Raw genomic sequence first — 57,671 nt, 5'->3', positions numbered from 1 at the left:
CGAGCCGACCGACCTGGGTGCCGCGCCGCGCGTACAAGCGGACGCGGACGAGTTGATCCTTATCGCGGGCGAAGGTGATCCCGACGCGATCAAACAACACGCGGACGCGTTGCGCGCACAACTCGTAATGCTCGATGAAAACGACGACAAGTACGCACATTTGCGAATGCGGATCGCGCGGCTGGGTGGTCAGGTCGCCAAGTTGATGATCGGCGCGCACACCGAAGCGGAGCGCGGTGTGATTCGACAGCACGCAGAGAAAGCGATGCGCGCGTTGCCGCTGGCGTTGCGCGAAGGCGTAGTTGCCGGGGGCGGCGTCGCGTATCTCAATTGCATTCCCGCGCTTGATCAACTTGACGCGCGCGGCGATGAAGCGTTCGGCGTCGAGGTTGTCCGGCGCGCGCTCGCGGAACCGTTCCGTTGCATCGCGGCGAACGCGGGCGTGGGTGCGCCGTCCGCGTTGCGCGCCGAGACGCAAGCCCGCGGCGCTAATTTCGGTTACGACGCGATGAATGAACAAATCGTCGCGATGGATGAAGCGGGCATCATGGATGCGGCGGGCGTTCTGCGCGAGGCGCTGCAAACCGCGGCGAGCGGCGCGGTGATGGCGCTCACTACTGCGACGATGGTGCTGCATAAAAATCCGGAAACAGTGTACGAACCATAACTATTTGCCACAGATGAACACAGATGAACACGGATGAAATTAATCAAATCACTGAGAAGGTGATCGGTTGTGCCTACACAGTCAGCAATTCGCTCGGAAGTGGATTTCTCGAGAAAGTATATGAGAATGCGCTTGCTCACGAGTTGCGAAAGTTCGGATTGAATGCCGAACAGCAATATGGCATCCAGGTTCGATACGATGGGGTGATTGTTGGTGATTTCGCGGCTGATCTCATCGTCGAGAATCAGGTCATTGTAGAAATCAAGGCGATCAAGACGTTCGATGACATTCACATGGCACAATGTCTGAACCATCTCAACGCCACGGGATTGCGAATCTGTTTGCTAATTAACTTTGGCAATCCCAGGGTGCAAATCAAGCGCATCATTCTTTAATCTGTGTTTATCTGTGTTCATCCGTGGCGCAATCACAAGGAGTGAAAAAATGAAATTCTTTCTCGACAGCGCAAAAATTGACGAGGTGCATTACGCGAATACGATGTGGAACATTGACGGTGTAACGAGCAACCCGCGTCATGTGCGCAACAGCGGCAAGCCGTTCATTACGGTGATCAAAGAACTTGCCAAAGAGTTCGAAGGCACGAACAAGCACATTTCCGTCGAAGTGAATCCGCATCACACGATTGCCGAAGCGATGGTGGAAGAAGGTGTGAAACTCGCGGCAATGTCGAAAAACTTTGCGATCAAAATCCCGGCGACCGAAGCCGGATTCCAGGCGTGCTGGCAGTTGAGCCAAAAAGGCATCCGCGTAAACCTCACGCTCGTTTTTTCCGGCGCGCAAGCGTTGCAAGCCGCGCGCATGGGCGCATCGTTCGTGTCGCCGTTCATCGGCTGGAAGGAATCGAACGGCGAAGAGGTTTCGCATTTCGTCAACGAGATCGTCCGCATCTATCGCAATTACGATTACAAGACCGAGATCATTGTCGCCGCGGTGCGTAACGGTCGCCAGATTGTCGAAGCGGCGGTCGCCGGCGCGGATATTGTGACGGCAGGGTTCGACGTGTACAAAGACGCGTTCGATCATCCGTACACTGCTAAAGGTCTCAAACTGTTCAGCGACAACTGGGACGCGACGCCCTACGAGTAATTTTTGATTGCGATTGAAGGAATGTCGAGAATCCTAAATCGCAAATCGGAAATCGAAAATGACATTTCTCAATCCTCCTCCCACTCGCCTCGGCGTGGTCTGCCTCGCGCGATTGACTTTCGAAGCGCCGCTCGCGGAACAATGGTACGTACAGACCCGCGCAAACCTGGGTCAGCTCGATGGCGTCGAATTGTGCGCGATGGAGAAACTCGTGATCGAAGCGCCGGACGCGGACGCCGCGATTGCCGAACTGCGCGTCAAGAACATTGACGCGCTCGTCATCATCAGCGGTACGTTCGCGCTCGGCGGACTCGCGATGCAACTCGCGCAGGCATTCGCGAACATTCCGCTAATGCTGTGGGCATGGCACGAGCCGACAGAGCAAACCGGCAAAGTGCGCCTGAACTCGCTAGTTGGTGCCAACACGAACGCGAGCAATCTCTACAAACTGGGTCATCGTCCGACGGTGCTTTACACCGCGCACGATGACCCGTGCGCCATCGAAGACATCGCGCGATTTGCGCGCGTCGCCGGTATTCTGCGCGATCTCAAACAACTTCGCATCGCGTTCATCGGTGGGCATGCGCCCGGCTTTGACGACCTCGCGGTGGACAAGCTCGCGCTCCGCCGCGCGACCGGCGTCGAGGTTGTGGACGTTGGTTTGCAAATTCTCGTCGCGCGTGCGAAAGCCGTCGCGGAAGATCGCGCGCATGCGGCATCTGTTGAATTACTCAAGCAGTTCGACGATGTGGTGGAGATCAGCGCGCGGCAAGGCGACCTGTTCGCCGCGCTCGTCATCGCGCTGACCGAGTTTGCGAACGAAAATAAATTCGACGCGATGACATTGAAATGCTGGGGCGATCTCGTCGAGGCGTATGGCATTGCGGGGTGCGGCGTCGTTTCGATTCTAAATGATCGCGGCATCTACACCGGTTGCGAAGGCGACATTATGGGCACGATCACGACGCTCATCGCGCGTCGGTTGACCGGCATTCATCCCTTCCTCACCGATTTTGTTTCGGTGGATCAAGAATCGAATACGGGATTGATGTGGCATGGTGGTTGTGGTCCGGTTGGGCTTGCCGATCCGAAACAGCCCACGCATCTCTTCTCGCATTTCGCTGGCGGCAAGGGTGTAACGGCTGGGTTCGCGCTCAAGCCAGGTCGCGTGACGTTGTTACGCCTCGGCGACGATGGGCGCAACCTGCGAATGCTCGCGACGACCGCGACTGCGCTCGACACCGAGATGGTCGTGCGCGGCACGCTCTCGCGCGTGAAATTCGACAATGATGGGACGGCGTTCCTCGACGAAATTCTCAGCAATGGCTGGGAGCATCATCTCGTGATGGCATATGGCGAAATCGTGCCTGAGTTGGAAATGCTCGCGCGCGTGATGAAGGTGCCGTTGACTGTGAAATAGATTGTGGAGAAAAAAATAATCGGTGGAGCAATCCACCGATTGAAACCGATTCGATCACATCTCTAGTCTTCGTCCGCGTGTGAGAGTCCGTCGAGATACTGCGCGAACGCGTCGAGTTGACTTTTGGTTTGTGACCAGAGCGAGGGTAGCGCAACGACGAGTTTTTCCAACTCGTCAGGCACAAGATTCGTCGTGTAGATATTTCGAGCGCGACTGAATTCAGGTACGCATCTTGGTCGGTGGCGGTTTTGGAAGTGTGCCAGTGTCGCAGAATTGCCGCCACGACGCGTTCCAATTCGTCGCACTCTTGACGAATCCGTTGGGCAAGCGCGTAGTAGCTATTGATCATATTTCGACTCCTTGATGGATGCTTCGCCGAAGATGTTCAGGAGCAGATTCGAAGAGAATGAGATCGAACTCAAAGTCGTGAGTCAGGTCTTCCAGAGAACCCCATGCTGAGAAATGATCTTTCTCTGGAATGCCTTCTGCGGCGAGGTCAATGTCCGATCGCGCGTGAAACCATGCACCGTGTGCGAGCGAGCCAAACGCGATCACACGCGTCGCGCCAAATCGCCCCTTGAGTACCTGTGCGGCTTGGCGCGCAACCACCCACGCGGCTTCGCGGCGCGCGCGCATCTCGCGCTCGTACTGCGCTTGGCGCTCTCGCGCGGTCCGCTTGTAGATTGCCATTTGTTCGGGGGAGATTTGGAGTGTCATCAGTTGGTATTATAACTTCGATGGAAGCGTAAATCAAGAGCGAAATCCAATGGATCAAATTTTTATTTTCCTCATCATTGTTCTTCTCCAAACCGCGCTCATCCACTATCAGCATTTCACGCCGTTCGAGTGCGAGAGCAATTTGCGCGCAGTGCTGTGGGGCGCGAAACCTGGGTCGCGCTATTGGGCAGTCCTCGCGCTTGATATGTTGACTGGCTTGCTCGTCGCGCTGCTTGTGCTTGGCGTTTTGCCGCAAGCGCCGAATGATGAGCCAGTGGCGCGCGTGTTGCGTTTCATTCCAGCATGGATACTTGTCTCGCTTCTCGCGGCGGTCTTGCACAGTTATGTGACGAACACGATCATCCGTTTTCCGAATTATGCTTTGATCGCGCGGCGAATGATTGTCGCAATACTACTTGGCATAACCCTCTACGCAGCAACCATCCTGATGCTTTGTACCGCGCTAGCGACAGATTACGCCGGCGCGTTCGAGCTTTTTCGTTGGGTCACTCTGATCACCGTTTTTATCGGATTGCCGATCGCGGTTGGAATTTTTATATTGCGCGCTCTCGTGTTTCTGTTCCGTGTCCTGCCAGTGATTGGATCGTTTTTGCATGCTGCCGTTTCCACATTCTTGTTGGTCTGGACGATGCAATTTTTTGGACGTTGGGTTGCAGTAGTTGCAATGGAAGGTGGTGTCGCCCAGACTCGCGGCTTGACCGGGATCGAAGGCATCGTGTTCGCGGTTACCGCGCTTGCGCTCCTCGCGCTCATCGCCGCGTGGTTGCTCAAGCCGGCGAAGAATACGGACGTGGTCGAGCCGCCGCCGCTCGTCGTCGGCGAACCGGCGCAAATCAAACCCAGCATTACGATCAACGACACGCGCGCGGCGATCAGCACCGATCAACTGCGCGTCGAAATCGCGCACGACACCTTCGCGTTCCGCGTCGTCAACGCGCGCGGCGATATCCAGCTCGACGTGCCGCAGAACGGACTGACGCGCGATTTGCTGCTGCAAAAAATTGTTGCGATCCCAGTTTTGTACACTGGCAACACGATGAAAATGAAATGGCACGCGTTGAGTTCGCCGGTCCATCGCGTCACACGCGTCGAAGCGCGCGACCACGCGCTTATCGTGCACTTTGCCGATGCGAATTTGCGTTTTTCGTTCCACGATGCAAACATCCTTCGCATCGAATTCACTCACGCGTCACATATCACGCCGCACGCCTCGCTCGCGTTCAACTTGTCGGATGACGCGCACATCCTGGGTCTCGGTCAACGTTTCAACAAAATTGATCAGCGCGGCGAGGAAGCGTACTTTTTTGTCGAAGAGGGCGGCGTGGGGTACGAGTGGATGAAGCAACGCCTTCCCTGGTTGTATCCGCTTGCGAAAAAATGGTTTGGCGCGCGCGGCTCGTTCCCGAATGGCGAGCAATGCACCGGCTTTCCGGTTCCGTTCGCCCTCCTCGCGCGCGCGCGCGGCGCGAGTGCTGGGTTGTTCTGGAATACGTACAAGCCGTCGTGGTTTTCTACAAAGGATGAAGGCACGCTTCGCGGGATGGAGGATGAAAAAATTCATCCTTCATCCCTCATCCTTCATCCTTCAATAGCGCGTCTCACTGTGCTCGACAACCACCTCGATCTATTCGTCTGTGCGGGACCGAAACCGATTGACGCGATTCAACAGTACACTGCGCTCACTGGTCGCAGCGACACGCCGCCCGCGTGGTCATTCCTGCCGTGGAAGACGAATACCGGCGCGGTTATTGAGGACGATGTGCGGACCGACATTCGCAAATTTCGTGAGCTTGATATTCCGCTCGCGCAAGTGGGAATCGAACACTGGCAAGAAGTGCGCGGCTCGTACGAATTCTCTAAACAGTGGTGGCGCAACATTGACGACCTCATCAAGACCGCGCACGCCAATGGTTATCGCGTTCACGTGTGGCATTTTCCGTACATGAATGCTGGGTCGGCGACGCACCGCGAGGGCGCCCGCAATGGATTTTTCATTCGCAATCGTCTGGGCTTGCCGTACCAGCAACGCATCTTTCACGGTATCGCAACCGTCGTGGATTACACGAATCCGCGCGCATCGGCGTGGCATCAAAAAATCGTCGCGCAAGCTTTTCACGCGCGCGGCATTCACGGCGTCATGACCGACTACGCCGAATCCATTCCGCCCGATTCGCATTTCTACAATGGACAATCTGGGTTAGCGATGCGAAACGCGTACCCGGTGATTTATTGTGACGCGATGAAACGCGCGGCGCAATCTGTTCTGGGTGACGATCATCTCCTTTACCCGCGCGCGGGGTACGCGGGATCGCAACGCTTCGTCGCCGCGCAGTGGCCCGGCGACCAGGACACGGACTGGGACGACGGCGATGGATTGCCCGCCGCCGTGCGCGCGATGATGAACGCGTCCATCTGTGGATTCCCAGTTCACGGGTCGGATGTGGGCGGCTGGTACGATTGGTTCGCGCCGATCACGACGAAAGAGTTGTACTTGCGTTGGGCAGAAGTCGGATGCTATTCGCCGTTGATGCGCGCGCACGGTGGACCGATCGGGCGCAATCGCGAACCTTGGAAGTTCGACGAGGAAACGATCGCGATTTATCGCGCGCTCTCGGAAGAACACGTCAAACTTTTTCCGTACTGGTACTCGCTCGCCAAGCAAGCCACGCGCGACGGCACGCCGATCATTCGGCATCCCGCGCTCGTCTGGAGCGATTGCGCCGAGTTGTACGCGATTGAAGACGCGTGGATGATCGGTGACGCGCTCTATGTTGCGCCGGTGATCCAGCCAGGTCAAACGCAACGCACGGTGATTTTGCCGCCGGGCGAGTGGTGGGATTTGAACGCGCATAAACCGGCGCGCGGGTTGGCGCGCATCATCGTTGACGCGCCGCTCGGTTGCACGCCGGTGTTTCTGCGGCGCGGGTTTATCGTGCCGCGGTTCGCGCGGGCGTTCGATACGTTCGACCGCCGACCGCCGACCGCCGACCGCGAACAATCAGCGGGCATTCGTCCGCCGCGCGTCGGCGCGTTTAGCGATGATCTTGAAGTGTGGTTGTATCCAGATCTGAGCACGCGCGCGGTGTTCGCGTTATTCGACGGCGCGGAAGTGCGCGAGAGCGAATCGCGAGTGGGGACGCGAAACCTGGACTGGAAAATTTTTGGCGATTGATCGAACATCCCGGCAAGGATCTTGCCGGGGTGTTTTTGGTCGAGGAATGTTCGGAACTCCGGAACAAAAGTTCCGATTGACGCGGCGGGGAATTCATGGTATCCTTGAAATACCATAATAATATATTATTATGTGTTCAACGGAGAATTCCCCCATGCCGCCGAATCGTTTTTCGCCCCTCTATCGCTGGCTCACCGAAACGTTGCGCGACGAATTTCAAAACGCGGTTTACAAACCGGGCGACCTGATACCGACCGAGCGCGAGCTGGTTAAACGGTACGCGGTCAGTAGCATCACTGTAACCCGCGCGCTCAATGAATTGGTGCGCGAGGGTTGGATCTATCGCCAAGCCGGCAAAGGCACGTTCCTCAAACGCGACAAACTCGAAGAACGACTCGCGCGTCTCACTTCGTTTGCGGAAGAGATGCACAGCCGGAGCATTGTTCCCCAATACAGACTCGTGCGCGCCAAGTCGGTGACCCCTTCACCGGAGATTGCCCACGCGCTGCAATTGTCTTCGCATGACCACGTCTATCTGATCGAGCGTCTTCATCTCGCGGAGGGCGAGCCGCTGGCGCTCGCCAAAGGATATTGGATTTCTGAAATCGGCGAGCGACTCGCACAACTCGACCTGAATAACATTCCTCTGTACGAAACCGTCGAGCGACAATTTCACATTCCGCTGCTCGAAGCCGACGAGTCCATCAGCGCGACCGCGGCGGATGCCGACATCGCGCGCAAACTAGGGGTACCTCGCCGCGCCCCTCTGTTGCTCCAAGAACGGTTGACGTTTTCAACCGCGATGCGACCGATCCACTTGACCATGACTTTTTTTCGCGCGGATCGTTACAAGTACAAGATTCGTCTGTCGCGCCAATAAGAACGCGACGTATCATCGGACTGTCCAGTCGCAAGTACGCGGCTGACGGAATTTCAACATAGGAGTTGAACGATGTTCAGAAAGACAAGTCTACTCGTTCTTGGTTTGTTGATCGTCGCGGTGATGATTGCCGCCTGTGCGAGCGAATCGCCCAAGCCCAAAGAGGAACCTTACCCGACGAAACAGATCACCTACATGATTCCGTTCGATCCGGGTGGACAGTCGGACCGCGAGGCGCGCCGGCAGCAACCGTTCCTCGAAAAAAGTCTGGGACAAAAAGTCACGATTGATTACAAAGTCGGCGGCGGCGGCGCGGTCGGTTGGGCTGAACTCGTGCGTGCAAAACCAGACGGCTATTACGTCGCCGGTATCAACTTGCCGCACATCATCTTGCAACCGTTGCAACAAGAGAGCGGCTACAAGACCGAACAGATTCTGCCCGTCGCGTTCTTTCAACGCACTCCGCTCGGACTCGCCGTGCTGACCAACAGCCCGCACAAGACGTTGAAAGATTTCTTGGATGCCGCAAAAGCGAAACCCGGCGATATCACCATCGGCGGATCGGGCACGTTCTCCGGTCATCACATCGCAACCCTTCGTCTGCAAAAAATGGGCGGCGTCAAATTCAATTACGTTCCCTTCACCGGCGCAGCGCCGCAAATGACCGGCTTTCTCGGCGGGCACGTCATCGCCGTCGTCGCGAATTCGGATGACCTGGTCAAGTACAAAGATCAAATCCGTGTGCTCGGGATGATGGACGCGGATAGATTTCCAGCATTGCCGGACGCGCCCACCTTCAGAGAAGGCGGCGTTGATATGATCGAAGCCATTGATCGCGGTGTGGGTGTTCCCGCCGGCACGCCCGATTACATCGTCAAGAAATTGGAAGCCGCGTATCTCGAAATCGCCAAGAACCCGGACGTCATCGCCGACATGAAGAAGCAAGGTTTCGTCCCGCTCGCAATGGGTGCGAAGGAGAGCAAAGAGCACGTTGATAAAATGCTCGCGACGTATAAAGAGTTGGTCAAGGACATCAAGTAATTCGTAATGCGTGATACGTGATGCGTGATTCGAAATTCGAAATTTGACGATCATGCGCCACGTATCACGAATCACGATCTCATGGAGGTTCCCTTGATCAAAACACTTCGCGCTGGCGACGTCGCGTCCGGCATTTTTCTGATCGTGATCGGCGGCGTTGCGTTGACCGCGTCAGCGCAGATCGCATCGAGTGTAGGCGGCATGTTGCATCCGCGCACGTTGCCGGTCATCCTGGGTGTGTTGCTCGTCGTCGGCGGTGGCTGGCTGATCGTTCGTGCTCGCGCTAAAGATTACACCGACAAGCTGATTGATTGGCCCGACCGCGCTGGCTCGAAACAGTGGTGGGTCGCGCTTGCGCTGATGGTGTTCTTCGCCCTGCTGATGCAGCCGCTCGGCTTTTTGTTGACGACGCTCATCTTTATCACCGCGTTCATTTGGTACTTTGGCAAATACAAATCCTGGGTCGCGCTCGCGTGGGGAATCGGCACGGTCGTGTTCATCTACGTGCTGTTCATCTGGCTGTTGCAGATGGATTTCCCGTCGGGTCCGTTGCCCTATTGATCGGGAGACCTCACCTCACTCCTCACCCCCTAGCCCCCTCTCCTGAATCGTACTTCAGATTCAGGAAAGGGGAGAAGGGGCTAGGGGGTGAGGGGTGAGGTCTGGAGATGCAAACATGGATGCCTGGAACATGCTCGCGCAAGGATTCGCGAGCGCACTCAGCCCGATCAATCTCTTGTTCGCTTTGATCGGTTGCATCGCCGGAACCTTGGTCGGAGTGCTGCCCGGCTTGGGACCGACCGCTGCGATTGCGATGCTTTTGCCGTTGACGACGATGCTGCCGCCCGCGCCGGCGATCATCATGATGGCAGCGATCTACTATGGCGCGATGTACGGCGGTTCGACGACGGCGATCCTTGTCAACATTCCGGGTGAAGCATCGTCCGTGCCGACGGCGATTGATGGCTATCAACTCAACCTGCAAGGACGCGGCGGTCCGACGCTCGGCATTTCGGCGATCACCTCGTTCGTCGCCGGCACTCTGGGTGTCATCGGCTTGACGTTTTTCGCGCCGCTCTTGTCCCAGGTCGCACTCGCCTTCGGTCCGCCGGAATATTTCGCGCTCGCGTTCCTGGGTCTGTCGCTCATCATCAGTCTTTCCGGGCGCGCGCTCGTCAAAGGAATTCTCGCCGCTGCATTCGGTTTGCTGACCGCGGTCGTCGGACTCGATCCGCTTACCGGCGTCGCGCGTTTGACGTTCGGTCAGCCCTTGTTGATGGCGGGCATCGAGTTCGTCCCGATCATCATGGGTTTGTTCGCGATCAGCGAAGTGCTATTGAATGTCGAATCGAGCGCGCGCGGAATTTTGGCGGACCAGAAAATCGAATGGCTGCCGTCGTGGCAAGACCTCAAGGAAACTTGGGCGGCGATGTTTCGCTCGGGTACGCTTGGCTTTTTCATGGGGCTGATCCCAGGGTGCAGTCCGGCGGTGACGTCGTTCATGGCGTATGATCTCGAAAAGCGCGTGTCGAAGCATCCGGAAAAATTCGGCAAAGGCGCGATGGACGCCATCGCCGCGGTCGAAGGCGCGAACAATGCAACGGCGAGCGGCGGATTCGTCCCGCTGTTTTCGTTTGGCATTCCATCGGGACCGGCGCTCGCCGTTTTGCTCGGCGGATTTATGATGTACGGTTTGCAGCCCGGTCCGCGCTTGATGACGGAACAACCGCAGTTGTTGTGGACGATCATCGCGAGCATGTACATCGGCAATGTAATGTTGCTCATCTTGAACCTGCCGCTCGTCGGAATTTGGGCGCGCATGGCGCTGATTCCGTTTCCGATCCTGGGTCCGCTGATCGTCGCCTTCACCTTCATCGGCGCGTACAGTCTGCGCTTTCAGATGCTCGACATCTGGGTCGTCGTGATCTTTGGCGTGATCGGTTACTTGATGCGTAAGTTTGGTTTTCCGGTTGCGCCGATGGTGCTCGCCGCCGTCCTGGCAAAAATGCTAGAGACATCGCTGATGCAATCGCTCGGTCTCTCGCATGGCTCGCCGCTCATCTTTTTCACGCGACCGATCTCTCTGGTGTTCATGGTCGTCGCGCTTGCATTCATCACGCGCGGCGTTTGGCTGCAAATGCAAACGCGCACAGTGAATATGGCGGCGGAAAGTGAAGTGTAAATTAGTCAACAGTCAACAGTCAACAGTAGGATGATTCACTGTTCACTGTTCACTAATTCCAAGTCTCAATTCTAGGAGGTAGTATGAAGCACGGCATTTTGGTGCACGAAACAATTGACGATGTCGGCGTTGCGGTTGAAGACCTCAAAGCCGGCAACGATGTTGGCGCAGTCACGCTCGAAGGGCAACCGGCGGGCAGCGTCAAACTGGTGAACGATGTTCCGCTCGGACACAAGGTCGCGATGAAGGACATTGCGAAAGGCAAAGACGTGATCGAGTACGGGCGCGTGATCGGCGTTGCCGCGGATGCGGCGCCGCGCGGATCGCACGTTCACTCGCACAATCTCAAAACGAAAAGGTGGAAATGATGATCAAGCCACAAGACCTCAAATTCCTGGGCTATCGTCGTCCTGATGGGCGCTTTGGCGCGCGCAACCACGTCCTCATCATTCCGGTGGACGACATTTCGAACGCCGTCGCCGAAGGTGTCGCGATGAATATTCGCGGCACGATGGCATTGCCGCATCCGTACGGTCGCTTGCAATTTGGCGAAGATTGGGATTTGACCTTCCGCACGCTCGCGGGTCAGGGTCGCAATCCCAACTGCGCCGCCGCAATCGTGATCTGCATCGAGCCGAAATGGGCTGAACTGATCGTCAAAGAAATCGCCAAGACCGGCAAACCCGTCGCCGGATTCAGCATCGAACGATCCGGCGATCTCAAGACGATCGAAGCTGCGTCGCGCAAAGCAAAAGAGTTCGTGCATTACGCCACCGAGTTGCAGCGCGAACCGTTCACCGTCAAAGAATTGACGATGAGCACCAAGTGCGGCGAATCAGACACAACGTCTGGTCTCGCATCGAACCCGACCGTCGGGCGCACGTTCGAACGACTTGCGGATGCCGGCGCGACGTTGATCTTCGGCGAAACGACCGAAGTGACCGGCGGCGAAGACATCATTATGCAACAATGCGCGACGCCGGAAATCGCCGCGCAGTTCAAAGCCGCGTTCGACGATTATCAGCGACTCGTGGAAAGCCAGGGCGTTTCCTTGTTCGGCTCGCAACCGACCGAAGGTAACATTCGCGGCGGGTTGACGACCATCGAAGAAAAGGCGCTGGGCAACATTCAAAAAGCCGGTCGCTGCAAGATCGTTGATTTTCTCAAACCCGCGCAAGAACCGCGCAAACCTGGGTTGAGTTTCATGGATTCATCGTCCGCCGCCGCCGAAATGGTGACGCTGTGCGCCGCCGCCGGTTCCGTCGTCCATTACTTTACGACCGGTCAAGGCAACGTCATCGGCAACCCGGTCGTTCCGGTGATCAAGTTGTCCGCGAATCCGCTCACGGTCGCGACAATGTCCGAACACGTGGATGTTGATTTGACCGGCATGTTGCGCTTGGAAATGAATCTCGACCAAGCCGCGGATGCCGCGCTCCAAATGTTGGAACGCACGATCAACGGTCGCATGACCTCCGCCGAAACGTTGCGGCACAATGAGTTTGTGTTGACCAAGTTGTATCGCTCGGCGTGATTAAAGTATGAAGGCAGAAGGATGAAGGATGAATAGTTCATCCTTCATCCTTCTAATTTCATCCTTGTTGCCAGAAGGAGAATCAGTGTCACGCATTTCGATTGCGCCCCTTGAAGAGCAATTGCGCTCGCCGGAATTTTTCGTTGACCCGTATCCGACGTACCGTCGTTTGCGTGAACGCGCGCCGGTGTATTGGAGTGACGCGCTCGGCGGCTGGGTCATTACGCGCTACGCCGACCTCGTCACGATTTTCCGCGACCCGCAACGATTTTCGAGCGCGGGTCGCGTTACTTTTCTGCTCCGTCAACTCCCCGACGCCGCGCGCGCCCAGGTTGAACAATTAGAGCGACATTACGCGGTCGGTCTCGCGCATTCCGACCCGCCCGATCACACGCGCTTGCGCGCGTTGTTAACCAAGGTGTTTACGCCGCGCATGATCGAGACGATGCGCGGGCGCATCGAAACGGTCGTGAACGATTTGCTCGCGCACGTCGAACGCGCCGGACGAATGGACATCATTGGCGACCTCGCGTACCCGCTGCCTGCGATCATCGTCTCCGAAATGATTGGCGCGCCGACGGAGGACCGCGACAAGTTTCGCCAATGGGCAATCGAGATCAACGGTTTGTTTGAGGGCGGCGGTCGCATCATTCCGGAAAATGTAGACACCGCACAACGCGCGTTGCTGGAGATGCGCGCGTACGTGCGCGAACTCATCGCGCACAAACGCGCCGAACCGCGCGAGGATATTTTATCCGGACTCGTCGCGGCGGAAGAGCAGGGTGACAAACTTTCGGATGCCGAACTCGTCTCGACGGTCGTCACATTGTTCGTCGCGGGACACGAGACGACGACGAATTTGATCGGCAACGGAATGCACGCGCTCTTGCGTCAGCCCGATCAACTCGCGCGTCTGCGCGCGAATCCTGGGTTGATCGCGAGCGCGGTCGAAGAATTGTTGCGGTACGACACGTCGGTGCAACGCGGCTGGCGCATCGCGCGCGAGGATGTCGAATTCGGCGGCGAACAAATTCGGCGCGGCGACCTGGTCTTGCCGATGCTTGGCGCGGCGAATCGCGATCCCGCGCAATTTCCAAACCCCGACGCACTCGACATTGCGCGCAAAGAAAATCGGCATGTCGCGTTTGGGTACGGCATTCACTTTTGTCTCGGCGCGCCGCTCGCGCGTCTCGAAGCGCCGCTGGCGATCAACGCGTTGCTCGCGCGTTTTCCGAATGTGCGGCTGACCGGCGAACCGCTCGTGTGGCGGCAGGACATCGCGTTGCGCGGATTGATTACGCTGCCAGTTTCCTTGTGAGGTGAAATCATCGGCGTTCTGTTTGCTGAAATAAAAAAGATCGCGCACGAGTTAGCGCGCGCGTGGCTAGGACTGAGCGTCGTCGTGGTCGTCGCCATTAGCAGTCGCATTCTGCACGATCTCATTCCCAACGCGATGTTGACCAAAGCGATCAGCGAAATTCTCATCGCGATGTTGCTGGGTTTGCTGATTCGGAATACAATTCGCTTGCCCGCGTCGGTGGACGCGGGCGCGAAATTCGCGCTCGATCGCATTTTGCGTTTCGGTATTATCTTGCTCGGATTGCGCTTGAGTTTGCAAGATGTCGCGGCGACCGGCTCCACTGCACTCGTGTTGATTGTCGTTTGCATTTCGTTTGCTCTCGGATTCGCGTTTCTCGTTGGACGCGGTTTGAACATTCCGCGCCGGCTCGTCACGCTGATTGGCTTTGGCACAGCGATTTGCGGCAACTCGGCGATTGTCGCGACCGCGCCGCTCATCGAAGCGAAAGAAGAAGACGTCAGTTTCGCGGTCGCGATGATTACATTGTTCGGATTGATCGCGGTGATCGTTTATCCGATTGTAGGTCACGCGCTCGCGCTGTCCGATTCCGTTTTCGGATTATGGAGCGGCACCGCGGTGAACGACACGTCCCAGGTCGTGGCGACTGCCGCGGCGTACAGTCCGCGCGCGCTCGACATCGCGACGGTGGTCAAACTGACGCGCAACGTATTCCTGGGTCCATTGATGATCTTGATGGGATTCGTCTACGCGCGCGCCACGCATCACGCGACGAAAAGACTGACGATGCAGCCGGTGATTCCGTGGTTCGTGGTCGCGTTCATTGTGATGTCGCTCTTGCGGACCCTGGGCATCGCCGCCGGCATCTTGCCGCAAAACGTGGATCAGCCGGAGCATTTGTTTGTGAGTGCGGCGTGGCTCAAACTGGCGGACGACGCATCCAAGTTCGCGATTCTCTGCGCGCTCACCGGCATTGGCTTGAGCACGAACATCGCGAGTCTCCGCCAGACCGGTTGGCGACCTTTCATCCTCGCGCTGACGATTGCATTCGCGTTGGCGGTGGCGAGTCTCGCGATGATTTTGATGACTGGGTTGGGGGCATGATGCAATTTCAAATTCCATACGGAAAAACACATTTGGAATTTTCGCTTTCCGATTCATTGCGCGCGGAACTCATCGCGCCCGCGGCGATCCCGCCGTTGACCGATGCGCCGCGCGCGGTGAGCGACGCGCTCGACGCGCCGCTCGCATTCGATTGGTCGCGCTTTGCGCGCGCGCAATCGGTCGCCATCGCGATCAACGACAAGACGCGTCCCGTGCCGCTCGCGATTCTTCTGCCGCCGCTCTTGCAAAAACTCGCGCGGCTCGACGTTCCGCGTGAAGCGATCACGTTGCTGATCGCGACCGGCACGCACGCGCCGATGCGCGCGGACGAATTCGGCGCGGTCGTGCCTGCCGACATCCTCGCGCATTATCGCGTCATCTCACACGATTGCGATGACGGTGCGAATCTGATCGAACTCGGCGCGACGACGCGCGGTACGCGCGTCCTGGCAAATCGTGTGTTCGTCGAAGCGGAGCTACGCATCGCGATTGGCGACATCGAGCCGCATCAATTCATGGGATTTTCCGGCGGCGTCAAAGCGGCGGCGATTGGCGTCGCGGGGCGCGCGACGATCACGCACAATCATTCGCTGATGCTGGACCCGCACGCGTATCAAGGGCGCTATGCCGACAATCCCGCGCGGCAGGATGTCGAAGAAATCGGAAAAATGATGGGCGTGCATTGCGCGCTCAATCCGGTCGTCAACGCGGAAAAGAAAATCGTCGGCGTTTTTGCGGGCGATCCGGTCGCAGTCATTCACGCGGGGATGCCGCTCGCGCTCGACGTGTATCGCGTGAAGGTGACCGCGCCGTTCGATCTGATGATCGTGTCGGCGGGTGGACATCCGAAAGACATCAACGTGTATCAAGCGCAAAAAGCGTTGGGGCACGCGATGCCGGTGATGAATCTCGGCGGTACGATCATCTGGGTCGCCGCGTGTCCCGAAGGATCGGGAAGTAAACTGTATGAAGAATATCTGCGCGACGTATCGTCCCAGCATCAAGTCCTCGAACGTTTTCAGCGCGAGCCGTTTCGCCTGGGTTATCACAAGGCGTTTCAAATCGCGCGCGATGCGACGCGCGCGCGTGTGTTGATGGTGACGGACATGCCGCGCGATCTCACGACGCGATTGCTCCTCGACAAGTGCGATTCGCTCGACGCCGCGCTGACGCTTGCGCTGCGCGACCTCCCGCGCGACGCGCGCATCGGCGTGATGCCGGCGGGGAATGTGACCATTCCTTCAATTTTAGATTTATGATTTTCGATTTTCGATTTATGATCGGCTCAATCGAAAATCGGCATTCGGAAATCGAAAATGACAAATTTCATTCGTAACCCTCATCTCGACGGCGAGACATTTTTCCGGCAAGGCAACGCGACCGGCGTTTTGCTTGTGCACGGTTTCACGGCGACAACTGCGGAAGTGCGTTTGCTCGGCGATTTTTTGCATGCGCGCGGGTACACGATTTCCGCGCCCCTCTTGCCTGGGCACGGCACGACGCCGGAGGAAATGAATCGGTGTCGTTGGCAAGACTGGACGAACGCGGTGGAGTGCGCGTACTGCGATCTTGCCGCGCGATGCCAGCGCGTGTTCATCGGCGGCGAATCTATGGGTGCGGTGCTCTCGCTTTACACCGCGAGCAATCACCCAGAGGCGGCAGGGGTTTTGTTATACGCGCCGGCGATCCAGGTCGCGTCGCCGTTGTCCATCGTGCTCGCGCGATTGTACGCACCATTCAAGGCGTTCGCGGAAAAACCGGTGCGCGCGGCAACTGCCGTAGACCCGCGTTGGAAAGGGTACGCGGTCAATCCGCTGCGCGCGGTCGTACAGTTGGGCAAGTTGCAACGCGCGACGCGCAAACGATTAGCGAAAATTCATCAACCGGTTTTCATCGCCCAAGGTCGGCTCGACCAAGCGATTGATCCGCGTAGTGGGCAGATCATCCTCGATGAGATTTCATCGCCGCAAAAGGAATTGCACTGGTTCGAACGCTCGACGCACTGTGTGATCCTCGATCAAGAGTGGGAACAGATCGCGGAGAGGACCGCGGGTTTTATCGCGCGAGTGATTTCCCACTGATGGATTTTTAACCCGCGTTTTTTGACACCACTCTGATTCCACGTTACAATATTTTCAACACTGGCGATGTCGCCGTGTCTCGGTTGATTGTCTGCCGCATGGTCACGATGTGCCTGCTGGATAGACGCGATTCCCGCGCGCCTCAGCAGGTTTTTTGTTGGAGGTTCCCATGTCCGCCAACCTCAGCACGTGTACCACCCCCACGTCAGTTTGGTCTGCCGCGCCCGCACTTTTCCCGCGCGTAAAAAAACTCCGCGACGAGTACTGGAATTTCTACGAACGCAAGTTTACAAACCAAGTGCGCGCGTATACGACTGGCACACCCTGGGATTGCGTGTACTCGATTTGGTCGTGGACGAATGTTCCCGAAGTCGCGTTGTTCCAGCAAGGATTTCGCAGTTACCTCGGCGCGGCGGCAACCAGGGTGGAACTTTTCGAAGGATTTTGGATCGAGCCACTCGTCGTGCGCCAGGCGCTCTTTTTCCGCCAAGTCGTCCGCAACTATTTGCCGGCGCAAATCCTCGACGGCGAATTGATCGTCGGCTCGAATTTTAGCGCCGCGCTCTCGCGTTGTTTGACGCGCGGCGAACAAGGCGCACGCGATCGCGCAGAAAAGCGATTCCTCAAAGAATGGCACGCGCTCAACGATGTCGGCGTCGGCAATTGCGGCGCAGTCCCCGGTCATCTCATACCCGATTTTCCGAAAGCGTTGCGAATCGGCTGGAAGGGCATTCAAACCGAAGCGCAATCTGTATTGGACGATCCCGATGCGACGCGCGAGCAACGCGACCTCGCGCACGCCATTGTCATCTGCGCTGACGCGGTGAGAATGTTGAGCGACCGCTACGAAGCCGAAGCGAGCCGCCTCGCCGATTCGGAAAGCGACCCAGGTCGCCGCGCGGAATTGCGCGAGATTGCGCGCACCTGTTCCAGAGTACCGTGGTTGCCGCCCAAAACTTTTCCCGAAGCGTTGCAAGCGTTGTGGACAACACATTCGTTGTTGATGGTCGCGGAAAGTTATCCCGGTCCCGGCGTTTCGCCAGGTCGTGTGGACCAATATTTGTATCCGTACTTCAAAGCCGATTTGGAATCGGGACGATTGACGCGCGAGCAGGCAAAAGAATGGCTCGAATGTTGGTGGATCAAACACAATTACGCGTACGATTACCAGGGCTGGGTCGGCACGAACCAGGGCATCAACTCGTCGTTTGGGCAACTCATCACGCTCGGCGGAATGAACGCGGACGGGAGCGACGCGTCGAACGAACTAACGTATCTCATGCTCGACATCATCGAAGAAATCAATCTGCTCGAACCCAAGCCGAACATTCGCATCCACGCGCAAACGCCCGACCGCTTGCTGAAACGCATCGTCGAGATGTTAGCGCACGCACAAGGGTCGCCGTTCCTCATCAACTTTGACGAGAACGCGATAGCCGGTTTGCGCTGGCAAGGTTTGCCGGAAGAACGACTCTGGGATTACGCGCCGGTCGGTTGTCTCGAAAACACACTCGCCGGCGATGATCGCTCCGGCACGGTGGACGTGAATCTCAACCTTGCCAAAGCGATTGAACTCGCGCTGAACGACGGATGCGATCTGCAAACCGGGAAACAAATCGGACCACACACCGGCAATCCAATTGATTTCCCCGATTTCCCTCATTTCCTTTCCGCGTTTGAAACGCAACTCCGTTTTCTCGTTGACTGGATCATCCGCGTCAACAATCTCGCCGATGCCGGGCGCGCGCGTTGGGAGCCGTGCGCGTATTTGAGCGCGCTCGTCGGCGGCTGTCTCGAATCGGGTAAGGACTCGAACGCGGGCGGCGCGCATCACAACTATCTCACCGTCGAAGGCGTCGCGCTTGCGACGGCGGCGGACAGCATCGCCGCGATCAAAAAGTTGGTGTACGAAACGAAACAAATCGCGATGACTGATTTGCTCGACGCGCTCAAATCGAATTTCGAAGGCAAGGACGCTTCGCGTTTGCGGCAGATGCTCATCACCAAAGCGCCCAAGTACGGCAATGACGATCTGTACGCCGACGACATTGCGCGCGAAATCAGTCATGTGTGGACGGAGCAGGCGATCACGCACACGTCGCCGACCGGCAAGAAATATCGTGGCGGGTACTTGTCGTGGAATTACTGGATCGCGTACGCGCCGACAACAGCGGCGACGCCGGACGGTCGCAAGCGCGGACAGTACTTGTCGAACGCGGTTTGCCCGGTGAACGGCGCGGATCGCAAGGGACCGACCTCGGTCATCAAGAGTGTGGGGCATCTCGATTTGCAGACCGCGCCGAACGGCGCGAGCCACACGCTAAGTTTCAGCCCGGCGATGTTGCGCGATCCGGAGCAACAACAAAAACTGGTGGCGTTGTTGCGCGCGTACGGCAAGGTGGGCGGCACGGCGTTGCAAATCAATGTGATTGACGCGAACACGTTGCGCGAGGCGCAAAAGCATCCCGACGAGTACCGCAACTTGCTCGTGCGTGTGACCGGCTACAACGCGTACTTTGTTGGAATTGGCAAAGAGATTCAGGACGAGATTATCGCGCGGGAGAGTCATCGGTTGTAATCCGCGAATTACACGAATTTGCACGAATACGGAGAATTCTAGCAATGGATAACACTGAATTTCTCATGCGCCTCATACGTCAACTTGATGCGCTGATTCCGTTCTTAGCACTTTCACATCAAGATGTGTTTGATCTCATACAAAAAGAGAAAGATATTTGGTTTATGGAAAGCCAGAGGAGAACCATTCCTGAAACATATGAGATTTATTGCACCCAGGTTAATCACTCAGCATTCCTGTTGGGCTATTCGTATTTCGAGGTATTCCTGGGCGACCTTATGAAAGAAATATTTCTGTCCAACCCCAGCATGTTGCCGAAAGAAAAACAGCTCAAATTCAGTGAGATTCTCGAAGCCCGTACTTTTGAAAGTGTAATCGAGTTGATGATAGAAAAAGAGAACCTGGCGCTCGTTTATCAGAGCATGGATAAGGTCATTGATTACTTTGAGACGAAACTAAATCTCCACTGGACTGATGAACACAAAGACACCATAATTCGTGCGACTTACTTGCGAAACTGCATAGTGCATAATATGAGTCGTGCGGATAGCCGATTAGCTCAGGTGTCTCAGTACGTGGTTGGACAAGACATCAATTTGACCTCATCCGAGGTCCATGCATTTGGGCTGATTGCTCGCGCACTTTCACGTGATCTATATAGACAAGCAATGGAAAGATATTTCCAGAAGTAACAGAAAATATCCTACTTGTTGGTGGATGCCAATATTCACGTGTACACCTCCGACGCATCAGCGCCGATGCGTAGACCTGGAAGGTTCGCTTCGCGAAAACCTTCCAGGTCTTTGACCACGAACTCACTCCCGGAGAAACCGCATGCCAAACAAAATCCTTGTAACGTACGCCAGCCGCACCGGTTCCACCGCCGAAGTCGCGCAAGCCATTGGCAAAACACTCGCGGAAAGCGGCGCGCAAGTGGATGTGCTTGCGATGAACGAGGTGCAAGACCTCGCGCCGTACAACGTAGTCGTCGCAGGCAGTGCGATTCGAAAATCCAAGTGGCTGCCGGAAGCGGCGCAATTCATCCAGACGCATCGCGCCGAATTGGCGCAAAAAAAGTTTGCCGAGTTCACAGTCTGCATCACACTCGCGATGTCGAACACGGAGCAATACCGCGCGGTGGTGGCAAAATGGGTCGCGCCGGTGCGCGCGCTCGTCACGCCACTGAGCGAAGGATTCTTTGCCGGGATGCTCGACTTTTCCAAACTGCCGGTGAACCTGGATACGTTGCAATTGCGCGTTGCCGTTGCCCTGCGCATTTTCCCGCGCGATGATCGCCGCGATTGGAGCGCGATTCGCGCGTGGGCGGAAAGCATTCGCCCGCTGTTACTTGGATAGAATGGGACGCGGACGAGCGCAGACAAGCGCGGATTTCTATCTCTAATCGGTGCTCGCTCGCGTTTGTCCGCGCCCCACAAGGATTTTATGGACTCGACCGCACTCACCTTCAACCTTCAACAATTCAGCACCGCAGACGGACCTGGCATCCGCACGACCGTGTTTATGAAAGGATGCCCGCTTCGTTGTGTGTGGTGTCACAATCCCGAAGGCATGTCGCCACATCTCGATTTGATGTGGTACGATGCGCGGTGCATTGGCGCGCGCGAATGTTTGCGCGTTTGTCCGGAAAATGCGTTGACACTCACGCCGGCGGGGATCGCGATTGACCGCAAACGATGTACGGTGTGTGGGAAATGCGCGGAGGCGTGTCCGGCAAGCGCGCTGGTTGTGATAGGGAAAGAATGGAAACCAGAGAAATTGCTGGAGGAATTGCTGAAGGACAAGGTGTTTTACGAAACATCCGGCGGCGGCGTCACGTTCAGTGGCGGCGAGCCGATGATGCAGACCGATTTTCTCTGCGAGGTGTTGCCGCGTTGCAAAGATGGCGGACTGCACGTCGCGCTCGACACGTGCGGCGCGGTCGCATTAGAACGTTACCAGCGCGTCGTCGAATGGCTTGACCTGGCGTTGTTCGATCTGAAAATCATGGACGGCGCAAAACATCAGCAAGCGACCGGCGTTGGCAACGAGTTGATTTTGAACAATGCGCGCTGGCTTGCATCGCGTGGCGTGCCGATGTGGATTCGCACGCCGATCATTCCCGGCTACACCGACGACCACGCGAACATCCAAGCGATTGCGCGATTCATTTGCGACGAACTGCCGACGGTCGAACGCTGGGACTTGGTCGCGTACACGAATCTCGGCAAGCCAAAATATCATCGGCTCGATTTGCCGTATGCGCTGGAAAATGTATCGTTGCTCACGCGTGATGAAATGGAATCGGTGTGGCGCGTCGCGCACGACATTGCGCCGGTCGCGCGATGGTCGGGGGCGACGCGGTGAAGAAATAAAGTATGAAAGATGAGGGATGAAGGATGAAATTGATTTGCATTGTTTCCATCCTTCATCCCGCGAAGCGTGTCTTCACCCTTTGATTTGGAGGAAACGATGACAGTCCTGGAACAACACCCAGGTTTGCTTGACGCGTTGCGCGGCGAGACGACGCCGAAATTTTTGGCGACGCGTAGCGCGGCAGGGGTACCGAACGTCGTGCCGTGCATTTCACTGCAACCCGCCGACGGTCAACCCGACACCGTTTTCTTTGGCAACTTTTTGCTCCGCAAGAGTATCGTCAATCTCAAAGAAGATTCGCGCGTCGGCATCCTCGTTATCACGCCGGAACTGAACGGTTGGATTCTCAAATGCGATTTCGTCGAGTTTCAACGCACCGGCGCGTACGTCGAAAAGGTGATGAGCGGCTCGCTCTTGCGCTACAACGCCTACACCGGCATCCGCGATGCCAGTGTGATTCGCGTGCGGTCGGTCGAAAACACGTTTGCGATTTCCAAGATGCAAGTGATGACCGATTATCTGCGCGCGCGATTTGCTGGCATCATCAAGCCCGGACACACGGACGGCGGCGTGACGATACCGCGTCAGGTGCAACACGAGTTTGCGAAAATGGTCGCGGTCAAAGTGCTGGCGTGGATCGGCGATGACGGCTATCCAATGATCATCCCCGCACTTTCGATGCAACCGACTGGCGCGGAGAATTTGATCTGCCACACCATGCCAACGCTTCCGCATCCGCCGACTGAGACCCAGGTTGCAACGAATATCCTGACGTTCGATGCGATTTCGTACCAAGCCAAAGGCAAGTGGAACCTGCGCGGCGACATTGGCAATCTTTGCGTGCAAGAGGTGTACGCAGGTGGTCCGCCTCTGCCCGGCGAACGGGTTGCGTAGTGACGTTCGCGAAGCGCGCAACGTTTCTACGCAATCTCTAGTTGACTTGATTTTTGATCGAGCAAGAGAAAAACCAGATGAGTGAAAAAATGAAATTCGGTTGGACGCAGTACATCACGATCAACGCGTACTGGCTCGGTCTCGCGACACTGTCGCAAACGATGGCGCCGCTCGTGTTGCCGTTGCTCATCGAGCAATTTGTTGGCGAAGCGCAAAAGGCGACGTACTATGGCACGCTGCGTTTGTGGGGCTTGATGGTCGCGTTGCTCGCGCAAGCGTTTTGGGGTCTACTCTCCGATGCAAGCACGTTGCGCTGGGGACGCCGCCGACCGTTCATCCTCGGCGGCGCGGTGCTGAACCTGGTGTTCATTGTCGCGATTGGATTCTCGGCGGGCATGTCCGGTTTTGCCGGTTACGTTTTCCTTTTTGCGATGTACGTGCTTCTGCAAATTTCCGCGAACGCCGCGCACGGCGCGACCCAGGGTCTGATTCCCGACCTGGTTCCCGAAAATCAGCGCGGCAAATTTTCCGGCGTCAAAGCGATCCTCGAAGTGCCACTCCCGGTGATTATTGTTTCGTTCACCGTCGGTCGTCTGATTCAAGCCGGGAATATGTGGGGCGCGTTGTTCGTCGCGATGGGCGTCGTTCTGGCGACAGCGTTGCTCACGATGTTTGTGCGCGAGCAAGCCCCGCAAGGCGCGGCGGCATTGGTCAGTCAAGCGTGGAGCGCGTTCGCGCGACTCGTACTGATGACCGCGCTGTTCACCGGAATCATCCTGGGTCTGGGCGAAGCCGTTCGATTGGGGAGCGCGTTCACCGACGGATTGGACGCATCAAGTTTGTTTATCGCGATGGGCTTGCTGGGTCTGCTCGCGATGAGCATCGCGATCGCGCTCGGCGTCTGGGTGAGTGTTCGCATCGGCGCGGGCGACGCGACGCGCAATCCCTCGTTCACGTGGTGGATCGTGAATCGGCTGGCGTTTCTTGCCGGCGCAGTCAATCTTTCGTCATTCGCGATTTTCTTTTTGCAAGCGCGGCTCGGACTCGTGCGCGAAAAAGCGGCGGGACCCGCGGCGAACATGCTCTTGTTCGTCGGCGTGTTCGTTTTGATTTTCGCGTCGCTCGCCGGCTGGCTCTCGGATCGGATCGGGCACACGCGCGTCGTCGCGTTCGCCGGCGCGCTCGCGGCGTTTGGCACCGCAGTCGCGATTGCCGCGCCCGATCTCAATGTGATTTACGCGGGCGCGTGCATCATCGGCGCGGCGATTGGCATGTTCTACACCGCGAACTGGGCGCTGGGTACGCGGCTCGTGCCGCCAGACCAAGCCGCGCGATACCTGGGAATTTCGAATCTCGCCGGCGCGGGCGCAGGCGCAGTCGGTGCGTACATCGGCGGACCGATTGCGGACTTGTTCACCGCGCGTTTTCCCGATTTGCCGGGGCTGGGTTACGTGTTGCTGTTCGCGATGTACGGCGCGTTGTTTTTGCTTTCCATGCTTGCGCTTGCGCGCGTGAAAGATGCGACGCGTTGATCTGCCATTGAGGGCATAGAGGTCATAGAGAAAAAACGCGATGTTCTCACTGACCTCTTTGGCAAGGTGTGGGTAAACACTAGAATAGATTGATTGCGGCTACACCGCGCTATGTGGTATAATCCCGGTAGCCAGAAGGAGGCGAGAGATGAAAATTCAAAACATTCTTGCCACCAAGGGCGCCAATTCCATCACTATTCACCCGGAACAGTCGCTCAAGGATGCGGTGATCTTGTTGGGTAAACACAATATCGGCGCATTGGTTGTCGTGGACGAGGCGGGCAAACTGGTTGGGATGCTCTCCGAGCGCGACATTGTGCGCCAGGCGATGTATCGTGAAGACCTTTTCTTGTTGCCGGTCAGTCACGTGATGACGGAACGCGTGGTGACAGGCACGCCGGACGATGATCTCAAGTCGGTGATGCATCGCATGACTGAGGGGCGTTTTCGCCATCTGCCGGTCGTCGAGCAAGGGAAACTCGTCGGCGTCGTTTCGATTGGCGATGTCGTCAAAGCCGTGCTCGCCGAATACCAGGGCGAAATCGAAACCCTTGAAACCCAGGTCATGGAGGCGTAATGGCGCACTTGGGCACGTTATCGAACCCTGTGCGAGTCGCGATCATCGGTTCGGGTCCCGCCGCGTTCTATGCCGCCGAGGCGCTCTTCAAGCAAACCAGCGTGCTAGCCCAAGTGGATATGTTCGACCGCTTGCCGACGCCGTACGGGTTGGTGCGCGGCGGGGTTGCTCCCGATCATCCTAAAATCAAAAGCGTCACGAAGGTGTACGAAAAGATCGCGGCGGACGCGCGGTTTCGATTCTACGGCAACGTCGAGTTCGGCAAACATCTTGCGCTCGCCGACCTTAAGGATTTCTACCACCAAGTTTTATTCGCGACCGGCGCGCAGACCGACCGGCGGATGGGCATTCCCGGCGAAGACCTGCGCGGCAGTCATCCGGCAACCGAGTTCGTCGCGTGGTACAACGGACACCCGGATTACGCCGACTGCCAATTCGATTTGTCCGTGGAGCGCGCCGCGGTTGTCGGCGTGGGTAACGTCGCGATTGATGTCGCGCGGATTCTCTCGCGCACGCGCGCCGAACTGATGCAAACCGATATTGCTTCTCACGCGCTCGACGCGTTGAGTCAGAGCAACATCAAAGAAGTGTACTTGTTGGGACGACGCGGACCCGTCCAAGCCGCGTTCACGAATCCGGAAATCAAAGAGGTTGGCGAGATGCAGGATGCGGATGTGTTCACGCGCGCCGATGAGGTGGAACTCGATGCGCTCAGTCGCGCAGAATTGGAAAAAGATACCGATCCGATGACGCGAAAAAAAGTCGAGATTCTGCAAGGGTACGCGCTTCGCAAACCGTCGGGCAAATCGCGCCGGTTGCACGTGCGCTTTCTCGTTTCGCCGGTGGAACTCGTCGGCGATGACGCAGGACGCGTGACGAAAATGCGGCTCGTCCGCAACACACTTGTCGCATCCGAGTCGGGCGCGTTGAGCGCGAAAGCCACGAATCAATTCGAAGAACTAGAGGTCGGCTTGGTGTTTCGCTCGGTCGGTTATCGCGGCGTCGCGTTGCCCGACGTACCGTTCCACGACAAATGGGGCGTCATTCTCAACGAACAGGGTCGCGTGCTGGATCCGCAAACGAAACAACCACTCGCCGGCATGTACGCGTCCGGTTGGATCAAGCGCGGACCGAGCGGCGTGATCGGCACGAACAAGCCAGACTCGGTCGAGACCGTCAATGAGATGCTCGAAGATGCAACCCAGGGCGCAACGTTCACGCCCGCGCATCCGGACGCGTCGAGCGCGGAGCGATTGATTGTCGAACGCCAACCGCGTTTCATCGCGTTCGCGGATTGGGTCAAGCTCGATAAACTGGAACTGGCGCGCGGCGCGGAACAAGGTCGTCCGCGCGTCAAGTTTTCGAGCGTGGAAGAGATGTTGCGCGCGGTAGGTAAATAAAGCCGTTCGACAGATACCAGGTTTCCCCAAGAAACCTGGTATCTTGTTTCTCATCGGACGGTTTGCCCCGCGAATCGCAAAAATTGACATTTTCAGAAAATCCGAGTATTCTCTGACTGAAAATCGTCGTTGAATTTTCACTATTTTCAGAAAGAGTGCTCTGGTGGGCAAAGACGCCTCGGCTCGACCCAAGTTACTCGACGTTGCGCGACACGCGCACGTTTCCCCGGCGACCGTTTCTCGCGTGATTCACAACAACGCGCCCGTGCGCGATAATGTTCGCGCGCGTGTGCTCGCCTCGATGCACGCCCTCGGTTACGAAATGTCGCGCGCGACCTTCGCGCTTTATCGCGACACGATTGCCGTTTCGATTCCCGATCTGCTCAATCCGTTTTTCAGCGAAATCGTGCGCGGAATTGAAGACGAAGCCGCCGCGAATGCGTGGATGATGATGTTGGTGGATTTCGCCGAAGACATGCGCCGCGAACGCGACTTGCTGGAAATGACGCTGACCAAACCCTTGGACGGGATTATTGTTTGCGGGTCGCGTCTCGCCGATCTAGATTTGATCGCGCTGCGCGAACAACACAATACCCCTATGGTGCTGCTCAATCGCAAGGTCGTGCATCCGGAAATTCCGTGCATCCTCGTTGATTTTGAAAACGCCACGTATCGCGCGGCGCGTCACTTGCTCAACCTGGGTCACACGCGCCTCGCGTACCTCGCCGGTCCCGCCGCCTCGACAACCTCGCGCGTGCGACGACACGGCATCGAAATCGCCTTGCAAGAAGTGGGATTGTGTTTGCCGGATGAATGGTGCCCCGCGAGTTTTCCGAATGTGGACGGCGCGTTTCAAGCGATGAGCGCGCTGTTGTCGCTCGCCCAAGACGCGCGCCCGACGGCGGTGCTTGCGTACAACGACGTGATGGCGCTCGGCGCGTTGCACGCGATTCGCGCGCATCGGTTGCGCGTGCCGGAAGATGTGTCGGTCGTCGGCTTTGACGACATCGCGATGGCGGCGCACGCGAATCCGCCGCTCACGACGATCGCGCAACCCAAGTATCGCATGGGCAAGCTCGCGATGCGCTTGATTCTGCAGATCGCGCGCAACGAGCCGATTCGCAGTGAAGGTTTCACGCTGCTCGATTCTCCGCTGATCGTGCGCGAATCTACCGCGCCGGTCAGTGTGAATGGAAAGGAACGCGCATGACACCCTGGGATCGTTTTGCAACCGTGGCGCGCGGCGGTACCGCCGACCGCGTCCCCGTCGCCTTGATCGTGGACAGCCCGTGGCTACCTGGTTACGCCGGCGTTGACACGCTCGATTATTTTTTGCGCGAAGAGGTGTGGCTCAAGCTCAATCTCGATTTGCTCACGCGCTTTCCGGAGGTCGCGTGGATTCCTGGCTTTTGGATCGAGTACGGGATGGCGGCGGAACCATCGGGGTTTGGCGCGCGTGTGCTGTGGCACCACGACCGCCCGCCTTCGATTGAAGCGGTGCGCGGCGGGCTTGCCGCGCTCGTGGACATCGAGCCGCCCGATCCGTACGAGCACGGCTTGATGCCGCTCGTCCTCAAACGCTACGCCGATTTGGAAAAACGGTTGTTGCCGCAAGGCATCGAAGTAAAGATGGTCACCGCGCGGGGACCGTTCGCGGTGGCGAATTGGATTCTCGGCGCGACCGATTTCATGATCACGCTTGCTTCTGAGCCGGACACGATTCAACATTTTCTCGAAACACTCACGACCACGATCATTGCGTTTTTGCGCGCGCAACTCGATACGCTCCACGCGCCCGCCGGCATCATGGTGCTCGACGATATTATGGGTATGGTCTCGCCAGACATGTTCGAGCAATTCGTGCGCCCGCATTTCTCGCGTATCTTTCGCGAGTTCGACGGACTCGTCAAGGTGTTGCACAACGATACGCCGTGCATGCATTTGTGCAAGCCGCTCGCGACGCTCGGTTTCGATGTGTTCAATTTTTCGCACGAGATGGACATCGCGACGGTGCAAGCCGCGATGCCCGGCATCGCGTTGATGGGCAACGTGCCGCCGTACTCGGTGATGGCGGAAGGTACCGCTGAGCAAGTCGAGACCTGGGCGCGCGAGTGCATTCGCAAAACGAATGGACGCGGTTTGGTTCTCTCCGCCGGCGGCGGCGTCAGTCCTGGCACCCCGGCGAGCGCGATTGACGCGTTGGTGCGGGCGACGCAGGTCTGACGCACGCTGCGGCGTCTAGCGTCGCCGGGCGATGGGCGTTACGCCGAAATCGTCTTGAGCGATCCGGGCTATCGTCTTGCGCGGAATTTGCGTTCGAAAGGAGGTGCCTCCCCCGGTAAGCAGAATACTGTCCGAACAAAAAGTCACCCAGTCTCAAAGAGGAGGAAGAACGATGAACAAGCGATTCATTTTGATCGTATTGACTTTGTGCGTCGCGCTCGTGATGGTTGCGTGCGCCGCGCCCGAACCGACCAAGGTACCCGCGCCGACGATGGCGCCGACGGCAGCGCCTAAAGCGACGGAAGCCCCCAAACCAACGACCGCGGCAGTACCAGCCACGCCCAAGTACGTCGAATCCCCGATGCTCGCGGATTTGGTCAAAGCCGGCAAATTGCCGCCGGTGGAACAACGTGTCGCCGAGCAACCGTTGGTTATGAAACCAATCGCCGAAGTTGGTCAATATGGTGGGACGTGGCGGTACGCCTGGAAAGGTCCGTCTGACTTTCACGCGTACGGTCGTCTCAACTATGAGCCGATCCTGCGTTGGCCCCGCAACGCCAAGGATCCCATCCAACCCGGTTTGGCGTACAAATGGGAATTCAGCGCGGATGGCAAATCGCTCACGCTGTACTTCCGCAAGGGGCTCAAGTGGTCGGATGGCAAGCCCTGGACGGTGGACGACATCATCTTCTGGTGGGAAGACATCGAACAAAACAAAGAGCTGACCGCCGCGCCGCACGCCGAGTGGGTGGTCAACGGCAAGCCGATGACGTTGAAGAAGGTTGACGACATCACGATTCAGTACAACTTTGATGGACCCAATGGTTTGGTCCTCAACATGTTGGCGTTCCATGGCAATCAATGGCCGCTCAACTTTGAGCGGTTTGGCGCGTTTGCCCCGGCGCACTATCTGAAGCAATTCCATCCCAAGTACAACACGGCGATCAAAGACTACAAGACGTTCAACGAAAAAGCGGACGACCTGAACCCAGAACGTCCGGCGATGACCCCGTGGGTTGTCACGCAATACAAAGCCGGCGATGCGAAAATGATCGCGAGCCGCAATCCGTACTACTGGAAGGTGGACGAAAAGGGTCAACAACTCCCCTACATTGACACACTCGATTACACCTTGGTCCAGAACAATGACGGTGTTTCCGCCTTGATGCTGGGCTGTAATCTGGACAACCAGTTCCGCAGCATTGACCTCAAGAACTTTCCGCTGTTGAAGGAAAAGGAAAAGGCGTGCGACTTTACCGTCATGAAATGGCCCAACGCGCAAGGTTCTACTCTCGTGCTCTGGCCCAACCAGAGTTACGCCGACGACAATGTCTTGCGTGACATTTTCCAGAACAAGGACTTTCGCATCGCGCTCTCCTACGCGATTGACCGCAAGAAGATCAATTCCATCTCGTACCTCGATCAAGGTGTGATTCGCTCCGAGATGGTCGTGCCGGATTCACCGTACTACGTGCCCGAAGTCGAAAATCTTTACACCGACTTTGATCCCAAGAAAGCTGGCGAGTTCCTCGACAAAGCCGGCTTGAAGATGGGACCCGACGGCAAGGTGCGTCTGCGCCCGGATGGCAAGCCGCTCGAAATCACCATCGAAACCGATCGCAATGCCGGCGCGGATTTGGATGCGCTGCAACTCATCACCGAGAACTGGAACGCGGTGGGCATCAAGACCGCGCTCAAGCCAGAGAACCGCGATCTGTTCTGGTCGAACGCAACTGGCAATAAGGTGCAAATCTCAGTTTGGGGAACTGATCGTGGTCTGAGTCCATTCGTGGACCCCATCTACATCTTCCCCTTTGACAATCGGTCGTGGATGGCGCCCGCCTATGGTGTGTACTATAACACCAGCGGCAAGGAAGGCATCAAGCCAACTGGCAAGATGGCTGACGTCCAATCGCTCTACAATCAGTTCAAGGCAACGATTGATCCATCCAAGCAACTTGATCTGGGCAAGCAAATGGTCAAGATCGCGACTGAAGAAGTGTGGACGATCCAAACTGTGGGCATGCTCCCCTCTGTCCAAGTCGTCAAGAACAACATGAAAGCCAATGTTCCAGAAAAGTACACCGCCGACTGGATCTATATGTCGCCGGGTAACCTGGATCCAAGCCACTGGTTCTTCAAGAAGTAACATGCAGGTAGGTAGGGGCGGTGTCACCCCGCCCCTACTCCAGGAGCTCGCTATGGTAACCTACATCATCCGGCGCTTGTTAGCGATGATCCCGACTTTGTTTCTCGTCTCGTTGTGCGCGTTTATCATCATCCGATTGCCGCCCGGCGATTTTATGGATCGGTTCGCCGCCAATGTCGGCACGAGCGGTTCGAGTTTGGATCAAGCCACCATCGAGAATTTGCGGCATCAATATGGACTCGATCAACCCGCGTATCTGCAATACGTGACCTGGATCGCCGGTTTTACGCATGGTGACTTTGGCTATTCGCTTCAATACAAACGACCGGTGGGTGAATTGATTTGGGACTATATGGGATGGACGCTCTTGATCACCATGATCGGGCTTGCGTTCACGTGGATTATCGCCATTCCGATTGGGATTTATTCTGCCACGCATCAGTACTCCAAGGGCGACATTACGTTCTCCTTCCTGGGTTTCCTGGGTTTATCCATCCCCGACTTTGCGCTCGCCTTGTTGTATCTCGCAATCGGTATTTTCGCTTTCAACGCCTCGGTCACCGGTCTGTTTTCGAGCGGCATGGAGAAAGCGCCGTGGTCAATTGAAAAAGTCCTCGATCTGCTCAATCATCTCATCTGGCCCTCGCTGATGCTCGGCGCGGCAGGTATGGCACAGTTGATTCGCATCATGCGCGGTAGTCTGCTCGATGTCCTGGGTCAGCAGTACATCACGACCGCGCGCGCCAAAGGGTTGAAAGAGAACGTCGTCGTCAACAAGTATGCCGTGCGCGTGGCGATCAATCCGCTCATTAGTGTGATGGGGATGCAGTTGCCGGAGTTGTTCAACGGCGCGACGACGCTGGGCATCGTCCTTACCTTGCCAACCATCGGACGCATTCTCCTTGACGCGTTGTTGAGCATGGATATGTATCTCGCCGGAACGATCTTGCTCTTTTTAGCATTCTTACTCATGGTGGGCAACCTGCTGGCAGATATTGCCTTGGCGTGGGTTGACCCAAGGATCAGATTAGAATGAGTGCAGTTCAACCACAACAATATCAAGTCGCCACGGACGTCCTGGCGAAACGGGCTGAAGAAGAATCGCGTTTTGCTCTTTCGCAATGGCAGTTGATGTGGCGCAAGTTCGTGCGTTCGCGCGCGGCGACGGTCGGCGGCAGCGTGGTCGTGCTGTCGTACGTGATGGCGATCTTTGCCGGTTTCCTTGCGCCATACGGCGGCGATCAACGTTTCACGACCTATCTCTTCGCTCCGCCCCAGGGTTTGCACTGGGATCTCGAACATGGTTTGTACATTCATGGCTTGACTGCCAAGCGCGATCCCGAAACATTGGCGATGGTCTTTGGCACGGACACGAGCCGCATCATCCCGGTTCAGTTCTTTGTCCACGATCAACCCTACAAACTTTTCGGATTCATTGAGACGGATGTCCACCTTTACGGAGTTGCCGACAAAGACATTGGTATCTTTCTGTTGGGGAGTGATCGCCAGGGACGCGATATGGTCTCGCGGCTCGTGATCGGCAGCCAGATTTCGCTGACGATTGGTTTAGTCGGCGTCTTTCTCAGTCTGCTCTTGGGTTCTGTGCTCGGCGTAGTGTCGGGTTACTTTGGCGGCTGGGTTGACAACATTATGCAGCGCACCATCGAAGTGATTCGCTCTTTCCCCACGATCCCGTTGTGGATGGCGTTATCTGCCGCGCTTCCGCAGCACTGGACGTCGGAGCAACAATATTTCGGGATCACGATCATTCTGTCCTTCGTCGGCTGGACGTGGTTGGCGCGACAGTTGCGCGGCAAGGTGCTGGCAGTGCGCGAAGAGGAATTCGTTCTCGCCGCTCAACTCTCCGGCGCGAGTGATCGCTGGGTCATCTTTCGTCACCTGATTCCAGCCGTGTTCGGGCACATCATCGTGATTGCAACGCTCGTCATGCCGCGTATGATTATCGCCGAATCCACCCTCTCGTTCTTTGGCATTGGTTTGCGCCCGCCGACGATCAGTTGGGGTGTGTTGTTGCAAGAAGCGCAGAACTTGCACACGATTCGTCAAGCGCCCTGGCTGTTGTCTCCCGTACTTTTTATCGCGGTGGCGGTACTGGCGCTCAACTTTTTCGGCGATGGTTTGCGCGACGCCGCGGACCCGTATGCTCGCTAATGGCAAATGGCGGATAGCGAATAGCGAATAGTGAATGGCGAATCGCGGATAGCGAATAGCAAATCCAATACGCAATTTGCCATTAGCCATCTGCCATCTGCCAACAGGATGTGATGATGACGACGAAAAATGCCAAGAATCTGATCGAGATCAAGAATCTCAAAACCTACTTTGATACGTTGGATGGTACCGTGCGCGCTGTGGATGGTGTTTCGCTGACCATCGCGCCGCGCGAAACCCTGGGCTTGGTGGGCGAATCGGGGTGCGGCAAATCGGTCACCGCGTATTCCATCTTGCGCCTCCTCCCACCCAAGTACTCGCGGATTGTCGAGGGCGAAATTCTGTATCATCGCATTAACGGCGAAAAAATAGATCTCGCGCAAGTTGATCCACGCGGCGACGAAATTCGCAGCATTCGCGGCAATGACATCGCGATGATTTTTCAAGAGCCGATGACGTCGCTTTCGCCGGTGCATACCGTCGGCAGCCAGATCATGGAAGCGATCGAATTGCACCAGCAGGTTACCAAAGCCGAAGCGAAAGAACGCACGATCGCGATGTTGCGTCAGGTCGGCATCGCGATGCCGGAACAACGCTTTCACGATTTCCCCCACCAATTTTCCGGCGGCATGCGCCAGCGCGCGATGATCGCGATGGCGTTATCTTGCAATCCCGCGCTGTTGATTGCGGACGAACCGACGACCGCGCTCGACGTGACGATTCAAGCGCAAATTCTCGAAACGATGAAAGCGTTGCAAGAGCAATTCCAGATGGCGATCTTGATCATTACGCACAATCTCGGCGTGGTCGCGGAAATGGCGAATCGCGTCGCGGTGATGTACATGGGCAAGATCGTGGAAACCGGCACGGCGCGCGCGATTTACCACGATCCGCGACATCCTTACACGGTGGGCTTGATGCAGTCCGTGCCGAAAATGGGGCGCGGCATCAAGGAACGTCTCGTGCCGATTGCCGGCAGCGTGCCCGATCCGTTTTCGATTCCCCAGGGTTGCGCGTTCTTCCCGCGGTGTGCGGCGCAAAAGAAAACCGCGTGCCAGGGTCCGGCGGATGTGCCTTTGACTGAAGTCAAGCCCGGACATTGGGTGCGTTGCACCTTGTATCAATGAAATATGAGGCGAGATGCGTGAACACTAATCCAGTTCTCCTCGATGTCAAAAATCTCAAAAAATATTTTCCGATCCAAAAAGGTTTGCTCAAACGCGTGGTCGGTCATGTTCGCGCGGTGGATGATGTTAGTTTCTTCATTCGTCAAGGTGAAACGCTCGGACTGGTCGGCGAATCGGGGTGCGGCAAGACGACGACGGGACGCGTGATCCTGCGCGCGATGGATCCGACCGCAGGTGAGGTGTGGTATCGGCGCGATGACACGCTGGTCGAACTGTCCAAGGTGCCGCGCGGCGAAATGAAACCGTTTCGCCGCGAGATGCAAATCATTTTCCAGGATCCGTTCTCGTCGCTCGATCCGCGCATGACGGTGATGGAAATTGTCGCCGAGCCGTTGATGATTCATGGAGTCGCCAAGGGCGATGAGTTAAAAGCGCGCGTGCGCGAATTGCTCGAATGTGTGGGGATGCGCGTCCAGCACATGAATCGCTATCCGTACGCCTTCTCCGGCGGACAGCGCCAACGCATCGGCGTGGCGCGCGCGCTCGCGCTCAACCCCAAGTTCATCGTGTGCGACGAACCGGTCAGCGCGTTGGATGTTTCGATTCAAGCCCAGGTCGTCAACTTGTTGCGCGATCTGCAAAAGTCGCTCGGCTTGACGTATCTTTTCATCTCGCACGATCTCTCGGTCGTCGAGCATATCAGCGACCGCGTCGCGGTCATGTATCTCGGCGGCATCGTCGAGCTTGCGCCAGCGGAAGAGTTGTACGCCAAGCCGTACCATCCGTACACCGAAGCGTTGCTCTCTGCCGTACCGAGTTCGGACCCAGACCGACAGATCAAGCGACTCTTGTTGCCGGGCGATGTGCCGAATCCGGCGAATCCGCCTTCAGGTTGCAAATTTCATCCGCGTTGCCGGTACGCCAAAGATATTTGCCGCGCGCAAATACCCGAGTGGCGCGAACTCTCGCACGATCACTGGGTTGCGTGTCATCTCGCCGACCAGCTCAAACTAGCCGGCATGGCGGAGAATTGAAAATGCTCACGACCATTCATGCAACTGATGCGCCGGCGGTGAAAACGCCGGATGGCGCGGAACGCCGCGTGCTCGCGTTCGGCGATGGCTTGATGCTTGTGCAATTCAATTTCGATGCGGGTGTCGCATCGTGGCTACACAGTCATCCGCATGAGCAAGTTGGTTACGTCGTCGCCGGCGAAATTGATTTTATCGTGGAAGGTGAGCCGCCCGTGCGTTTGCGCGCCGGGGGCAGTTACTATGTTCCGTCGAATGTCAAACACAATATCGTGACGTATGCTCCGACGGTTCTGATTGATGCGTTCGCGCCGGCGCGCCAAGATTTTTTAGCGAACCACTAGGCGCGCAACGGCGATTATTTGCGCTGGGACGCAGGGGCATTATTTGCGCCTGCGTCTCGATGTCTTGACGCCGTAAATCCAAAACTGATTAGGGAAGCCATGCCGACCAAACTTGAAACGCTACTGGAAATCAACGCGCCAACCGAAGACCTGATTAGTCGGATCCGACAATCGCCTGCGCGCGCATCTATGTTGGAAATGATTCGCCGCGCCGCGCCGGATCTCAAGGCGATTCCGCAAACTCCGTACACACTGTACCGCGAATTTGAATACACCGGAATGCGCGACGGTTATCAACAACCGTACTATCTCAAACGCTCGCTGCTGACGCGCGCCGTCGTCGAAATGATGCTGGGTGATGATTCGATGCGCGACCACGTGCACGATTTGCTCTGGAGCATTTGCGAAGAAACGACCTGGCTTTTGCCGGCGCATGAAGAACAGGGTCCTGACTTTTGGGAATTGCATCCCTCGCCGCGTGCCCAGTCCTGGGGCGCGCACACGATGCTCACGCGCGAACCGGATTCGATTGACCTGTTCGCCGCCGAGACCGGCGCGAGTCTTGCCGAAACGATTCACTGGCTCGGCGACCGGCTCGCGCCCGAAGTGGTGCAGCGCGTTCGACAACAGGTCGAGCGCCACATTTTCAAACCGTACCTCGCGTACGCGCGCAAACATTGGTGGTACAAAGGCGCGCTCAATTGGAACGGCGTTTGCAATGGCGCGATTGGACTCGCGTTTCTCCGGCTCGAACGCGATCCGCGTACGCTCGCCGAAGCGTTATCGCTTGTCCTGGAAGGATTCGAAGCGTACATCGCGACCGGCTTTGAACCCGACGGCGGCTCGATTGAAGGCATCTCGTACTGGAATTACGGTTTGATGTACTATGTCACGCTCGCCGAATTGTTGCGCGAGAGAACGAACGGCAAACTCGATCTGCTCGCCGCGCCGCGCTTGCGCGATATCGCGCGTTATCCGCTAGGCATGGCATTGTCGCGCGGCGTGTTCGTCAACTTTGGCGACGCGGTCGAAGAAGCCGCGCTTGCGCCCGGTATCGTCCAGCGTATTGCCGAACGAACTGGCGTGAATGATTTGCGCGCGTTGGTGCTCGACCCCGATCACTTGGAGGCAAGTAGTGGTTCAACGGCGAAGCTCGCGATTGTCTTGCGCGACATGGCGTGGTGGGATGGCGCGCCGCCACCGATACCAGCATCGGCGCGACAGGATTTCTTTTTGCCAGATTGCGCGATTGCCAAACTGACCGGGCAAACATCAACGAGCAAGCCGGTTGCGCTCGTCGCCAAAGCCGGGCATAACGACGGGCATCACAGTCACACCGATGTCGGTCATTTCATTTTGCACGTGGATGGCGAGAGTTTGTTGTGCGACCCAGGACGCGGACTGTACAGTCGCGAGTATTTTCGCCAACCCCGCTACGAGAATATGTTTTGCAATTCAATCGGTCACAGTGTGCCGCGCCTCGGCGGACAGTTGCAGATGCCCGGTCCCGAGTTTGGCGGGCATAAACAATTTCATGGCGAGATCATCGCGCACGGCGAACAAGCCGGCGCGAAATTCGTCGTGATCGAAATGCAAAACGCGTACGATGTGTCGGGACTCACTCTGGTGCGGCGCACGTTGCGTTTGACACCGGGAACCGGCGAAACTTCATTAGAAGATGTATTTGAATTCCAGGGCACACCGCTCGCCATCGAAGAAGCATTCGTCACCTGGTTTTCCGTGCAAGCCGAAGGCGCGACCGCGCGTATCGTCGGACAACACTCGGCGCTTGCGCTCTCCATCGAAGAGCCGCGCGGCGCGACGTTTCGCGCGACGCGGTTGGAACAAGCGTGTCGCGAAAATCACCGGCAAGGTGTGCTAACGCGGTTGTCCATCGAACTGCCCAACAGCGCAACGCGTTTTCGAATGCGACTCGTACCGCAGTCTGTTTGAATCGTAGGGCAAGTTTCCAACTTGCCTATTCAGGAGAGAGACAAGGAACATGATCGGCGACAAGTGGAAATCGGAGATTCGTGAATTCAACGATGCCAAGACCGGGCGCGTCGTTCAGCAATTGACGACGACCGGCAATAATGTACATTTGTACTTTACCGAAAACTCGTTCGATACGCACAAGAACGAAATCATCTTTCGATCCGATCGCGCGTCCGGCGAAAATCGCGCGCCGCACGAAAACCCGCTTTACAACCTGTTTCGCATGGATCTCGACAGCGGCATCATCGAACAGTTGACCGACGAATCAGAGACGGTGGACGCGTCGGGGAACGTAACCAAAACGCCGGACAGCCAGCTCGTCGTTTACCACACCGGCAAGAAATTCAAATTGCTTGATACGACGACCGGGAAAATCTCGGTGATCTATGCCGAGACCGGCAATTTCACGATTCGCGCGCCATCCATCGCGCAGAATCGGCGTTACATCGCGTTCGCCCGTAATGAAGATGTGCGAGTCCCGCGTGGTCCGAATTATTCCGGTTTCAAAGAAAGTTTCTATCGCATCAAGGATGGTCGCATCACGTTGGCGTATCTCGACGGCTCTGGTTGGTTCGACGTGTTCAAGGATACGCACTGGACGGCGCATTTCCAATTTTGTCCCGACGACAGCACGCTGGGTTCGTTCTGTCACGAAGGTCCCTGGAACTTGGTGACGCAACGCATCTGGTTTTTAGATTTTGTCTCGCGCGAGGCGCGACCTTGCTTTCGCCAGGACGAGCAAGATTCGGTGGGGCACGAATTCTGGACCCAGGATGGCTATCTCTTTTTCGACAATCGCGGACCGGGGCACGATGGCACGATTACCTCGGATCGGACGCAAGCGGTCGCGACGAATGTGTCGGTGAATCAGAACGCGATGATTCCGTTCGTCGGCTTGGCAGATCGTCACGGCAATGTCGTCAAGCGAATGGATATGCCGTTCTACTGCAATCACTATCACGCGAATCCGGACAATACGATTCTAGTCGGCGATGATGTGGACGATTTGGTGTTGATTGACATTTCCGGCAAGGAGGCGAAATTACAAGTATTGTGCAATCACCAAACGTCGTGGCATACACAGAGCGCGCATTGTCACCCAACGTGGAGCTGGGATGGCAAGCAAATTCTCTACGCGTCCGATCTGGGCGGGCGAGTGAATTTGTATTTGGTGAAACCGTAGCGCGGCAGATCCATGACCAAATCTGCCAAATGTGCCAAACATGCCAAACACGCCAAATGGTTCTCTGAAAATCTTCGCGATCAATGCAATTGTTGCAAGGTAATTCTATAATTCGATATTTCAAACGTAGGGCAAATTTCCAATTTGCCTGGCTTTCCTAGCCAACACGGGCAATTTGGAAAATTGCCCTACATCAAAGGAGTTAATTTGGAGTACCGCCTTTTGGGACGAACTGGTGTGCGAGTCTCGTCGTTGTGTTTGGGCACGATGAACTTTGGCACACCGACGAATGAAGCCGATGCGATAGAGATTACGCACGCCGCGCTCGATGCTGGAATCAATTTCGTTGATACGTCCGACACGTACAACATTGGCGTGAGCGAGACGATTGTCGGCAAGGCGTTGGCGGGACGACGGAGCAAGGTGATTCTCGCGACCAAGGTTCACGGCAAGGTAGGCGATGATGTGAACGATCAAGGCGATTCACGTCGTCATATCATCCAGGGTTGCGAGGATTCGTTGCGCCGTTTGAACACGGACTATATTGATCTGTATCAGATTCATCGTCCCAGTATGGAAATTCCGATTGACGAAACGCTCGGCGCGTTGACGGATTTGGTGCGCGCGGGCAAGGTGCGTTACATCGGTTGCTCGAACTATGCCGCGTGGATGTTGATGGAAGCCCTGGGAGTGAGTGAGCGATATGGCTGGGCGCGCTATATTAGCGCGCAGCCGCCGTACAATTTGCTCGACCGGCGAATCGAACAGGAATTGGTACCGCTGGCAGAGCGTTACAATGTCGCGATTTTACCCTGGGGTCCGATGGGGCAGGGCATCTTGACCGGGCGTTATTCGACGAACGGCGACATTCCCGGCGATTCGCGCGCGGCGCGACAAATAGCGAGCGCGTTCACGCAACGGATTACCCCTCTCGCACTCCAAGCCGCCCAGGATTTTATTGAGCGCGCGCGTGAATTCGGCAAGTCGCCGTCGCAACTCGCGTTGTTGTGGTGCAAAGACCAACCCGGCGTCACCGCGCCGATCATGGGACCGCGCACGCTCGCGCAACTGCGCGAATTGTTGCCCGTGCTCGACATGTCGTTGAGTCCCGCCGAGCGTCAGGCGTGTGATGCGATCAATCCGCCTGGGAATGCGCTCACCGATTTTCACAACAGTTCTGGTTGGACGAAAGGTTCGGTGAGCTAACGGTTGTGTGGACGGCTCGTCCGCACGGGCGGGCAGTCTCCGCCGCCACATTACGCGCGACAACCTTTGTCAAGCGACTGGAAGTAGCATGTCCAAACTCAAATCGTTCACAATCCTGGGTGCGCTCGCCGGCACACTGACGATTGCAGTCTATGTGAAACGCGTTCGCCCGTGGTCGTTACGCTGGGGCGCGCGGCGTTCTGAAATAAAGCGCGTGTATCCGGGCGACGAACTTGTGCCGCATCCCAGGTTGAACGCGACGCGCGCGATCACAATTCACGCGCCGGTCGAAACCGTATGGCAGTGGCTCGTCCAGATTGGACAGGGACGCGGTGGGTTTTACACGTACGACTGGATCGAGAACCTGATGGGACTCGACATGCGTAGCGCGGATCACATCGTCCCAGAGTGGCAGACCCTCATGGTAGGCGATATTGTGCCGCTCGCGCCGGGCGGTTTTGGAATACCGGTCGCGATTCGCGAACCGAACCGCGCGTTCGTCTTGTTCGGCGACTCACGCGAGGACGCGGCGATGAAAGAGATGACCGCCGCGGGAAATTTCTTTACCGCGTTGTGGGGCTGGCATCTCGTCGCGCTCGACGATCACACGACGCGCTTGATCGAACGATGGTGCGCGGACTGGAATCCGAGTTTGTTTAACACGATTTTTATGCGCGCCTTCCTTGAACCGGGCGCATTTATCATGTCGCGCGGTATGATGCTCGGCATCAAAGCGCGCGCGGAGAAAACAGATCGCTAACGCGAACGCGATAGTGACCGGAATAGAATTCGAGGGAACGATGGCAAATAAAACATTCGACTATTTAAGCAAAGACGCGCAAGCGTTACCCGTTACGCCGCTCGAGCCGCGCGATTTTGATTTTGCGCGGTACGAGGATCACGCGCGCGCGGCGGACGAACGCTACGCCGCGTTCATGCGCCAGCCCGACGGCATCGCGGTGTGGCAACGTGTGCGCGTCGCCGACGTGTTTCGCGATGGCTGTCGCGATATGCGCGCGTCGCTCCATTGGCAACTCGGCGCGTTACAGAAATCGCTCGACTATTTCACCGACGCGCCGACGTACCTCGAACCATGGTACGGGATCGGCATCACCGCGTCTGCGTTCGGCGGCGAGTACATTTGGCTCGAAGGGCAAGCGCCCGCGATGCACGGCGAGTACAAATCGGTGGATGAATTTGTTGACCTGACGCCGCGCGAATTCGATCAAGCGCCAATTTTACGGCATACGCTCAAGATGATCGAGTACTTTCTCGAAGAGACGCACGGGCGTGTGCCGATGTCGTGGTCGGACTTGCAGAGTTCGCTCAACGTGGCAACCGAATTGGTGGACACCGGCAGCTTTTTCACCGGGATGCTTGAATCGCCGGACAAGGTGCGCGAGATTCTGAGCGCGGTGAGCGACGCGATGATCGCGTTCACGCAAAAGCAGAGCGCGTTGATCGGCGATGCGCTTGCGCGACCGGGACACGGGTTTGCGAGTTCGCGTCTGGGCACTGGAATCGGCGTGAGTTGCGATAATCTCGTGATGGTGTCGCCGCGCATGTACGATTCGGTGTGCAATCCGTTCGACGCGCGCATCGGCGCGGCGTTCGGCGGATTCGCGATTCACTCGTGCGGCGATTGGTCGCGGTGGATCGAAGCCGTTAAGAAAAATCCGCAACTGAAAATGGTGGACGGCGCGTTCAGTCCGCAGACCGACCCAGGTTATAACGACGGGCGCGTCTTTCGCGATGGGTTTGTCAATTCGGGCGTGATCGTCCACGCGCGGATGGTTGGCGATCCGGACGACGTGCTCGCGCGCGTCAAGGAAATGTGGGCTCCCGGTTTGAAATTAATTATCGTGACGTACGTGGACGATCCGCTCGCACAGCGCCAACTCTATCACGAGCTCCACGCCTTGTGCGCCTAACGTTTAGAAAAGCGAAGGGAGGTGATCGTATCGGTGGCTAGCACAATTCTCTCGATTCGCATCGTGAGGCAACGCCTCACCAATTCAATCAGCGACTACGCTGAGTCTCAATGAGGAGGATGAAGATGAAAATGCAAATTGCGCGACGAGTGTTGTTTTGGATCGGTCTGGGTGTGCTCTTGGCGCTCGTGGTAGCATGTTCTGCGCCTGCCCCGACAACCGCGCCGGCGACACCTGTACCGCCGACCAAAGCGCCCGTGCCCACGCAAGCGCCCGCGCCGACGAGCGCGCCTGCGGCGACTGCCGCGCCGACCAAAGCGGCAGAGCCGACCAAGCCCGCCGCCACCACTGCACCCGCCGCCAAGTACAAAGAATCGCCATTGCTGGCAGATCAGGTCAAAGCCGGAAAACTTGCCGCCGTTGATCAACGTCTGCCTGACAACCCGCTTGTGATCGCTGGCGAAACTGCCGGCGCGTACGGCGGGGTTCTGCGCCGCGGCTTTACTGGACCGTCGGATGCGAACCATTACTACCGCTTGGTCAACGATGGGTTAGTCCGCTACAATGTGGAAGCTTCCAAGATCGAGCCGAAGATCGCCGAGAGTGTCGAGTCCTCGGCTGATTTCAAAACCTGGACCGTCAAACTCCGTAAAGGCGCCAAGTGGTCGAATGGCGATCCGTTCACCGCGGATGACATCATGTTTTGGTACAACGACGTTATGCTGAACAAAGACCTGATGCCAGCGGTGCCGTTCTGGATGCGGAACAAGGACGGGTCGGCGGGTAAGGTCGAAAAAGTTGACGAGGTCACCCTCAAGTGGACGTTTGCCGAAGCGCATACGCTCTTCTTGAGCGATCTCGCCGGTCAGGATGGCGGAGACCGCTCGTACGCCGTTCACCTGCCCTCCAAATACTTGAAGCAATTCCATGCGACCTATGCCAAGAAGGACGACCTCGACAAGATGGTCGCCGACGCCAAGTTCAAGACCTGGGGCGAACTGTTCGCCTCGCGGAATGCCCCGCCCGAAAATCCGGATCGCCCGACGATGTCGCCGTGGACGCCTGCCTCACGCGTCAGCGATCAGGTTTTCTCGTTGAAACGTAATCCGTACTTTGTCGGCGTGGACAAGGAAGGCAACCAACTTCCGTACATGGATGAAATTCGCCTCACCTTCTTCGCCGATACGCAGGCGCTGAACCTTGCCGCTATCGCCGGTGAATTCGATCAGCAGGATCGCCACATGAACATCATGAACTATCCGATCCTGAAAGAGAACGAACAAAAGGGCAAGTACAAGATCCTCACGTGGCCCACCATGGGCGGCTCTGATGCGGCGATCATGTTCAATCAGACCCACCAGAAGGACCCGGATATCGCCAAGCTGATCCAGAACAAGAATTTCCGCATCGCGCTCTCCTACGCGATTGATCGCAAGCAGATTCAAGAGTCTGCCTTCCTCGGCTTGGGCGAGATTCGCCAGCCCGTTGCTCCGCCGTGGGTGCCGTTCTATCCCGGCGACGCCGTCGCGAAAAAGTACACTGAATTCAAGACGGACGAAGCGAACAAGTTGCTCGACAGTATCGGAATGGACAAGAAGGACTCGGAGGGTTTCCGCTACTATCCCGGCACGACCAAACGCGCATTGATCGAACTCTCCTGGGTCAATGCCTTCGGTCCGTGGGGCGATGTGGCGCAGATCGTCAGCCGAAACTGGGAGAAAGTCGGCATCAAGACGAATGCCGTGGAACGCCAACGCGCACTTCACTTCCAAATGCGCGATGCCAACGAACTGCAAGCCGAACTGTGGCAAGAAGATTCGGGTGCGTTCCCCTTCTCCGTCACAACCAAGTATGATCCCCGCAACATTGGTGGTGGCGTTGGCTTGACCCTCGCGCCGCTTGTCGGCAAGTGGTATTCGACCGCCGGCAAGGAAGGCGTTGAACCGAGCGCCGATCTCAAGAAGGTCGTCGAACTGCTTGACAAAGCCAAAGTTTCTGGCGAAGCTGATCGTGTCGCGATTGCCAAGGAACTGTATGGCGTCTGGGTAGACAACATGTTCGAGATCGGATTGGTTGGTCTCACACCAATGGTGCAAGGTGTCGTCGTTGTCAACAACAATCTCATGAACGTGCCCAAGTTGGCTGGCAATGATTGGCCCCCCCGCTCTCCCGGCAATGCACGTCCAGAAACGTGGTACTATAAAAAGTAAGATGTAGATAGGCAATCAAGGAAACAAGTAGACAGGTTACTTGTGACCTGTCTACTTGTCTACCTGTCTACGTGTTTAACCCAGGGGTTAGTTATGCTCCGATTTATTATTCAACGCTTATTGCTGCTCCCGGTTTTGCTGATTCTTTTTTCGATAATCGTCTTTGCCCTGGTCCAGGCACCACCAGGTGATTATTTGACCAGTTATATGGCAACGCTGGCTTCGTCTGGATCGTCGCTGGATGCCTCGCAGGTCGAAGCGCTCAAGCACCAGTGGGGACTTGACGAACCGTTCCACATCCAATATTTGCGCTGGATGGAAAATCTCTTTCACGGCGACCTGGGGTTGTCGCTAGAGTACCAACGTCCGAATATCGAGTTGCTCGGCGAACGGTTGGTGCTTACACTCGCGCTCGCGCTCTTGTCGTTTGCGGTCACGTGGATTGTGGCGATTCCGGCAGGCATCATCACAGCGACGCATCCCCATTCGGTCGTTGACTATGTATTCACGGCGCTGAATTATGTTGGCGTCGCAATCCCCAACTTTATGCTCGCGCTCGTGTTGATGTGGGTCACATACGCTTATTTCGGCTTTAGTGTCACGGGCTTGTTTTCTGCCGAGTTCGTGGACGTGCCATGGAGTTGGGAGCGTGTGGTTGACCTGGCAAAGCACATCTGGTTGCCGGTGGTGATCCTGGGCGTCGCTGGGACCGCCCGCTTGACGCGGGTGATGCGCGCGAATTTGCTCGATGAGCTGACCAAGCCCTACGTCGTCACCGCGCGCGCCAAGGGGATGTCGGAGTGGCAACTGGTGATGAAGTACCCGGTGCGCCTCGCCTTGAATCCGCTCATCAGCACGATTGGCTGGTACCTGCCGCAATTATTCTCCGGTAGTCTCATCGTCGCCACCGTGATGAGTTTGCAGAACATCGGTCCCCTGCTTTTGCGCGCGCTGGTAAGCGAAGATATGTACCTCGCCGGCAGTATCCTGCTGATCTACTGCTTGCTGGCAATCGTCGGCACGCTGATTTCCGATATTTTGCTCGCGATGCTCGACCCGCGCATTCGGATGGGGGAGGCGTAAACATGGACGCTCAAGTCAAGACGCCTGAACCACAAGTACCAAGCGAAGCCGCGGAGATAGGCGCACTCCCGTTCGCCGCCGCTGCTGAGGCGCGTGTATCGGTTGCGTCGAATTGGACGCTAATTTGGTGGCGCTTTAAAAAGCATCGCTTGGCATTGTTCTGTGCGGGATTGCTGATTGCTTTTTACATCGTCGTCTTGTTCCCGGATTTCTTTGCGACTCTGGATCCAGAACAAACCGAGGCGCGACTCGGGTTCATCCCCGCCCAAAGTGTCCACCTGTTTGACGGTTGGAATTTCAGCCCCTGGTCGCCCGCCGTCGTTGGTAAACGAAATCCGGTTACGTTGAGGATGGAATGGCAAGTGGACACGAGCCAGAAAATCCCGGTCCGCTTTTTTGTGAAAGGATTTCCGTACAAGATCTTTGGTATCATTCCGGCGGATGTTCATCTCGTGGGTCCCGCGTCCGACGACCCGAACACACGGCTGAATATCCTTGGCACGGATCGCCTCGGGCGCGATCAATGGTCGCGCTTGATGTACGCCACGCGCATTTCGATGACGATTGGAATGATCGCCGTCGCCTTGAGTGTCATCTTCGGCGTTCTGCTCGGCGGCATTTCCGGCTATTTCGGCGGTTGGATTGATTTGTTGATCCAACGCCTGATCGAATTGCTTCAATCGCTGCCGACCATTCCGGTTTGGCTCGCCCTCACCGCGGCATTGCCACGGGATTGGCGTCCCGAGCAAGTCTTTTTCGCGATTACGATCATTCTATCGCTTCTCGGTTGGACGACGCTGGCGCGTGAAGTCCGCGGGCGCTTTTTATCTCTGCGCGAAGAAGATTTCGTGCTCGCGGCGGAACTTGCCGGGTGTAGTCGTCTGCGGATCATTACGCGGCACATGGTGCCGACGTTTATGAGTCACATTATCGCGACGAGTACACTGGCGATCCCGGTGATGATTATTAACGAGACATCGCTGAGTTTTCTTGGCTTGGGGATGCGCCCGCCGGCAATCAGTTGGGGTGTGCTGCTGCAAGAAGCGCAGAATCTCCAATCCATCGCGCTGGCGTCGTGGTTGCTTTTCCCGGTTGTCGTGGTCGTCGTCGCGGTGCTCGCGTTTAACTTGGTCGGTGACGGACTGCGCGATGCCGCCGATCCGTATAGTCACTAGAGGATGCGCCGATGAATAACTCAACTCAACCTTTACTTTCGGTGCGCGACCTCCAGGTGCACTTTTTTATGGACGAAGGCGTCGTCAAGGCAGTTGATGGTGTGACGTTTCAAGTCCACGCCGGTCAGGTTTTCGGTATTGTGGGTGAAAGCGGTTGCGGCAAAAGCGTGACGATGAAAGCGGTGTTGCGCATCGTCGAGCCGCCGGGCAAAATCGTCAATGGTGAAATCTTGTTGCGGCGCGCGTCCAAACACGATGGATCGCGTGACGAAGTGATTGACTTGGCTAAATTCGAACCGAATGGCAAAGCGATGCGTTCGATTCGCGGCGCGGAAATCGCGCTGATCCCGCAAGAACCGATGGCGGCGTTCAGCCCGGTGCATACGGTTGGCGACCAAATCATCGAAGCGATTGTGCTGCATCAGGCGGTCAATCACCGCGAGGCGCGCAAGATCGCCTTGCAGATGTTCAAAGATGTCGGCATTCCCATGCCGGAACAGCGGCTCGACGAATATTCGTGGCAACTCAGCGGCGGCTTGCGCCAACGCGCGATCATCGCGATGGCGCTCTCGTGCAATCCGCGTTTGCTCATCGCCGACGAACCGACGACGGCGGTGGATGTGACGACGCAGGCGCAGGTACTGCGTCTTCTGCGCCGACTTCAACAGGATCGCAACGCCGCAATTATTTTCATTACGCATGATCTCGGCGTGATTGCACAGACGGCGAGTTACGTGATGGTGATGTACCTGGGATTGGTGATGGAGGAGGGACCCGTGGATGACATTTTTCACGCGCCCAAGCATCCATACACCCAGGCGCTCTTGCGCTCGATTCCAACGATCAACATGACGCCGCGCGTGATCCTGCCGACGATCAGCGGCTCGATTCCGCATCCATTCAACAAACCGCGCGGGTGCCCGTTCCATCCGCGCTGCCCCAAATTTATGCAAGGGAAATGCGACGTGCGCACGCCGATGTTGCAGCCGATCGGAGATAATCAGTTGGTCAGTTGTTTCTTGTATCACGACGCGGAGGTGGCAGCATGACAAACGCAAATCCAACCCCGCTCCTCGAAGTGAAGAATCTCAAAAAGTATTTTCCGATTCGCAAAGGATTTTTTCGCAAGACGGTTGGCAATGTCCGTGCGGTAGACGATGTAAGTTTCTTTGTCAACGAAGGTGAAACGCTCGGTCTGGTCGGCGAAAGTGGTTGCGGCAAGACCACGACTTCGCGGTGCATTTTGCGCGCGCTGGTTCCCACCAGCGGAGAAATGATCTTTCGCGCGCAAGACGGCAACGCGGTTGACTTGGCGAAATTGAATCGCCGCGAACTGCGACCACTACGTCCGCAAATGCAGATGATTTTCCAAGACCCGTACGGGTCGCTCAATCCGCGCATGACGCTGTTCGACATCGTGGGCGAACCGATGTTGGTCAACGGAGTACCGAATCGCAAAGAGCGCGTCGAACGTGTCGCCGAATTGCTGCGTCTGGTCGGCTTGCGACCGGAGTACATGCAACGTTATCCGCACGCGTTCAGCGGCGGTCAGCGTCAGCGTATCGGCATCGCGCGCGCGTTGTCGGTGAATCCGCGGCTCGTCGTCGCGGACGAACCGGTTTCCGCGCTTGACGTTTCGGTGCAGGCGCAGATTTTGAACTTGTTGCTTGATCTGCAAAAGCGGTTGAATCTCACGTACTTGTTCGTCGCGCATAACTTGAGCGTTGTCAAACACATCTGCGACCGCGTCGCGGTGATGTACGTCGGCAAGTTGGTCGAGATGGCGCCGACGAACGAATTGTATCGCGCGCCCAAGCATCCGTACACCGCGGCGTTAATGTCCGCTGTGCCGGTCGCCGACCCGCGCATCAAAACGGGGAACGTCGAACTCAAAGGCGAGGTGCCCAGTCCGGCGAATCCGCCATCGGGCTGTTATTTTCATCCACGCTGCGAGTACGCCGTGGACCAGTGTCGCCAGGACGCGCCGGTGTTCCGCGAAATCAAACCGAATCACTTTGTCGCGTGCCACCGCGCAGATGAGTTGCAACTGCCGGGGATTGCCTAAGATAAAACGACCTGATTGGGTAACTTTGGAGTCCAATACTTTTTGTAGAAGGAAGTAATGTCTCGCGTTCAAATCATTTCCGCTGAACAGGCGGCAACGTTGATTCCCAACGATTCTATTGTTGCAATCAGTTCATCGTCCGGCTTGCACTGCCCCGACGCGATTCTTAACGCGATTGGCGAACGATTCGTACAAACCGGCGAGCCGAATAATCTCACAACCTTTCATCCGATTGCATCCGGCGATATGTACGGTATCGCCGGGATTGACCATCTTGCCAAACCTGGGTTGCTCAAGCGCGCGATTGCGGGATCGTACCCCAGCGGTCCATCTTCGCTGCCTTCGCCGAAAATTTGGCAGATGATCAACGCGAACCAGGTCGAAGCGTACAACTTTCCAAGCGGTATTCTGTTTCACATGCTGCGCGAAGCTGCGGCGAAACGCCCCGGCGTCTTGACCCAGGTCGGACTCGACACGTTTATTGATCCGCGTCGTCACGGCGGTCGGATGAACGCTTGCACGCCGCCAGACATTGTGCGCGTCGTCGAATTCGATGGGCAAGAGTGGCTCTACTTCAAAGCGATGCAGCCGGATGTCGCGATTATTCGCGGCACAACGGCGGACGAGTTCGGCAATATCTCGATGGAGCACGAAGGCGCGTATCTGGGTGCGTACGATGTCGCGCTCGCGGCGCGCAATCATCACGGTGTCGTCATCGCGCAAGTCAAGCGGTTGACGACCGCCGGCGCGTTGCATCCGCAAGCGGTGCGCGTGCCCGGCATTCTCGTGGATTACGTTGTCGTTGTGCCCGACCAATGGCAGACGACGCAAACGCCGTACGATCCCGCGATTAGCGGCGAAACGCGGCGACCGCTCACCGAATTTCAACCGCTCCCGTTCGACACAGACAAAATCATCGCGCGGCGCGCGGCGATGACGTTGCGCGAGTATGAAGCGGTGAACCTGGGTTTCGGAATTTCCGCGCTCGTGCCGGAGATTTTGCTCGAAGAAGGTTTGCATGGTCAAGTGACCTGGGTCATCGAGCAAGGCGCGGTCGGCGGATTGCCGCTCACCGGTTTTCCGTTCGGTTGCGCGGTCAACGCCGAAGCGATTGTCGCGTCGCCCGATCAGTTCACGTACTTTCACGGCGCGGGCTTTGATCGTAGTCTCTTGTCATTCATGCAAGTGGACCGTGACGGCAACGTGAATGTCTCGCGTCTCGCCGCGCGTCCGCATGTCACCGCCGGCGCGGGTGGATTCATTGACATCACCGCGCACGGTCGGCGCTTGGTGTTCAGCGGCTATTTCACCGCGGGCGGTCTCGACCTTGCGATTGAAAACGGCGCGTTGCGAATTGTGAAAGAGGGCAAGGCGCGCAAGTTCACGCCCCAGGTCGAACACGTCACGTTCAGCGGTCGCCGCGCGCGCGAACAAGGACAAGACGTGACATACATCACCGAGCGTTGCGTGATGCGACTCGAACCTGAAGGGCTTACTGTTATCGAAATCGCGCCGGGCATCCATCTCGAACGCGATGTGCTCGCTCAATCCGATATTCCACTGCGCGTTAGTCCGGAGTTGCGAACGATGGACGCGCGATTGTTCCGACCTGAGCGAATGGGCTTGGTGTTGGCGGATAGCAGATAGCGAATAGCGAATAGCGAATTGCGAATAGCTATCCGCCATCTGCCATCCGCTATTCGCTATCTGCGGTCAGGAAAACAAAATGACTGATGTCCAAGTCCTTTTCCAAATCCAAGATTCCATCGCGACGATCACGCTGAATCGTCCCGACAAGTTGAACGCGATTTCGCTGGCGATGCTCGAGCAACTCGAAGCGAGCGTCGCCGCGCTCGAAAAGAATCGCGATGTGCGCGCGGTGATTATCAACGGCGCAGGCGAACGCGCATTCAGCGTTGGCGCGGACATCAAAGAGTGGGAGCAGGTCATCGCGGATGATCCCATCGCGATGTGGCGCGCGTGGGATCGTCCGGGGCATCGCGTATTTGATCGGCTCGCGCGTTTGCACCTGCCGACGATTGCCGCGATCAACGGTTTCGCGTTCGGCGGCGGACTCGAACTGGCGCTCGCGGCAGATTTGCGAATCGCGTCCGACACTGCCGAGTTTGCGTTTCCCGAAGCCAAGATCGGCACTCAACCGGGATGGGCAGGTTCGCAACGATTGCCCGCGCTCATCGGCGTCGCGCGCGCCAAGCAAATGATTTTCACCGGTGCGCGCGTCAAATCCGATGTCGCCGTGTTGTGGGGCTTGGTCAATGAGGTTGCGCATCACGATCAGGCGATGAATCGCGCGCGCGAGATCGCCAATCAAATTGCATCGAACGCGCCGCTCGCAGTGCAATTCGCCAAGGCGATCATTGATGCGGGCGCAGGGCAGGGTGTTGAGATCGCGCTCGAAGGACTAGCCGCCGCGCTTGGCGCGACGACCCAGGATGGCAAAGAGGGACCGGCGTCGTTCCGCGAAAAACGCGCGCCAAAATTTATCGGACGATGACCGCCGCAAAATTTTCGGCGGTCTGCGGTCAGCCGTCGGCGGTCAATTCGATAGAGGAAAGTGTGAACGAATTCCCAGTTCAGATCGGCAACGAGACCACATTTTCAAAAACAGTTTCAGAATCGGATGTCTATTTGTTCGCCGGCATCACCGGCGATCTGTCGCCGAATCACGTCAATGAAGAAGCGATGCGCGGCACGCAATACGGTCGCCGCATCGCGCACGGCGCGTTGCTCGTCGGCTACATGTCGAATTGCTCGACCGCATTGTGCGCACGGCTCGATACGCCGGGCGAAACGGCGGTGTCGCTCGGCTATGATCGCATCCGCTTTATCGCGCCGGTGTTTATCGGCGACACGATCACGGTCACGTATCGCGTTACGGAGATTGATGCGGTCAAGCGCCAATCGAAAGCGGACGTGCGCGTGACCGCGCGCGGCGAGTTGTGCGCGGTGGCAACCCACATCTTGCGCTGGGTGCCGAATCGTTAGCGCCTTGCCTGTGAAGTGTTTTCAGAAAAAGCGAAAAAATTGGACGCGGATAAACGCGGATGAACGCAGATCAAAATATTTGGAAAGGATGTTTCGCAATGCCAAGTCAAGTCTATTTTGGATCGGCGCGGCAGACGCGACTCGAAGCGAAGGAAACGCTACCAGCGAAACTTGATTTGATTCTCGAACGCTTGCGTCTGCGCGAACGCGTCAAAGATGAAATCGTCGCGCTCAAAATGCACACCGGCAACAACATCGGCTATTCGACCGTGCATCCGGTTTTCGTGCGTAAAGTCGTGCAGGCGATCAAGGATGGCGGCGGCAAGCCGTTCATCACCGATGTGAGCTGGGACGTGCGCGGCGCGGAAACGCGCGGCTATACTGCCGAATCGGTCGGCTGTCCGATTTATCCATCCGCCGGGGTGGATGAAAAATACTTTTACGCGCACGCGCGACCGTACAAAAATATCCAACAGTGGAAAGTCGCCGGCATGATTCAGGATGCGACCTTCCTCGTGAATCTATCGCATGCCAAAGGGCATCCCTCGTGCAGTTACGGCGGCGCGTTCAAAAACCTCGCGCTCGGGTGCATGATCGGCGAGACGCGCAGCGCGATGCACGACGCGATGCACTATGATCGCTACTGGTTCGCGGACAAGTGCCCCGATGAAGAATCGCGCAAGCGCATCGTCGCCGCGTGCCCGCACGCGGCGATTGTCGAGGACAAGGATCATCCCGGCGATTTGCATTTGCACATGGAGCAATGCAATCAATGCGGGCGCTGCCTCCAGGTCGCGCCGCCGGGCAGTCTATACCTTAACGCGGTGAACTTTCACACTTTTCAGGAAGCGTGCGCGAACAGCGCGGACATCGCGCTCTCGACATTCAAGCCGGGCAAAGTCACACATATCGTTCTCGCTACGCACATGACACCCGTGTGCGATTGTTTCGGATTCACGAGCATGCCGATTTTGCCGGACGTGGGCGTGTTCGGCTCGGATGATATTGTTGCGCTCGACCAAGCCGTACTCGACGCGATGGCGCAGACGCGCCTCATCGAAGAAAATATCCCGACCTCGATGGAGGTGCACACGCGCGAAGGACATCCGTTGCGTTGGCTGCACGGACCACACAAAGATCCGTACGTCGTTACGCGCGTCGGCGAAGTGTTGGGGCTAGGTTCGCGCGAGTATGAACTCGTGGATGTGTTGCCGGTCGAACAATTCGTGCGTCCATCGGTTGCATACATCCCGGCGCAGTGAAACAGTCCAACCTTGCGAGGGCGCTTGCGCGAAATCTTTGCAAGGTTGAGCCAAGACCATGAATATTTTTCTTTCGATCAAGTATCACGCCGATCAATCGAATCGCGCGCACATCGAAAAGATTCTCGCCGCACTCGAATGCGATGGCAATTCGGCGACCTGCATCGTGCGCGATGTCGAGGCGTGGGGCGCACACACGTTTGACGCGCGCGAGTTGATGCGACGCACGTTCGAAGCGATTGACGCGAGCGATGTGGTGGTTGTGGATTTAGCGGAAAAGGGTGTAGGCGTCGGTATCGAAGCGGGGTACGCGTTTGCCAAGAAAATTCCGATTGTCGTCATTGCGCCGCGCGGTGCGGATGTTTCGGAAACGTTACGCGGTATCGCGCAGCGCGTCATCGAGTACGATGTACTTGTAGGGCAAGTTTCCAACTTGCCCATCGCAAATTGGAAGTTTGCGCCACATTTTCAGGAGGAGTTGAATCTGTGAGCAAATTATTCGACGAGTCAACACTTGAATGGCAACCGGTGCGACCCGATGTGGCGAATGGCGTGTTTGGCAAAATATTGCAGGATGGAAAAATCAAAGTGGTGTTGACACGTGTTGCGCCCGGCGGTAAATTCAATTCGCATCGCGATGCGTACGCGCACCTGTTTTACTTTCTGAGCGGTCAAGGTATGGTGCGCGTCGGCGATCAGCAATCAGCCGCGCACGCCGGTGTGGTCGTGCGCGTCGAAGCGGGCGAGGAGCACGCGTACGAAAATACCGGCATGGAAGATTTGATGTTACTGTCGCTCAATTTACCGGCATCCTAAACGAGGACTCGACATGACGAAAAATTCCTGGGTAGACGAATTTCCCGGCGCAATCACGGTGTCGGATCGCGACGGCGTGATTCTCGAAATGAACGCCAAGTCGGCGCAAACCTTCGCGGCGGACGGTGGCGGAAAACTGATTGGCACGAACATGTTGCTGTGCCATCCCGAACCGGCGCGGACGAAACTGCAAAATTTACTCGACTCGCCGCGCGCGAATGTGTACACGATTGAAAAGAACGGCGTCAAGAAATTGATCTACCAAACGCCGTGGTATCAAGACGGCAAGTGCATGGGCTTGGTCGAGTTGGCGCTGGAGATTCCATTCGATCTGCCGCACTTTGTCCGGCAATAGAGTGGGTGGAATGATTTTGAGATGACGAATTTACCCACTTTGCGCGTCGTCGCCGATAGCATCTCGATGCACTATGGTCCGTACTTGCAAACGATGCTCGCGGGCGTGATGCTGTACAGCCGCAAGACGGGCGACGGGGTCAATATGGAAACGGCGAACGGCGGCGATTCGTCCCAGGTTGTCGCCTACCTGTGGCAATTGCGCGAGCAACGCGCCCAATTCGACTACTTGATGGTGAATTGCGGTTTGCACGATATTCGACGCGATGTGAACACGCGCGCGTTTTAGGTTCCGCTCGACCAGTACGCGGCAAACCTGGGAACGATCATTGCTCTCGCGCGCGACATCGCGCCGAATCTGATTTGGGTGCGGACGACGCCGGTCGTGGATGAAATACACAACTCGCGCGAGTCCAGTTTTCATCGTTACGCCGCCGATGTCGCGAGTTACAACGCGCAAGCCGATGCCATCATGCGCGCGAACGATATACCGATGATTGATCTGTTCACGTTCACGCGCAACCTTGGCGAAGGCGTCTATTTCGATCATGTGCATTACACGGATACAGTGCGGATACAACAAGCCGCGTTTGTTGCCGGCGCGCTAGTCCAAATCATTCGAGGTGTTGAGTGACAGATTCGGTTTTTGGAAAAACGATTAATTCGCCGGGAGATCTCAAGTACGGAAATTGGATTCGCAAAAAAGTTCTTGTCGTGCTGAGTCTCGGTGTGGTTGGTTTTGGCATTTTGGCAGTCTTGCCATTGCCTCCGATTTTTCGCGTGATCGCCGGAATTTTTTGTGCGATCCTGTTCGTCAGCTTTCTGTATCCACTCTATGCTTACTATTTATTCTCACCAAAAGGCGGAAACCTGCAAGACAAATTTTACAATTTGATCATCGCCAGTTTGGGCGATCAGGTGAAAGGCAGTGCGCTGGATATCGGTAGTGGGAATGGCGTTCTTGCCGTTCGACTTGCGCAGCGACATCCGGTTCAAGTGGTGGGGATGGATTATTGGGGTAAGAACTGGGAGTATTCGCGAACGATTTGCGAAGAGAATGCGCGGATTGGTGGAGTGTCCGCGCGTGTTCATTTTAGCAAGGGCGATGCCGCGTCGCTCGATTTTGCGGATGGCTCGTTTGATGCCGTCGTGAGCAATCTCACGTTCCACGAAGTCAAATCCGCGCGCCAGAAAACGGATGTGGTGCGCGAGGCGTTGCGTGTTCTCAAGCCGAGTGGGATGTTTGCATTTGTGGATTATTTTTACGACAGCCAATACTATGGCGACATTTCAGAGTTTCAAAATTTTCTTCAACACTTGGATCTAGCAAGGGCGCAAGTCAAACCGCTGAGAGAGGTAATGCCGATCCCGCGTGTATTGTTGCATCCCAAGATATTGGGCAAAGTTGGAATTGTGTATGGTGCAAAATAGTGGTAATGCTAGATGGATTTGACGAATCCAGTTATGCAGCTTTGTATCGAAGGGTCGCGCGCTGAATTTGAAGGAAGGCGTGACGATGCTCGTCGTCTTTTCGAGCGCGCGTGGGAAATATCCCAGGATGACTATGAGGCGTGCATCGCCGCGCACTATGTTGCGCGATTCCAGGTGCGCCCCGAAGACATGCTGGCGTGGAACCAAGAAGTATTGAGACGCGCAGACGCGGTTGGAGATGATCGCGTAACAGATTTTTATCCTTCGCTCTATGTGAACCTGGGGTACGCGTATGAGCAACTAGGTGACTCGGTCCAGGCAAGGCGATCCTATGAACTGGCGGCTGAGTTGGGCATTGTTCATCAGCCGGGCGGGAAGGGTAGACGGGATAAGGAGATGACGGATGACAAGTCAACCTGTTCGTGAAACGGTGGTTGACCAATTACGCGTCAGTGTGTTTCAATCGAATGCCGAGATGGGCGCCGCCGCGGCGGTCGCCGCCACCGAAATTATTACGCGCGCACTGGGTGAACGCGGCGAGGCGAACGTGATTCTCGCGACCGGCAATTCGCAATTGTCGTTTCTCGCGGCGTTGCGCGGAACGCAAGGGATGGATTGGAGCAAGGTCAATGTGTTTCACATGGACGAGTACATCGGCATTGATCCGAATCACCCGGCAAGTTTCCCCAACTTTTTACGGAAGAATTTTTTGAGCGTTGTTAAAGTGAAAAGATTCTTCCCGGTTTCAGCGCACGTGGGCGGCATCGAAGAAGCGATGTCCGAGTACGCGCGTTGGCTCCATGCCAACCCGGCAGATTTGTGTGTCCTGGGGTACGGCGAGAATGGTCATCTCGCGTTCAACGATCCGCCGTACGCGGATTTCAACGATCCCGTCTGGGTCAAGGTTGTGAAACTCGATGTCGTGTCGCGCAAGCAGCAAGTCGCCGAAGGACACTTTGATTTGCTCGACGAGGTGCCGACGCACGCGGTTACGCTGACGATTCCCGCGTTGCTCGCGGCGAAACGCGTGCTCGCGCTCGTGCCGGAGAAACGCAAAGCGAACGCGGTTAAGCGCGCGCTCACCGGCGCGATCAGCGAAGATTGCCCCGGCTCGATTTTGCGTCGCGCGCCACACGCTCATTTGTTTCTCGATGTGGACTCGGCTGGAACCAGTGTTCAGTGAACAGTATTCAGTATTCAGTATTCAGTATTCAGTATTCAGTCTTCAGTCGAACTGAAGACTGAAGACTGAAAACTAAAAATCTTACAAGGGGATTATTCAAATGAACCTACAAGACCTTACTAAAATGTACGATTTTTCCGGCAAGACGGTTGCCGTCACCGGCGGCGCGGGAATTTTGTGCAGCGAGATGGCGGTGGCGCTCGTCGGCTGCAAAGCGAACGTCGCGATTTTGGATCTTTCGCCCGAACTGGGGCGGAAACTAGTCCAACGCATCGAGCAAATTGGCGGCGACATCGGTCGTGCGGTGTACGTTCCAGTCAATGTGCTGGAGCGCAAGTCGTTGCAGCAGGCGAACGAAGCCATCCACAAGGAATTTGGGCGACTCGACATGCTCGTCAATGGCGCGGGCGGCAACAAGCCGACGGCGACGACGAGCAAGGAGTTGTCGTTCTTTGATTTGCCGGACGACGCGCTCAAATTTGTGTTCGATCTCAACATCATCGGCACGATTTTGCCGTCCCAGGTTTTCGGCAAATCGCTCGCGGAACAAAAAGAAGGCGTCATCCTCAACGTCTCTTCGATGAACGCACTTCGCCCACTCACGCGCGTACTCGCGTACTCGGCGGCGAAAGCGGGCGTCAGCAACTTTACACAATGGCTTGCCGTGCACATGGCGCAAGAGTACTCGCCAAACATTCGCGTCAACGCGATTGCGCCCGGCTTTTTCCTCACCGAGCAAAATCGTTACCTGCTCACCGAGAAAGAAACCGGCGCGCTGACCGAACGCGGACAAGCGATCATCGCGCACACGCCGATGGCGCGCTTTGGCACGCCGGAAGATTTGCTCGGCGCGGTATTGTGGTTGCTCTCGCCCGCGTCCGCGTTCGTGTCCGGCACGGTCATTCCGATTGACGGCGCGTTCAGCGCCTTTAGCGGAGTGTAATTTTTCATCCACGAAGGACACGAAGGACACGAAGATAAAAAATTCGTAACTACTCAGCCAACCCACATTTACGCCGATGAAAAAACAAATTTATCCGCGAATAACGCGAATTGCGCGAATAAGAAGAAAAAATTAGCGAAGATTCGCGTAATTCGCGGATAAAGGAACGATGGCTGAGTAGTTA

The 57,671-nt window shown here is 56.7% G+C and carries 55 protein-coding genes (1 of these 55 running past the window's edge); 54 read left to right on the top strand and 1 reads right to left on the bottom strand.

What is annotated here, in order from left to right; translation table 11 throughout:
• The 4 genes in view from groEL to HY868_14050 are tightly spaced (at most 58 nt apart) and all read left to right on the top strand, a layout consistent with a single transcriptional unit that may run on beyond the window.
• Positions 1-667, top strand: partial view of a chaperonin GroEL gene (gene groEL / locus HY868_14065; GenBank protein MBI5303255.1) — the end only. Its footprint begins 938 nt before the window's first position; the window shows 667 of its 1,605 coding nt (coding positions 939-1,605); the start codon falls outside the window, past its left edge; its stop codon occupies positions 665-667.
• A 23-nt stretch (positions 668-690) separates the two neighbouring features.
• Positions 691-1,062 carry a GxxExxY protein gene (locus HY868_14060; GenBank protein MBI5303254.1) on the top strand — a complete coding sequence of 124 codons (372 nt, stop codon included), beginning with the start codon at positions 691-693 and terminating at the stop codon, positions 1,060-1,062.
• A gap of 49 nt (positions 1,063-1,111) precedes the next feature.
• A complete protein-coding gene (locus tag HY868_14055; GenBank protein MBI5303253.1) occupies positions 1,112-1,774 on the top strand; it encodes a transaldolase in 663 nt (220 codons plus the stop codon).
• Positions 1,775-1,832: 58 nt separating this feature from the next.
• Entirely contained in the window at positions 1,833-3,194 is a 1,362-nt protein-coding gene (locus HY868_14050) for a hypothetical protein (GenBank protein ID MBI5303252.1), read from the top strand.
• Between the two features lie 345 nt (positions 3,195-3,539).
• On the opposite strand, the gene HY868_14045 is transcribed toward HY868_14050, so the two are convergent.
• Complete coding sequence (locus HY868_14045; GenBank protein MBI5303251.1) at positions 3,540-3,911, bottom strand: nucleotidyltransferase domain-containing protein; 372 nt, start codon at positions 3,909-3,911, stop codon at positions 3,540-3,542.
• Between the two features lie 49 nt (positions 3,912-3,960).
• On the opposite strand from HY868_14045, the gene HY868_14040 reads away from it, so the two are divergent.
• From HY868_14040 to HY868_13795, 50 genes are all read left to right on the top strand, one after another.
• On the top strand, positions 3,961-7,104 hold the full coding sequence (locus HY868_14040; GenBank protein MBI5303250.1) for a glycoside hydrolase family 31 protein: 3,144 nt from the start codon (positions 3,961-3,963) through the stop codon (positions 7,102-7,104).
• Between the two features lie 154 nt (positions 7,105-7,258).
• Complete coding sequence (locus tag HY868_14035) at positions 7,259-7,984, top strand: GntR family transcriptional regulator (protein ID MBI5303249.1); 726 nt, start codon at positions 7,259-7,261, stop codon at positions 7,982-7,984.
• A 72-nt stretch (positions 7,985-8,056) separates the two neighbouring features.
• Positions 8,057-9,025, top strand: coding sequence for a tripartite tricarboxylate transporter substrate binding protein (locus HY868_14030; protein ID MBI5303248.1), 969 nt, complete (start codon positions 8,057-8,059; stop codon positions 9,023-9,025).
• Positions 9,026-9,118: 93 nt separating this feature from the next.
• A complete protein-coding gene (locus HY868_14025) occupies positions 9,119-9,586 on the top strand; it encodes a tripartite tricarboxylate transporter TctB family protein (protein MBI5303247.1) in 468 nt (155 codons plus the stop codon).
• Between the two features lie 115 nt (positions 9,587-9,701).
• On the top strand, positions 9,702-11,207 hold the full coding sequence (locus HY868_14020) for a tripartite tricarboxylate transporter permease (protein ID MBI5303246.1): 1,506 nt from the start codon (positions 9,702-9,704) through the stop codon (positions 11,205-11,207).
• A gap of 83 nt (positions 11,208-11,290) precedes the next feature.
• Positions 11,291-11,575 (top strand): UxaA family hydrolase, encoded by a 285-nt coding sequence (locus tag HY868_14015; protein MBI5303245.1) that lies wholly within the window; start codon positions 11,291-11,293, stop codon positions 11,573-11,575.
• Entirely contained in the window at positions 11,575-12,741 is a 1,167-nt protein-coding gene (locus HY868_14010; protein MBI5303244.1) for a UxaA family hydrolase, read from the top strand. The genes HY868_14015 and HY868_14010 overlap by 1 nt, the downstream gene beginning before the upstream one ends.
• A 28-nt stretch (positions 12,742-12,769) precedes the next feature.
• Positions 12,770-14,059: a cytochrome P450 gene (locus HY868_14005; GenBank protein MBI5303243.1), complete on the top strand. Its 1,290-nt coding sequence runs from the start codon at positions 12,770-12,772 to the stop codon at positions 14,057-14,059.
• 84 nt (positions 14,060-14,143) lie between these two features.
• Positions 14,144-15,163, top strand: coding sequence for a putative sulfate exporter family transporter (locus tag HY868_14000; GenBank protein ID MBI5303242.1), 1,020 nt, complete (start codon positions 14,144-14,146; stop codon positions 15,161-15,163).
• Positions 15,163-16,422, top strand: a complete 1,260-nt coding sequence (larA, locus tag HY868_13995; protein MBI5303241.1) for a nickel-dependent lactate racemase — start codon at positions 15,163-15,165, stop codon at positions 16,420-16,422. The genes HY868_14000 and larA overlap by 1 nt, the downstream gene beginning before the upstream one ends.
• A 57-nt stretch (positions 16,423-16,479) precedes the next feature.
• Positions 16,480-17,244, top strand: coding sequence for an alpha/beta fold hydrolase (locus HY868_13990; GenBank protein MBI5303240.1), 765 nt, complete (start codon positions 16,480-16,482; stop codon positions 17,242-17,244).
• Between the two features lie 169 nt (positions 17,245-17,413).
• Entirely contained in the window at positions 17,414-19,822 is a 2,409-nt protein-coding gene (locus HY868_13985; GenBank protein MBI5303239.1) for a hypothetical protein, read from the top strand.
• Positions 19,823-19,866: 44 nt separating this feature from the next.
• Positions 19,867-20,514, top strand: coding sequence for a hypothetical protein (locus tag HY868_13980; GenBank protein MBI5303238.1), 648 nt, complete (start codon positions 19,867-19,869; stop codon positions 20,512-20,514).
• Between the two features lie 142 nt (positions 20,515-20,656).
• Positions 20,657-21,178 (top strand): flavodoxin domain-containing protein, encoded by a 522-nt coding sequence (locus HY868_13975; GenBank protein MBI5303237.1) that lies wholly within the window; start codon positions 20,657-20,659, stop codon positions 21,176-21,178.
• 87 nt (positions 21,179-21,265) lie between these two features.
• Positions 21,266-22,186: a glycyl-radical enzyme activating protein gene (locus tag HY868_13970; protein MBI5303236.1), complete on the top strand. Its 921-nt coding sequence runs from the start codon at positions 21,266-21,268 to the stop codon at positions 22,184-22,186.
• Between the two features lie 105 nt (positions 22,187-22,291).
• Positions 22,292-23,089, top strand: coding sequence for a pyridoxamine 5'-phosphate oxidase family protein (locus HY868_13965; GenBank protein MBI5303235.1), 798 nt, complete (start codon positions 22,292-22,294; stop codon positions 23,087-23,089).
• A gap of 89 nt (positions 23,090-23,178) precedes the next feature.
• Positions 23,179-24,621 (top strand): MFS transporter, encoded by a 1,443-nt coding sequence (locus tag HY868_13960; GenBank protein MBI5303234.1) that lies wholly within the window; start codon positions 23,179-23,181, stop codon positions 24,619-24,621.
• A gap of 148 nt (positions 24,622-24,769) precedes the next feature.
• Positions 24,770-25,198 (top strand): CBS domain-containing protein, encoded by a 429-nt coding sequence (locus HY868_13955; GenBank protein MBI5303233.1) that lies wholly within the window; start codon positions 24,770-24,772, stop codon positions 25,196-25,198.
• Positions 25,198-26,598, top strand: a complete 1,401-nt coding sequence (locus tag HY868_13950; protein ID MBI5303232.1) for an FAD-dependent oxidoreductase — start codon at positions 25,198-25,200, stop codon at positions 26,596-26,598. Before HY868_13955 ends, HY868_13950 begins: the two co-directional genes overlap by 1 nt.
• A gap of 163 nt (positions 26,599-26,761) precedes the next feature.
• The gene (locus tag HY868_13945) at positions 26,762-27,808 is read left to right on the top strand and encodes a LacI family DNA-binding transcriptional regulator (GenBank protein MBI5303231.1); all 1,047 of its coding nucleotides are present in this window, start codon (positions 26,762-26,764) and stop codon (positions 27,806-27,808) included.
• Positions 27,805-28,821: a uroporphyrinogen decarboxylase gene (locus tag HY868_13940; protein ID MBI5303230.1), complete on the top strand. Its 1,017-nt coding sequence runs from the start codon at positions 27,805-27,807 to the stop codon at positions 28,819-28,821. The genes HY868_13945 and HY868_13940 overlap by 4 nt, the downstream gene beginning before the upstream one ends.
• Before the next feature lie 172 nt (positions 28,822-28,993).
• Positions 28,994-30,970: a hypothetical protein gene (locus tag HY868_13935; protein ID MBI5303229.1), complete on the top strand. Its 1,977-nt coding sequence runs from the start codon at positions 28,994-28,996 to the stop codon at positions 30,968-30,970.
• Between the two features lie 52 nt (positions 30,971-31,022).
• A complete protein-coding gene (locus HY868_13930) occupies positions 31,023-32,006 on the top strand; it encodes an ABC transporter permease (protein MBI5303228.1) in 984 nt (327 codons plus the stop codon).
• Positions 32,003-33,142, top strand: a complete 1,140-nt coding sequence (locus HY868_13925) for an ABC transporter permease (protein MBI5303227.1) — start codon at positions 32,003-32,005, stop codon at positions 33,140-33,142. Before HY868_13930 ends, HY868_13925 begins: the two co-directional genes overlap by 4 nt.
• Before the next feature lie 113 nt (positions 33,143-33,255).
• Positions 33,256-34,269 carry an ABC transporter ATP-binding protein gene (locus HY868_13920; GenBank protein ID MBI5303226.1) on the top strand — a complete coding sequence of 338 codons (1,014 nt, stop codon included), beginning with the start codon at positions 33,256-33,258 and terminating at the stop codon, positions 34,267-34,269.
• The gene (locus tag HY868_13915) at positions 34,266-35,303 is read left to right on the top strand and encodes an ATP-binding cassette domain-containing protein (protein MBI5303225.1); all 1,038 of its coding nucleotides are present in this window, start codon (positions 34,266-34,268) and stop codon (positions 35,301-35,303) included. The genes HY868_13920 and HY868_13915 overlap by 4 nt, the downstream gene beginning before the upstream one ends.
• 2 nt (positions 35,304-35,305) lie before the next feature.
• Positions 35,306-35,644: a cupin domain-containing protein gene (locus tag HY868_13910; GenBank protein MBI5303224.1), complete on the top strand. Its 339-nt coding sequence runs from the start codon at positions 35,306-35,308 to the stop codon at positions 35,642-35,644.
• A gap of 99 nt (positions 35,645-35,743) precedes the next feature.
• On the top strand, positions 35,744-37,597 hold the full coding sequence (locus HY868_13905; GenBank protein ID MBI5303223.1) for a heparinase II/III family protein: 1,854 nt from the start codon (positions 35,744-35,746) through the stop codon (positions 37,595-37,597).
• A gap of 49 nt (positions 37,598-37,646) precedes the next feature.
• Positions 37,647-38,822, top strand: coding sequence for a PD40 domain-containing protein (locus HY868_13900; GenBank protein ID MBI5303222.1), 1,176 nt, complete (start codon positions 37,647-37,649; stop codon positions 38,820-38,822).
• Between the two features lie 267 nt (positions 38,823-39,089).
• On the top strand, positions 39,090-40,028 hold the full coding sequence (locus tag HY868_13895) for an aldo/keto reductase (GenBank protein MBI5303221.1): 939 nt from the start codon (positions 39,090-39,092) through the stop codon (positions 40,026-40,028).
• Positions 40,029-40,116: 88 nt separating this feature from the next.
• Entirely contained in the window at positions 40,117-40,788 is a 672-nt protein-coding gene (locus tag HY868_13890) for an SRPBCC family protein (protein MBI5303220.1), read from the top strand.
• A gap of 40 nt (positions 40,789-40,828) precedes the next feature.
• Positions 40,829-41,959: a hypothetical protein gene (locus HY868_13885; GenBank protein ID MBI5303219.1), complete on the top strand. Its 1,131-nt coding sequence runs from the start codon at positions 40,829-40,831 to the stop codon at positions 41,957-41,959.
• Positions 41,960-42,084: 125 nt separating this feature from the next.
• The gene (locus tag HY868_13880) at positions 42,085-44,169 is read left to right on the top strand and encodes an ABC transporter substrate-binding protein (protein MBI5303218.1); all 2,085 of its coding nucleotides are present in this window, start codon (positions 42,085-42,087) and stop codon (positions 44,167-44,169) included.
• 93 nt (positions 44,170-44,262) lie between these two features.
• Positions 44,263-45,252, top strand: coding sequence for an ABC transporter permease (locus HY868_13875; GenBank protein MBI5303217.1), 990 nt, complete (start codon positions 44,263-44,265; stop codon positions 45,250-45,252).
• A gap of 2 nt (positions 45,253-45,254) precedes the next feature.
• Entirely contained in the window at positions 45,255-46,427 is a 1,173-nt protein-coding gene (locus HY868_13870; protein ID MBI5303216.1) for an ABC transporter permease, read from the top strand.
• Between the two features lie 11 nt (positions 46,428-46,438).
• Complete coding sequence (locus tag HY868_13865) at positions 46,439-47,476, top strand: ABC transporter ATP-binding protein (protein ID MBI5303215.1); 1,038 nt, start codon at positions 46,439-46,441, stop codon at positions 47,474-47,476.
• A complete protein-coding gene (locus HY868_13860; protein ID MBI5303214.1) occupies positions 47,473-48,492 on the top strand; it encodes a dipeptide ABC transporter ATP-binding protein in 1,020 nt (339 codons plus the stop codon). The genes HY868_13865 and HY868_13860 overlap by 4 nt, the downstream gene beginning before the upstream one ends.
• 57 nt (positions 48,493-48,549) lie before the next feature.
• Entirely contained in the window at positions 48,550-50,139 is a 1,590-nt protein-coding gene (locus tag HY868_13855; protein MBI5303213.1) for an acyl CoA:acetate/3-ketoacid CoA transferase, read from the top strand.
• Positions 50,140-50,218: 79 nt separating this feature from the next.
• Positions 50,219-51,007 carry an enoyl-CoA hydratase/isomerase family protein gene (locus HY868_13850; protein ID MBI5303212.1) on the top strand — a complete coding sequence of 263 codons (789 nt, stop codon included), beginning with the start codon at positions 50,219-50,221 and terminating at the stop codon, positions 51,005-51,007.
• Complete coding sequence (locus tag HY868_13845) at positions 51,004-51,498, top strand: MaoC family dehydratase N-terminal domain-containing protein (GenBank protein MBI5303211.1); 495 nt, start codon at positions 51,004-51,006, stop codon at positions 51,496-51,498. The genes HY868_13850 and HY868_13845 overlap by 4 nt, the downstream gene beginning before the upstream one ends.
• Positions 51,499-51,596: 98 nt before the next feature.
• A complete protein-coding gene (locus HY868_13840; protein MBI5303210.1) occupies positions 51,597-52,760 on the top strand; it encodes a DUF362 domain-containing protein in 1,164 nt (387 codons plus the stop codon).
• Positions 52,761-52,818: 58 nt separating this feature from the next.
• Positions 52,819-53,250: a nucleoside 2-deoxyribosyltransferase gene (locus HY868_13835; GenBank protein ID MBI5303209.1), complete on the top strand. Its 432-nt coding sequence runs from the start codon at positions 52,819-52,821 to the stop codon at positions 53,248-53,250.
• Entirely contained in the window at positions 53,247-53,576 is a 330-nt protein-coding gene (locus tag HY868_13830) for a cupin domain-containing protein (GenBank protein MBI5303208.1), read from the top strand. Before HY868_13835 ends, HY868_13830 begins: the two co-directional genes overlap by 4 nt.
• A gap of 13 nt (positions 53,577-53,589) precedes the next feature.
• Complete coding sequence (locus HY868_13825; protein MBI5303207.1) at positions 53,590-53,931, top strand: diguanylate cyclase; 342 nt, start codon at positions 53,590-53,592, stop codon at positions 53,929-53,931.
• Between the two features lie 21 nt (positions 53,932-53,952).
• Positions 53,953-54,219 (top strand): hypothetical protein, encoded by a 267-nt coding sequence (locus tag HY868_13820; GenBank protein ID MBI5303206.1) that lies wholly within the window; start codon positions 53,953-53,955, stop codon positions 54,217-54,219.
• A gap of 96 nt (positions 54,220-54,315) precedes the next feature.
• Positions 54,316-54,564, top strand: coding sequence for a hypothetical protein (locus tag HY868_13815; protein ID MBI5303205.1), 249 nt, complete (start codon positions 54,316-54,318; stop codon positions 54,562-54,564).
• Positions 54,561-55,361 carry a class I SAM-dependent methyltransferase gene (locus tag HY868_13810; protein ID MBI5303204.1) on the top strand — a complete coding sequence of 267 codons (801 nt, stop codon included), beginning with the start codon at positions 54,561-54,563 and terminating at the stop codon, positions 55,359-55,361. Before HY868_13815 ends, HY868_13810 begins: the two co-directional genes overlap by 4 nt.
• A 12-nt stretch (positions 55,362-55,373) precedes the next feature.
• On the top strand, positions 55,374-55,787 hold the full coding sequence (locus tag HY868_13805) for a hypothetical protein (protein MBI5303203.1): 414 nt from the start codon (positions 55,374-55,376) through the stop codon (positions 55,785-55,787).
• The gene (locus HY868_13800) at positions 55,765-56,544 is read left to right on the top strand and encodes a glucosamine-6-phosphate deaminase (GenBank protein MBI5303202.1); all 780 of its coding nucleotides are present in this window, start codon (positions 55,765-55,767) and stop codon (positions 56,542-56,544) included. The genes HY868_13805 and HY868_13800 overlap by 23 nt, the downstream gene beginning before the upstream one ends.
• Before the next feature lie 100 nt (positions 56,545-56,644).
• Positions 56,645-57,487 (top strand): SDR family oxidoreductase, encoded by an 843-nt coding sequence (locus tag HY868_13795; protein ID MBI5303201.1) that lies wholly within the window; start codon positions 56,645-56,647, stop codon positions 57,485-57,487.
• Positions 57,488-57,671: the final 184 nt, after the last annotated feature.

The sequence above is a fragment of the Chloroflexota bacterium genome (genome assembly GCA_016219275.1).
GTDB lineage: Bacteria > Chloroflexota > Anaerolineae > UBA4142 > UBA4142 > JACRBM01.
The sequence above is the reverse complement of the archived record's forward strand: the minus strand, read 5'-3'. Positions and strand labels throughout refer to the sequence as shown.

Coding starts and splice junctions, on each gene's coding strand:
- HY868_13865 (MBI5303215.1), top strand. CDS start 46,439: ATGAATAACTCAACTCAACCTTTACTTTCGGTGCGCGACCTCCAGGTG.
- HY868_13990 (MBI5303240.1), top strand. CDS start 16,480: ATGACAAATTTCATTCGTAACCCTCATCTCGACGGCGAGACATTTTTC.
- HY868_13845 (MBI5303211.1), top strand. CDS start 51,004: ATGACCGCCGCAAAATTTTCGGCGGTCTGCGGTCAGCCGTCGGCGGTC.
- HY868_14035 (MBI5303249.1), top strand. CDS start 7,259: ATGCCGCCGAATCGTTTTTCGCCCCTCTATCGCTGGCTCACCGAAACG.
- HY868_13895 (MBI5303221.1), top strand. CDS start 39,090: ATGAACTTTGGCACACCGACGAATGAAGCCGATGCGATAGAGATTACG.
- HY868_13900 (MBI5303222.1), top strand. CDS start 37,647: ATGATCGGCGACAAGTGGAAATCGGAGATTCGTGAATTCAACGATGCC.
- HY868_13935 (MBI5303229.1), top strand. CDS start 28,994: ATGAACAAGCGATTCATTTTGATCGTATTGACTTTGTGCGTCGCGCTC.
- HY868_13940 (MBI5303230.1), top strand. CDS start 27,805: ATGACACCCTGGGATCGTTTTGCAACCGTGGCGCGCGGCGGTACCGCC.
- HY868_13800 (MBI5303202.1), top strand. CDS start 55,765: ATGACAAGTCAACCTGTTCGTGAAACGGTGGTTGACCAATTACGCGTC.
- HY868_13850 (MBI5303212.1), top strand. CDS start 50,219: ATGACTGATGTCCAAGTCCTTTTCCAAATCCAAGATTCCATCGCGACG.
- HY868_13825 (MBI5303207.1), top strand. CDS start 53,590: ATGACGAAAAATTCCTGGGTAGACGAATTTCCCGGCGCAATCACGGTG.
- HY868_13955 (MBI5303233.1), top strand. CDS start 24,770: ATGAAAATTCAAAACATTCTTGCCACCAAGGGCGCCAATTCCATCACT.
- HY868_13875 (MBI5303217.1), top strand. CDS start 44,263: ATGCTCCGATTTATTATTCAACGCTTATTGCTGCTCCCGGTTTTGCTG.
- HY868_13835 (MBI5303209.1), top strand. CDS start 52,819: ATGAATATTTTTCTTTCGATCAAGTATCACGCCGATCAATCGAATCGC.
- HY868_13910 (MBI5303224.1), top strand. CDS start 35,306: ATGCTCACGACCATTCATGCAACTGATGCGCCGGCGGTGAAAACGCCG.
- HY868_13965 (MBI5303235.1), top strand. CDS start 22,292: ATGACAGTCCTGGAACAACACCCAGGTTTGCTTGACGCGTTGCGCGGC.
- HY868_14020 (MBI5303246.1), top strand. CDS start 9,702: ATGGATGCCTGGAACATGCTCGCGCAAGGATTCGCGAGCGCACTCAGC.
- HY868_14055 (MBI5303253.1), top strand. CDS start 1,112: ATGAAATTCTTTCTCGACAGCGCAAAAATTGACGAGGTGCATTACGCG.
- HY868_14010 (MBI5303244.1), top strand. CDS start 11,575: ATGATCAAGCCACAAGACCTCAAATTCCTGGGCTATCGTCGTCCTGAT.
- HY868_14030 (MBI5303248.1), top strand. CDS start 8,057: ATGTTCAGAAAGACAAGTCTACTCGTTCTTGGTTTGTTGATCGTCGCG.
- HY868_13950 (MBI5303232.1), top strand. CDS start 25,198: ATGGCGCACTTGGGCACGTTATCGAACCCTGTGCGAGTCGCGATCATC.
- HY868_13920 (MBI5303226.1), top strand. CDS start 33,256: ATGATGACGACGAAAAATGCCAAGAATCTGATCGAGATCAAGAATCTC.
- larA (MBI5303241.1), top strand. CDS start 15,163: ATGCAATTTCAAATTCCATACGGAAAAACACATTTGGAATTTTCGCTT.
- HY868_13985 (MBI5303239.1), top strand. CDS start 17,414: ATGTCCGCCAACCTCAGCACGTGTACCACCCCCACGTCAGTTTGGTCT.
- HY868_13820 (MBI5303206.1), top strand. CDS start 53,953: ATGACGAATTTACCCACTTTGCGCGTCGTCGCCGATAGCATCTCGATG.
- HY868_13855 (MBI5303213.1), top strand. CDS start 48,550: ATGTCTCGCGTTCAAATCATTTCCGCTGAACAGGCGGCAACGTTGATT.
- HY868_13795 (MBI5303201.1), top strand. CDS start 56,645: ATGAACCTACAAGACCTTACTAAAATGTACGATTTTTCCGGCAAGACG.
- HY868_13860 (MBI5303214.1), top strand. CDS start 47,473: ATGACAAACGCAAATCCAACCCCGCTCCTCGAAGTGAAGAATCTCAAA.
- HY868_13980 (MBI5303238.1), top strand. CDS start 19,867: ATGGATAACACTGAATTTCTCATGCGCCTCATACGTCAACTTGATGCG.
- HY868_14050 (MBI5303252.1), top strand. CDS start 1,833: ATGACATTTCTCAATCCTCCTCCCACTCGCCTCGGCGTGGTCTGCCTC.
- HY868_13960 (MBI5303234.1), top strand. CDS start 23,179: ATGAAATTCGGTTGGACGCAGTACATCACGATCAACGCGTACTGGCTC.
- HY868_13925 (MBI5303227.1), top strand. CDS start 32,003: ATGAGTGCAGTTCAACCACAACAATATCAAGTCGCCACGGACGTCCTG.
- HY868_13970 (MBI5303236.1), top strand. CDS start 21,266: ATGGACTCGACCGCACTCACCTTCAACCTTCAACAATTCAGCACCGCA.
- HY868_13880 (MBI5303218.1), top strand. CDS start 42,085: ATGAAAATGCAAATTGCGCGACGAGTGTTGTTTTGGATCGGTCTGGGT.
- HY868_14045 (MBI5303251.1), bottom strand. CDS start 3,911: ATGACACTCCAAATCTCCCCCGAACAAATGGCAATCTACAAGCGGACC.
- HY868_13870 (MBI5303216.1), top strand. CDS start 45,255: ATGGACGCTCAAGTCAAGACGCCTGAACCACAAGTACCAAGCGAAGCC.
- HY868_14005 (MBI5303243.1), top strand. CDS start 12,770: ATGAATAGTTCATCCTTCATCCTTCTAATTTCATCCTTGTTGCCAGAA.
- HY868_14040 (MBI5303250.1), top strand. CDS start 3,961: ATGGATCAAATTTTTATTTTCCTCATCATTGTTCTTCTCCAAACCGCG.
- HY868_14060 (MBI5303254.1), top strand. CDS start 691: ATGAACACGGATGAAATTAATCAAATCACTGAGAAGGTGATCGGTTGT.
- HY868_13805 (MBI5303203.1), top strand. CDS start 55,374: ATGGATTTGACGAATCCAGTTATGCAGCTTTGTATCGAAGGGTCGCGC.
- HY868_13975 (MBI5303237.1), top strand. CDS start 20,657: ATGCCAAACAAAATCCTTGTAACGTACGCCAGCCGCACCGGTTCCACC.
- HY868_13840 (MBI5303210.1), top strand. CDS start 51,597: ATGCCAAGTCAAGTCTATTTTGGATCGGCGCGGCAGACGCGACTCGAA.
- HY868_13905 (MBI5303223.1), top strand. CDS start 35,744: ATGCCGACCAAACTTGAAACGCTACTGGAAATCAACGCGCCAACCGAA.
- HY868_13930 (MBI5303228.1), top strand. CDS start 31,023: ATGGTAACCTACATCATCCGGCGCTTGTTAGCGATGATCCCGACTTTG.
- HY868_13890 (MBI5303220.1), top strand. CDS start 40,117: ATGTCCAAACTCAAATCGTTCACAATCCTGGGTGCGCTCGCCGGCACA.
- HY868_13885 (MBI5303219.1), top strand. CDS start 40,829: ATGGCAAATAAAACATTCGACTATTTAAGCAAAGACGCGCAAGCGTTA.
- HY868_13915 (MBI5303225.1), top strand. CDS start 34,266: ATGAAATATGAGGCGAGATGCGTGAACACTAATCCAGTTCTCCTCGAT.
- HY868_14015 (MBI5303245.1), top strand. CDS start 11,291: ATGAAGCACGGCATTTTGGTGCACGAAACAATTGACGATGTCGGCGTT.